Below are 57,671 nucleotides of genomic sequence, written 5' to 3'. Positions count from 1 at the left end.
GTTGAGTGAAATCCTTTGCTAAGAATGAGATCAACTTTATCCGGGGAGGTCGTTGTGGTATAGATTTTATCATGACCAGGTAACGCTTCTGCTATTCTCGAGCCCAGCCAGCCATATCCGATAATTCCTGCTTTCCTCATATTTCACATTAAAAAAACATTCCCATTTCTGTATATACTTTATTGTTCCAGGCAGGCTTAATTCAATATCTCATTCATTTCTGTTAAAATAATGGGCTTCCCGTCAGTTATCATAATCGTATGTTCGTGTTGGGCCATGTAACCGCCATTATTCCCCACCATGGTCCAGCCATCGCTCAGCTCTACTGCAAGATTTGAAGAGGTCGAAATAAATGTTTCAATAGCAACCACAGAATTTTTCTTGAACCTTCTGGAATCAAAACGGTTTTTATAATTGAACAGCTCATCAGGCTGTTCATGCAGGCTTCTTCCGATACCATGCCCGGCAAGATTCTTAATAACTCTGAAGCCTCTTTTTTTAGCCTCGGTTTCCATCAACAATCCGATATCCGCTATTTTTACACCACCTTTTATATTGCTGATTGCTTTTTGTAAAATCTCCCTGGAAGCATCCACTAATTTCTGATGCTGATGAATATCTTTTCCAATAATAAAAGAACCTCCGTTATCTGCCCAAAAACCATTGAGCTCTGCCGAAACATCAATATTAATCAGATCTCCTTCCTTTAAAACCCGTTTATCCGTAGGAATTCCGTGGCAAAATTCGTTATCCACGCTAATGCATGTCCACCCCGGAAAACCGTAAGTCAGATAAGGGGCCGATTTTGCTCCAAAATCAGAAAGGATCTTCGCTCCGTAATCATCAATTTCTTTTGTCGTCATGCCCGGCTGAGCATAATTAATCATTTCTTTCAGGGTATAGGCAACCGCTTCACTGGCTTTCTGTATCCCAATTAATTCAGATTCGTTTGTGATGGACATCGTTTTTATTTTTTGATTGTTGGTATTATTTCTGGTAAGATATTTCCGGTTCAATGATCGTTGGAATCACAAAGTTAAGGATTTAATGACATCCTGGCTCATATCTATACCCCTGAATTAATATGCCTTGGTTTCAAATAAGCAAAAAAGACACTCACATTTCTGTAAGTGCCTTTTCTTGTGATCCCACCTGCAACGTTTCCCGTTTATTTATGTGGAGTTATATTTACTTTATATCAGCTATTTATAAAAATATTGGAGTTATGTGGAGCGTCGTGGATGTAGACGGGTTTAAGCATGTTTAATGAAATAACTCTAAAATATTTTACATCATACTGTAAACAAAAAAACGGGGCGGTTTTATATATTCCGCCCCGCTTGATTTGCATAGAGATTTACTCGATTTTCGCTGTATCAAAAGTTACCTCTTTAATCCACCAATCGCGGTGGTAGGTACCTCCCTCAAAACGGAGTTCATACTTTTCATAAGGTATTCCTCTGGTATTCAAAGGAACATTTATGACCGTATTACCCGGGAAGCTGAACGTTTGGCTTACCGGTATTCGGTATCGTTTCCAGAATGGGTCGTAAGCATAAACCATACAGGTACAGGTACTTTCTGCGGCAGGGTTATCTTTTAGCGCCGAACTTAAGCTGCAGGAGATATTCATTTGGGTAAGCAGGATTTTATTCCTGAATTCAAAGAAGACGCCCTGTTCGTCAACATAATCCAAGCTGTCAGAAATCTGTCGCCATACTTCTACTGGTGCATATACAGACCCCCAAGGATTATAAAGATAAGGTCCCGAGTTTTCACGATATATCCGCGAAATATCGAAATGGAGAGCGAGAGGGTTACCATCTATTCCATAATGAACAGCAGGTCTCCAGGCGTATACTCCGCCCGGTTTGTCTTCCCCGTTCACAAGATTTGCCGGTAAAGATTTGTCATCCCAAGACATTCCGGCAGGCGTTTTTTCTATCCAGAACAGGCTCTTATCAATACTGTTATCCTGATATTTTTTATGGATGAAGTAAAGGTCTGAATGCCCCACCCACTTGGCGGTTTCATCCGGTTTCATTATGATATTATCATACGCGGAACGAAAGTGTTCCGGTAAAGGAGACATGCCTTGGTTATCCGTAATATAGCCCGTACGAAAATCAGCATTCTCCTCCCGGGATTTCCTTTTTAAAATGGAGCCCTCGCCGGTAATCTCAGACCTCATGATTCTGTAAGAGGCCTGAGGCTGGCTTCCTAATCCTTCGCTGGCCGTTACGGCGATAAGGTGGTTCCTTTTTCCTCTTTCGTACTGCAGACGTTCGGTATTATTGGTTTTTATATCAAAGGAAGTTACCAGGGCCTGTGCGAATTTCCCGATAACCGCTACGTCCATAGGTTGATTGAGTCTTGTAGAGGAATGTTTATGGAAAGCGCTTTGTATGTCATATACATAGAAAGGGTCAATCAGGAAGTACTGGTATTCGGATCCCGGCTGGGTCATATTTCTGCTTAAGGATTCATGCCAGTATTCGAAGAATCCCTGAGCTTCCAAAAGGGCCGTAAATGCCTTATTTTTGTCTAAGCCATTCATATAGAAAGTAAACTTGGAGATGCCCCATTCCTGCATATCCCTCGGGATGTCCAGCCCATTAGCCGCTAGTCCGCTGTCGCTGACAACAATGACGAATTTTTTAAAATTCTCCATATTCCAGCTCGCATCTGCTTTGGAGTAAGCCTTCACCTGCATAAGCGTCAGATTGTATCGGAGTACGTGGAGCATGCATTGCACTGGCACTCCCAACTGCTGCATGTCCAAAACAAAGGCTGCATCCTTTTGTGTCCATGTCTTATCTGAGGGCAGATCCCATTGGATATCGGATAAATACTGAGAGATAAAATCACTGACAAAACTAATAAATGTCTCATCTCTTTGCTGTTCTTTCTCCTGTGCTACTTTAGCGAAAGCCAGCAGCATTTTCAGGGCTTTGCGATGACGTGTGGTGATAGAAACCTGCGTATTGCTTATCTCGGCATTCTTCTCTGCTAATTTCGCATTGAATTTCTCAATATACAAATTGATAATCTTTTGTTTTAAATTCAGGATCTCAATGTTTACATCATTTATAGCATTGTACACAGATTCGTTTGCGCCTCCGTCAGGATTATTCGAATTTGATTTGTTTAATATGAAGTTTAATGAAGCCAGACGGCTGTTGAGAGTAATCAGTTCGGAATTATATAACTGTTGCGGTGTTTGATTTGTACCTAATACAGCCAGCTCATTTGCCGTCATTTCCAAAGAATCTCTGGATTCAAAATCTGCTTTAAGACCTTTTATCCTGGAAATTTCTATTAGTGTATTACCGAATTCTCCCTGGAAATAAATACTATTATTTTTCAGAAGGTGCTCTGAGAGGGATCCATCATAATTACGGAGGTATTCCTGAATAATACCCAGGAATAGAGATAATTCACCGGAATTATCTTCATACATAAGGCGGGCCAGCTTGTATCTCATCTTGTCATTCTCCAGTCCTGTTGGCAGGATGAAAGAAGCTTCATCATTGTACCTTCCCAAGACAGGAAGTGGGCTGGCGCTAAGATTTTTGGCTGGATTGTTTGTGTTGAAAACTTCTTCCACAGGTATAATTTCTACTGAAAATGGGCAACTGTAGTAGTTTTTAAGATAAAGCACCTGAGAGCCGTCATCCGTACTTATGCGTAGATCCTGACCGATCTTTTCTCTTTTTGCGCCATCTTTAGCTACAAGATAGAATGCCTCGGTTACCAGCAGTTTGGTGCATTGTTTCACATCAGGATTCAAAGTCAGCAGATAATACCCGGTGCCTGTGACGGCTACCTGCGGAGCGTTGGGAATCCCCCACCAGTTGCTGACAGGTTCATAAACAGGCAAGACAAAGTCCAGTGTAGTATCTCCTGCTTTGGTATAATGCGGCAGGCGTATGGACAGCGCACGCACAGCACTATTCTTATTAAAATCTTTGATCCATACCGTTTTAATTTTTCCATCCACTGTGGCGGACAATCCTACATCCTGCCCGGAAGCTGCAAGGCGGAGATCGGAAAATCGGATATTACCCGTTAATTCCAAAGTATCGGTAAGATTGTCTATAGTCGTATTATCTACGGTCCATTCCGACCGCTCACTACTGCCCATGTTGATATGGTAGTTATTTTCTACTGTAGAACCATTGGAACTTACCACGGCATAAGCTGTACCATCCAGCATTTCCGGACTGTTGTGGCCCAGCAGACGGGTAGGATATAACAGAAGTTTCGAAACACGGGGCACCGGTATGTATGATACCGCAGACTGAACCACGGCAGCACCCGGCACAACACTATTCGGCAGGAGTACCTGCAAAGTGTAGCTGCATTCCACATACTCAGGATCATCCGGACTTCGGAAAACACGCAGATACATTTTATCCTGACTGATATGAGATCCAATCGAGAAGGATCTTTGGTTGGAACGTGGGAACATAGATCCCCCATTCCCAGCACGTATGGGTAGACCATTACTGCTCATAATACTTTCCAGTTCACAATTCCCGGTATTAATGGTTATTCCTACGTCATATTGCACCGCCTGTGAAAGCGGAAAAACATACCAGTCTTCATCACCCGGCATTGCCAGCTGGCCTTTGATCTCTTTGTTGGCAGGAATATTTATTGCCTGTTCTTTGGTATGGTGGGGTTCCAGGTCATAAGCACCGGCTTCCTTTTCCCGGAAATTTTGATGCAGGGCCATTTTCAGAACAGAATTATTCCTAAAGACTTCCCGTACGATAATACCCGGTGGTCTTCCGGTAATTTCGTCCTGGATTCCGGATTCAGCCAGATACAATATCAGGTCATTTTTTTGCCTGCATTGTATAATGCGGTTAGGATCTGCATTTTCGGGAATGCTTACATGGAGTTTGTTATTCGCTGCTGCCAGTGCTGTTGCCGTAATTTCCTGATCAACTGTAATTTTCTGAAGTTCAATAATACGTTCCGGATCTGCCTGGGTAAGTCCAGAATGTTTTCCAACGGGCTCCTGATAAGATACCCATTCATTATTTGGTTCTGCTTCCGGATCTGGTAATTCCATCTCCGTGAAATCAGTTTTTGATCCAGTGGAGTCTTTGATCCAGACTCTGAGTAATCCTTTTTCGTAAAGCTGTCTGTAATTGAATATTTCAACAGATAATTGCTGCCCCTCACATTCCAGCAACAGTTCATCTTCTGAAGCGCTTTTATAACGCAATTTGCCTGGATCGGATTCAAGTACCAGCTGTTGAAGATGCTGATAGGGTGAGTCTAGTATAAAATTACCGGCTCCTTTGAAAAAGCTGTAGGTGTTAACAGACTGGTCTCCTGTTACAGAATCCCTTTCGTCTGTTGGCACTTCCTTTCTGGCGGGATAGATGAATGTTTTGGAAAGATGGGTTAATTTGGTGAAGGAACCTCCCATCACAGCCAAGGCATTTAGCGAAAACAGAAGGCCGGATCTATCCCGGATTGCAACGATTTTGGAAGCATCAGTACGCCCGTTGTCCTGGTAGATATTCCGGATACTAAGCTTAGCGTCTCCATACAGTAATTCTACTGCATGATCCGAGCGGCGGGCTGCCAGATGGCGGTAATCTCCTGAAAAGTTGATGAACAGCTGCTGGGTGATTCCCAAACCTGATTCCAGATGAACTATAGTATTACATTTTCCATCCCAGAAAAGTGCATCCTGGCTACGGCTGTATATCTGTATACCTTCGTTGGCGGTAAATACATTGCTGCCACCTTCCCCGTATATGATTATGTCCGCATTTTCAACACCGCTGATATTATAGAATACACCTTTCTGATCAGAAGGATAATCGCGCTTCTCGGGTGTGCCCACCGTTACTTTCAGCGCGTTGAAAATTAGGAGTTGGTCTACATTACCTTTAATCTGCACCTTTTTTTTGGAGAGATTATCATAGGAAGGTGACTGATGGTTATTGAGATTAATACTGCTATCTTCCGGGTCTCTCTCTTTACTTAGAGCAGGACCATCGAAAATAAGTTCCATCAAATTATTCTGAAGCAGCAGCGATACAGTGACTTCCGTATCACGGGCATCCAGGTTGACAGCATTTTCCCCTTTTCTGGCATCTATAAAGCCTACAATACAGCCTTCGCTGTCCAATACAGGGTTAGTCATAAGGGTAGTAGAGCGATCCAGCAGAAAGGTATTATTTTTTTCTCCACTTTTTGCTGAATTGATCAGTGAACCCCGCAGGTCGAATAAATTATCCGCATAAGGATTTCCCTGTGCAGTATAGGTCGTGTCCCGCACGTTATCTCCTAAAAATACGGTAGGTAAGTCGTTACCTGAAGGGGGTATGAAATTGTAACTCGCGTTTTCGCCCAACGAATTAACATCCAGCCTTCTATTGAGAGGAGTGTTGGTGGTAGTCTCGGAAACGCTCTGAAGGCTGACAGGGCCTCCTACCTTGAGAGAGTCGTTGTATATCACAGATTTTACAACAGATTTTTTATCGAAATAATTTAGCTGGCGGTACCCCTCTTTGTGGTAATTGGCTTCCAGAAAATCGCGGGTTTTTGCCCAACCGTTGTTAAGGGATTCTCCCAACCGGACAGCTGCTTCAAGACCTTGTTTCCGGGCTCTCGCCCATTTAGTTGCGCTCGTCTCTATACCGATCCAGGAGGCAAAGAACTGCTCTACCCTTTCCGCATCATTACTGTAATAATCGTGATACTCACTTATAAGCAATGCGCCTTGTACAATGCCGTTGATCAGAAAGGCCGCCACGGCTATCACCGCGCCAATCGGGCCGGCAGACGCAGCAATCGTTCCGATAATACTGGCTGCTACTATTGTGCTGAGGGAAGCTGCAAGACCGGCTACCCCGAGAGCCAGCCCCATGGCTGTGAAGACTACGGTAGTTACAGTACTGGCTACCAGTGATTTGTACGCATAACTATCCATTCCCTGGCCGCTTTCCCAAAAATCACTCCACTGGAGACCTACGGAGGCCAGGGTTACCGCTGCAAGGGCAAAATCTACTCCCAAAAAGCCTGCCATGGTAATTTTCATTGCACTGGTTAATGACATTCCCGCTCCGGCCAGAGTTTTGGTGGTCTGCTGCAGGGTCTTCATCATTAGAGTACTGGCTATCCCCGAAACTGTACCCCCTATAATATCTGTGAGGTCTAAAGCTTTCTGGGCATCAGTAGACGTATTCCAGCCTTTAGCCAGTTGAAAGATACCAATGATTACGGAATAGATTTCCACTGCATTAGAGATCGTATCACTGGCTCTGTCGGCTACACCTATTTTAGATTGAGCCACAGCCTTACGTTGTTGTTCTAACTTTGCTCCCAGCTTCTTCAGATCGGCATCTTGTGCACTTTTAAACTTTTGCAGCAAAGGTGCAGCAGATGCCTCATCCAGTCGAAGAAAGGCTGCCATCAGACGGAAACGTTCAATGGTATCGGCTTTGATGATAAAACTGCGCAGCTTTTCCATATTCAGACTCGCACTATTGTCTGCTCCCCAACTGACAAGGGCGTTGCTGGTCAAAAAGATTTTGGATTCTGCAGCATCCATGGCTGTAATGGCGCTCAGGGCCAGTTCTGCCTGACGGTCCATATCCAGGTTGTATTCCACTTTTCGTACTACCAAAGCTTCCAGGGCTTTTATTATACTGCCGTGTCGGGCCTTCAGGCTATTGTAATCTGCCTCAGGAACTACGCCGCTTAGGGATGAGATCAAGATCCGGGCCCTCTGCTGATCGGTAGCGGAAAGTGCAGTAAAATCCGGAAGCTTCATTACCGCTTCGGTATTGGCCGTTACTTGGGCAATCCCTTTGCGAAGGTTCTGAAGTTCCTTCATCGCAAGGTGGTAGCGGGCGTCTGCAGGGCCTTTTCCTGTGATGCTGATACGCTTTAAATTTTTAGCAACGCGGATAGCACCCTCACTGCCAGAAGTTTCTTCTACATCCCAGATATGATGCCGTGACGGAAGATCGCCGTCTTCAGAATTTTGCTGCAATACGAGAATACGGTTGCCGTCTAAATCTTCATCATGGCTCAGGAAGCTAACACCGCGTGTATCTTTAATTCTATTATTCTCCGACAGCTCCGGATCCGTAAACGCCAAAGCCAGTTGATGGCTGAGATTTTCATGAAGATCTTCCTCACTCATGTATAAAGTATTAATGGGATAAGCTGCATTGGATTGCAAAAGACTATGTTCTTCTATTAGCATTCCCGGATTATTTCCTGACCTGACACAAACCAACCGATTTTCCTGTGCGTTCCATCGGGTCACAATTTTATTTTCGCTGCTCTGAAAATAATGTGTAGTCTTGGTGGGATCATTTCCAGGCGTTATTAGATTTCTACCTGCTGGGGTACCAGTTAATGGCAAAAATGCAGAAATACTAAGCTTAGCCCGGTAAGGAGTATCCGGAGCTTCGAGAAACAGAGGGCTGATCTGACCCAGAAAAGATTCGCTGAAACGGGTGTTCCAATCATCCGGACCATTGGGAACTTTGAGTCCGGTCGTAGGGTCGGTACGTCGTAAAGGGCTGGCCAATTGACATCCCAGAATGCTGAGCTTAACAAAGCCGGCGGAGGAATGCGGACTCAGGTCATTCCACAATTGGGTGACTACCCTATAGGTCTCGGTGGGAGTTAACCCCGTTTCGTGACCGCTTTGGGAAGCGTTTACCGGTAAACCAATTAACAACTTGTCAGAAGCACCGTGCCCGAGCAGATAGGTCCGGATGTTCTTCTTTTCATTCAGGAGCTGCCCCGGGCTCTTATCAACACCATCAATTTTGCCATTCACGGTACTTAGGAGAGTTGTTGCTTTAGTACCATTGTCGTATTTATAGATCAGTGTAGGCACGGTATCCGGCATTTTGTAGGCAAAACCAAGCGCATCATACAATTGCCTTGCTTCATCTCCTACCACAATAAAGATCTGGGCATCATATTTGTTGGCAGAGCCGATAGGGTATTCAATGCTATTTTTCACTAAGCGATAAGATTCGTCGGCAAAGCCCTTCCGGAATAGTTCGGAAATCACTTCTGCACCTTTGGGAGAATTTGATAGATTTTTAATAAATTCTGTCAGAACGAAAATTCCGTCTAATTTATACCTCTGAACTAAAAACCGGGCAACTGCCGGATCGATATTTATCAACTGATCAGTGGTTAGAACGTCAAGAAAGTTGATCAAATGCTTTGAGGGACACACAATCGCATATATGAGATGTGCTTTTTCCTGCGAGTTCAGAAAATCCCAATATTTCAGTGCTGCTCTGGGATCTTGGGCTACTACATTGATCACTGAAAAATTGTGCTTAAGCCCTTCCTTAAGAACGGCGAGCTCGGCTTCCATGATTGACCCTGCCGTAGTAGTTTCTTGCACATTTTTCATTAAAATCTTTTTAGATATTTCCGGATCTACGGAGTCTACCAGGGATCCATCCAATGCATTAAACTGATCAAAATTCCAGGCCAGGATTTTATCTCCCATGGCCAACAACTGCTCTCTTGTTATTTTTCCGATGGCTTCTATGGGAATCGCACGCATTTGATCCGGAACAACATTTTTAAAAAAGAGCGGTGGAATTTTTTCGATATAATACTTCATATTTTTAAAGAAGTCGAGATGAAATTCACCTGCATCTCCTGGTGTTATTTTACTGAAAAGCTTTATATACGGATCTTTTCTGCCCCTGTAGCGTTCAGGAGAATAGGCGTCCAATATACTTCGTTGAGCAGGCTCGAGACCTGGTGCAGTTCCTTCAAAAAATCTGTTGGCAAGATAAATCCGGCCTTCCGGGACAATCTTCCGGACTAAATCTGATGCCGTCTGCACGCCTATTTGCTTTATAGCATCATACACAGCATCATCCAACAATCTAAATAAGTCGTGGGGTAACGCTTTTAACTGATCTTCTGTCCAAGCGAGAAAGAGGGCTGCCAGAGCGTTGGCTTCCATAAACTGAAAGGCAGACCTATTTAGTTTGCTGAGTACGTCTTTAGAAAGTGTTTTTTGCTGTTCAGGACTCAACCTGCCTAAAAAGCCGGTAGACAGAGTATAAAAATCTCCCTGGCTATTTAATGTCCAGAACAATTGTTCCAGGATTGTACTCATTGCATCTGCAGGTATCTGGCGAATCTGCAGATTGGTAAGATGACTAAGAGTGTCCCGAACAATATTATTATTTGTTGTAAGAGAATCTAAAAAACTTTCCTTTGCAAAGGAATTGATAAAAGATTCCGCATTTACTGTTGCAAAAAGGTCAGGTGAAATAAAGCTCCAGGCTTCGATATTCATCGTGTCCGTTATCTGCCCCCAATTGCTAAAAATTGGATGTATGGAACCCGCATCGGGCAACCGCAGCCATTTGGCAATATTAATTTCCCAAGGCGTCGCGGTATCAGGTGACGGATTGAACAGGGCCGACAGTTTTTCCAAAGGAATGGCATTCAGCTGGGCCTGCGTTAATTTTTCATGGATTTTGTTGAAGGTGTCTGGTTGAAGTACCCCCAATTGAGCTCCGGAAAGTGCATCCGTATTTTTCAATAGGATTTTATAAGCCATAGATGGCGTAATATTTGCCAGAAATCCGGTGGAAATCGTGCTTAAAGCACTGATTTGCCCGGGAGTCAGTTCAAAATCTGAAGGAAATTGGACGTTCAGGATGGATATCTCTGTCGTGTCCAGGTAAGCTGCCAGTTCAGCTTCTATGAAGAAGGTTCTTTCTCCTAATGTAATGGGAGTCATTGATATTTGTGTTTTTAATTAATGAAAATATTACAGGCAATAAATACCTGCGTCTTTTAACATCAGAAGTATGAAGCAAGTTTGTTACTATTTACATAATGCTCTCTACCTCTGTCATGATACAGTTATCGGGATGGTAATATAAACCGGAACTGTATAAATTACATTTTGTATTTTTATGTAGTCATCTGCGTTTTTAAATTCTGTAAACAATTGGTTACTACTTACCGGTTGCTTTTTAGGATCGAATCTTATAAAGGTTTCATCATAATAATTTTTTAAAGGTTTGTCTATCATTTAAGCTACAGCTGTTTTTTATTTTTGTGAAGCAAATATGTATCGGCTTTGCGCCAAAACTTGTCGTATTATATATTTTTCAATTATTTACTTTTTTCTGTTTTACCAGCTAAAGAGTATTAGGTTCAATAGATTAAGGACTTCTGGAAAGTGTTTACAGGCCTGTAGTTTTGGAAAAGCAGAGGAATATAGTTACAATCCTGTCCTTTCCTCCAATCTTATCAATTGCTTCATAAAAATTGAGTATAATAGAAATATAACAGTGCCAGGAATATAATTTAGAGTTTTCCTTTTTTATAATTGTTCAGACCGGATGGGAGAAATATTACAACTCTCTGAAATGAAAGAATAAAGCACAAAAAACCGCTCACATTATGTAAGCGGTTGATTTTTATGTGGTCCCACCTGGGCTCGAACCAGGGACACTGGGATTATCAATCCCTGTCTCTAACCAACTGAACTTAATATATTTACTAAAACACTATCTGTTTAATCTTATAGCACATATGCCTAAAATTGAGCCTTATTACCTATTATTAGTAGGGAAATGACTAAAAAGTGCTAACATAATAGAGAATAGGTTTAATAATGAGATTTGATTAATACTGATCTGAATTAAAGATTTTGAATAATTTTCTTATTTTGATACATCAATACAGAGAATTTCTTATCCTTTCTCAAAATCAACATCATATATTCTGGTAACTCAATACCCTGCATCTCTTCTAATTTCTGTTTTAAAAAATCTAAAATGTTACCTGGATATAGAAATTCTACTCTCATCAATACATCAGCATTAAAATACAGAAGAATATGTTTTGTTCTTAGTTCTAAAACTTCATTAATTTTTCCAAAGTATTCATAGGGTTCTAATAGCAATCCATTCTCAATAAATTCATAAGGCGGTATTGAAATAAGGTCAAATACCTCCTGAAACTTCAAGTACAAAGAATTCTTTGTTCTCTGCTACTCTTTTTTTGTAATTAATAATTCTTACCATTGTTTTTGATTTTTTAGTTAGAAATAACACCACAAGAATTGACATTGTACAGCACAAGCAAATTCAACTTTCAACTTGAATTTATAATTGTTCCTGTAAAATTTTTGTTTTCTTATCAGTGGGGGATGATTTCCTCTGAGAATGAGTTGGGGTAGCTTAGATAGGTGGAAGTACTTTTAAATAATTTTTTTTATTTTTTTTTTTAGAAATCCAAAATTTTGAAAAAATAAGTTAATTTTGATAAATTATCCGTATACTGTGAACAATTTAAATTATATAGATCTATTTTCTGGATGTGGAGGGCTCTCTTTAGGATTACATAATTCTAACTGGCAGGGTGTTTTTGCTATCGAAAAAAATTCGGATGCATTTAAAACATTGGAGTATAATCTGATAAATAAAAAAAAACATTTTGATTGGCCTAATTGGCTAACCAAGAGTGCCCATGACATAAACGAAGTAATTAAGAATCATTCATCAGACTTAAAAAATCTTAGAGGTCAAATAAATTTAATTGCTGGAGGACCTCCTTGTCAAGGTTTTTCTATGGCAGGTAGAAGAAATGAATCTGATGAAAGAAATGAGCTTATTAAATCTTATATTCAATTTGTAGATCTAGTTCAGCCAGATTTAATTTTTTTTGAAAATGTGAGAGGATTTACAATGGAATTCAAAAAAAATAAGGAAAAAGGTATTGCTTATTCTGAATTGGTTTTAAAAAGCTTAAGAGATTTAGGTTATTATGTTCAAGGAAAACTGGTGAATTTTTCAGAATATGGTGTACCTCAAAAAAGAACCAGATTTATTTTAATAGGAATTAAATGTTCAAAAAACAATGCTTCTCAAGAAATGGTTAATAGTTTTTTCTCTGAATTAGAAAAAAATAAATATTCATTTCTAAAATCAAAAAAATTAAAATTTATAAACACTGTCGAGGATGCTATTTCTGATTTAGTTCAATCAAATGGTATTGTTGAAAGCATAGATTCCTCAGGATATAAGTCATCAAAATACGGTCAACCTGTTTCAAAGTACCAAAAATATTTAAGAAAGAATATTACTAATAAAACACCTGATAGTCATCGCTTTGCAAAACATCAAGAAACTACTATAAAAAAGTTTCAAAAGATTCTTGACTTAACTAAAGATCGAAGAAATTTAGATATTACAAATGAGATAAGACTAAGATTTAATATAAAAAAACATACAATTATTCCCTTGTCAGAAAAAGATTGCAGCCCTACTATTACAACTCTACCAGATGACTATATCCATTATAAAGAGCCGAGAATTCTAACTGTGAGAGAATATGCAAGACTTCAATCATTTCCTGATTGGTATGAGTTTAAGGGTAAATATACAACTGGTGGAAAATTAAGAAAGAAAGAAGTTCCACGTTATTCTCAAATAGGTAACGCGATCCCCCCTTTATTTGCAGAACAAGCAGGAATAATTTTAAGAAACTTACTCAATGGATAAAGGTGTATTAAGATTTGATATAAAGACGGGAATGAAAAACATCATTGGTAGAGATTTAATTACCGATGATTTTATTGCTATATATGAGCTTGTAAAAAATTCTTATGATGCATATGCTGATTTTGTGAAAATTATTTTTAAAGATGATGAAATAATTATTATTGACAATGGGAAAGGTATGTCAAAAGATGATTTAGTCAAAAAATGGTTTGCGGTTGCTTACTCTGCTAAAAAAGATAATACTGAGGATGAGGGTTTAAAAAGAAATTCTCACTTAAACAATCTAAAATCCAGAAGATTTTATGCTGGAGCTAAGGGAGTTGGACGTTTTTCATGTGATAGATTAGGGGGGCAATTACAACTTATAACATCAAAAATTAATACAAATCAAACATATCAAGTTGATGTTGATTGGGCTGAATTTGAAAAAGATGCACAACAAAGCTTTGGTTCTATCGAAATTCCATTTAAAGAAATCAAAAATGAAAAAATTTTCCCAAAATCTTACTCAAATGGAACAATCCTAAAAATTTCTAAACTTAATTCAAATTGGGATGAAATTAAGTTAAGAGAACTCCGAAGATCACTTGAAAAACTTATAAACCCATTTTCAAAAGATAATAGTTTTGTCATTGAAATTGAAGCAAGAAATTTTATTAACTTAGATAAAAATTCAGATAAAAATCTTAAAATTAATGGTATAGTAGATAATACTATACTGAAAATTTTTGATTTAAAAACAACCCAAATTGATTTAGTTTTAAAAGATAAATACATTACTACAAAAATAATTGATAGAGGAACATTAATTTACCATATAGAAGAACCTAATAAATTTCATACAATTATTAATGATTTAGAGATTAATCTCTACTTCTTGAATCGAAGTGCTAAAATCAACTTTGGCAAATTAATGGACATTGAACCTGTAAATTATGGAAATGTATTTTTATTTAAAAATGGTTTTAGGGTCCAACCTTATGGAAATGTTGGAGATGATAGCTGGAAAATTGACAACAGAAAACAACAAGGATATAATAGATTTTTAGGTTCAAGAGATTTATTTGGTGCAGTCGAATTAATAACTGAGAACTTTAATGAATTTAAAGAAGTTTCAAGTCGAGATGGAGGACTTGTGGAAACTGTAGGCAAAAATATTTTATTTGAAATTTTATACGAAAAGGCATTAAAGAGATTAGAACGTTATGTTGTAGGTGTGCTTTGGGGAGAAGGATTTAAAAGACGGAACTATTTTTTAAATGAAAAAGTAGCTGAAAATTTTAGAAAAAACTTAGAAGAAGATAAGGATAAGGATTTTTTTGAAGATGCTTTAAGTAACTTGGGTAGTAAGATTGATTTTGTGAACTTGATCAAAACACTAAGTGATGATAAAGACATTAAAATAATAGAATATAACAAAGACTTATTAAATCTCGTTAATGAACAACTTGATATTGTCCAACCTAAATTTATTGCAGACTTAGAAAAAATAGCAGAGAAAACTAATGACAAAGACCTACTTAATCAAGTAAAGTTAACAGAAGACAACTTTAATAAAATTCTAAAGGAAAAAGACGACGCTGAAAAAAGAGAAGAAGAAGAAAGAAAAAAGAGAATTGAAGCCGAGAAAAAAGCAGAAGAAGAAAGAAAAAAACGTGAGGAGGCTGAAAGAAAGCAACGAGAAGAGGCTGAAAAAAGAAGAATAGCAGAATTTGAAGCCGAAAGGAAAGAAAAAGAAAGAGCATTAGCCGAACTTGCAAAATTAAAAGCTGAACAGAAAGCTAAGGAAGAAAAAGAAAAGAATAAAGATCTTACTGATAAGCTAAGTATTGAAACTAAAAAAAATCAATATCTTAACGCAACAAGAAAAACGTTAAGTGATGATGCAGAGCAACTTGTCCATTCAATTGATTTATATGTGGGTAACGCATCTACATATGTCAATGATTTGTTATCAACTTCAATTGATAATGAAATAAAAAATAAAATTTATTCAATAAAAAATAATATTGATAAAGCTCTAAAAGTTTCACAAATCATTATAAAATCAAATTTTGATTATAAACATACGAATCAAAGGATAAATCTTCCAATTTATATAAAAGAATACTTAGAAGTACATGATTCAAGAAAAAATTTTGAAATCAACGTAGAAAATGTATTAGATAAGTTCATTGTTCTTAACCCTATCGATATTGATATAATTCTTGACAACCTTATTTCAAATTCAATTAAAGCTAAAGCTAAAAAGGTTATCGTTGAATTTTGCAAAAAAGATAACAAACTTGAAATTCTTTATTCTGATAATGGTAATGGTGTTCCTGAAAAATTAGCAAAAAATCCTAAGGCAATTTTTGAATTAGGTGTTCGTGAATCGTCAGAAAAAGGATCTGGTATTGGTATGTATGATGTTGACAAGCGAGTTAAAAATTTGAAAGGAAGTATTGAGTTTATTGGTAATAATATTAAGTTAAAAGGGGCTTCCTTCAAAATTACAATATAAATAATGGCATCAAGTAATAAAATATCACTGAATTATCTTGTTTTTGATGACGAGGATGAAGAATTAAATCAAAATAAGACTCAAGTTAAAGTTCCGGGAATTGAATGTAATTTAATTTTTGTAAATCCTGTTAAATATTGGAATCAAGAAACCAATGAATTTGATATAGATAGTTTCAACACTGAGCTTGATGAATTACTAAGAGGTAAGCAAATTAATTTAATAGCTTCAGACTGGAATATGATACCTAAAACTGAAAACTATGATGAAATAAATGCATTAGAAATCATAAAGATTTTAGTAGGAAAACATGAGAAATTTAAAAAGATTCAATATTTAATTTATTCTGGCAAACCCAAAGAAGTTAGCCAAGTCTTAGTATCTGGTATTCAAAAGGATTTAGCTACAACTGAAGAGCCTATTTATTCACGAGAGCTGCTAAGTCTTCTTTTGGAATTAAAAATCAAATTTTCTACCAGAAACGAAAGATTTAACGAGATTAACACATTGATTACAAATAGCAAAAGTATCTCTTTAATTGTACTTAACACTTTAAGCCTTTTCGATGAAAATATTGTTATTAATACTGGAAATGAAGATTACGATGGACAAAAAATAGGATACTTACTTAATTTAATATCCGAAAATAATGATTTAGGTTTGAAGTTTATACGTGAAATAGTTGAACTATCTATAGCACATTATTCTAAATTAAATGAATAATTATAAAAATATACTTATACTACATGCTGTAGATGAATCAACTGTTTTTTTAGAAACTTTAGGAAAAGAGTTTTCTGAATTTTATCATCAATTTGACAGTAATACTGATTCTATCCATCATGCAAAATCTTTATTAGCAGATTTAGAGCCTAAATCTTTAATTATTTATTTAGGCCATGGAAGTTCATTCGGACTTTATGAGCCAGATGAAAGCCATATATATGAAAAATATTTTTTGAATACTCAATGGGGAAATCATTATTTCGAGGATCATGATATTCTTCTAATAAGTTGTAGGTCTTCAGATTTTATTAAAACCATGAATACTTTTAGTTCGGCAATAGGTTTTGGCAATATTATCAGCTCTAAAAAAGAAGTAGACTTTCATAATGAAAAAAATCACATAAAAAAAGATCTCAGTGCCGACGAAATTTCTATATTTAACACTTTCTACATTGAAGCCTCAATAAAAGTTATAAAGCTTTTAATATCAGATAAAATATTATTTTCTTCAATTTATAATTATTATATTTTTTTTATTAATCAAACCATAAACACTGTTCTTTTAGATAAAGAAAATAAAAATAGAATTGAATTGGCAAGGCTACTTTTTGAGTTTAGAAACACTATAAAATATATTAATCTAATTTTTTAATATTATCACCCCTAAGAAGAGGTGATAATAAATTAACTCAAAAACCAATGATAATCAGAATTACCATTGATACTTTGTAGAATACCTTTAGTAAAGTCAAAAGCATTCAAAGTCCTACCTTTAATTTGATGACTTACTCTTATTTCAGGTTCACTTATAAAATGGTTAGGAAGTACATTAGCAATACAATTTTGAGATATTTCTATGAACTCCTGATGACTAATAGTCTTTTCGTTAACCTGTAGAAATAAAAAAGCCTGATTAATTTCATTCTTAATCAGGCTTAATTGGGAATTGATAAAAGTATTATTATCATTGGGTGGTTTAGCTTTCTGCTGTTTACTATTCCAATAATTAGGATTTATAAACAATCCTGTAGAAAATGCTTTTCTATCTCCTTGAAAAGTTAATCTACAGATTATAGGTACTAATCCTTGGTTATTAATTCTGGTTGCAGAAATTAAAAACAGGATTTTTAAAATATTTATATTCATTAGCTATTGTAAATAATTAAAAATGTGTGATTTAATATGCAACCCAAAATTTAAAAGTTGCAACCCAATTGTATGCCTTTTTAGACAACAAAATCAAACTTGACAAGTATAAAGTATTAGAATTACAGAATTCAACAGTATAGTAAACTATTGATAAACAGCTTTAGTAAACAAAAAAAGCACCTACATTTCTGTAAGTGCTTGGTTTAAATAGTGGTCCCACCTGGGCTCGAACCAGGGACCACCTGATTATGAGTCAGGTGCTCTAACCAACTGAGCTATAGGACCTCAAAATCTGGTTAAATTTTGTGATTGCAAAAATAGCAAAATTTATTTCACTACAAAACTTTTTATTGCTTTTCTTGACAAAGTTCTACCAGCACACCATTGGTGGATTTCGGGTGCAGAAAGACAACTAATTTATTATCAGCACCTTCTTTCGGTTCTTCGGAAATAAACTGAAATCCTTCTTTTTTTAATCTTTCAACTTCTTCAAGAATATTTTCAACACCAAACGCCAGATGATGGATGCCTTCCCCCTTTTTATCGATAAATTTTGAGATCGGACTTTCCTGGTTATTGGCCTCCAGAAGTTCTATTTTGCTTTCCCCGGTTCCATAAAAAGAAGTGACAACCCCTTCCCTTTCCACAGTTTCTTTTTTGTAGGATTCTTTTCCCAAAAGTTTTTTAAAAAGTTCATCAGAAACTCCTAAAGATTTTACGGCAATACCGATATGTTCTAACTTCATAAATACTATTAAATTATAATTAAATCGTAAATTTGATACAGCGATCAAATTTCAACTGAGCAATTCAAACAAAAGTACTAAATTTGCAGAAATTATGGAAAGTAACAGACAAAGAAAAGTAGCACAGATTATACAGGAAGACTTCGCCGAGCTTTTCAGGAAACAGGCTGCAGAAAGCAAACAAAGTATCCTGGTAAGTGTTTCAGATGTAAAAGTATCTGCTGATTTAGGAATTGCAAAAATTTATTTAAGCATTTTCCCTCAGGAATTCCGTGCTCCTGTCATGAAAGAAATAGAAGAAAATAAAGCCCAGTACAGAAATTTTATCGGCCAGAAGATGGCAAAACAAGTTCGGGTAATTCCTCAGCTGAATTTTTACTTAGACACGGCCCTTGATGATGTTGAAAAACTTGAAAGAGAACTGAGAGGAGAAGGTGACAATCCTGTTTTATAAGAATTGAAAAACATTGCATTTTATATCGCTTCAAGATACCTTTTAGCCAAAAAAGGGAGTACGGCCGTTACGTTTATTACGTGGCTGGCAATTGGAGCTATGACTGTGGCTGTCACTGCAATGTTTGTGATTATTTCTGTTTTTTCAGGCCTTGAAGATCTTAATAAAGACCTGATTTCCAACCTGCATGCAGACCTTACTATTAAAAGCAATTCCGGAAAGACCATCAAGGACCTGAACAAGGTTAACCAGATTTTAAAAAGCAATCCGGAAATTAAAAGCTTTTCCAGAATTATTGAAGAAAAAGTATACATCAGCTACAACGGAAAAGGTGATATTGCCTTTTTAAGAGGGGTTGATTCTGCCTATACCAAAGTGAATCCTATCAATAAAGATGTCTTCTACGGTTCGTATCCGGGATTTGAATACTCGAACGAAGTACTGATGGAAAACTCCCTGGACAACAGACTATCTATTCCTGTAGACTCAAACCGTGATTATGCTACGGTTTTCATGCCGAAACCGGGAACCGGAATGATCAATAAGGAAGAAGATATTTACAATAAAAAAGATATCATCGTAACCGGTGTTTTCCCGGGGAAAGATCAGCTGGACAATTATATTATTTCCCCTATAGAACTGACTGAGGAATTATTAAGCTTACCCAAAAATTCGGCTTATCAGATTGTTATCAAATTAAATAATCCGGAAAACGCTGACCTTGTAAAAGACAGGCTTCTTTCATCCTTAGGCAAAAATATTGAAGTTAAAACCAAAGAAGAGGAGAATGCCGCATTCTGGAAAATGATCAATACAGAAAAGCTCTTTATCTATCTGATTTTTGCACTGGTAATTTTCATTACGACATTTAATCTCGCAGGAGCTATTATCATTCTGCAGCTTGATAAAAAAGAACAGGCCAAATCTCTGATTTCAATGGGGCTTCCGTTAATTCAGCTAAGGAAAATGTACTTTTATACCGGAGTTCTTATTGTAGTATGCGGAATCATTTCAGGAGTAATTCTTGGAACGGTTCTTTGCTATTTCCAATTGTATTCAGGATTCTTCAAAGCTAATGAAACCTTGCCTTTTCCTGTAAAAATTGTAGGTAAAAATTATTTCATTGTTGCCATTACGGCTTCCTTATTCGGATTCATCATTTCGTGGGTATTTTCAAAGATAAGTAAAGAGTATATTACTAAAAATTAATACCGTACGGAATCTCTTTTTCGTACCTTTACCGCCCAATTTTTTTGAAATGAAACGAATTTTATTCACTTTTTTACTGAGTTTTGCATTTGCTGATGCATTTGCCCAAATTCCTGCGGGATATTATGACGGAACGACCGGCTTAACAGGTGCCGCTCTTAAGACTAAATTAAGCCAGATCATTTCCAATCATCAGGATCATGGCTATGGTGGACTGTGGGATGGCTATGAAACTACTGACCGCGACACTTCTTACGAAAACGATAATACAATCCTGGATATTTATTCTGAAAATCCAAATGGTGCGGATCCTTATAATTTCATTTATGGAACTAACCAATGTGGAAATTACAGCAGTGAAGGAGATTGCTATAACAGAGAGCATATTGTTCCTCAAAGCCTTTTCAATGAAGCTTTACCTATGAAATCGGATATCCATTTTATCCGTGCTACAGACGGTAAAGTAAACGGGATGAGATCGAATTACCCTTTCGGAAAAGTAGGTTCTACGTCTTTCACATCCATGAATGGTTCTAAACTGGGAACTTCAGTTTCTCCCGGATACTCAGGGATTGTTTTTGAGCCTGTTGATGCATTCAAAGGTGATGTTGCCAGAATGATTTTCTATTTTGTAACAAGATATGAATCTCAGCTTTCGTCTTTCGATACAGGGGATATGCTTGGCGGATCAGCTTTTCCGGGACTTCAGACCTGGGAGCTTAACCAATTATTAGCTTGGAATGCTGCAGATCCTGTATCTCCCACAGAAATTACCAGAAATAATGCATCTCATGTTTACCAGGGAAACAGAAACCCTTTTATCGATCATCCGGAATATGCCGGTTCAATCTGGGGAACACCGGTTGCAGATACTCAGGCTCCCACAGCAGCAGCCAATTTAACGGCCAGCAATCCTACTTCAAATTCAATGGTTCTGAGCTGGACGGCAGCTACTGATAATATAGGGGTAGCAGGATACGAAATTTATGTAAACGGAACACTGAACACAACTGTTTCAGGAACTACCGCAACTGTTCAGGGATTGGCTCCTTCAACAACATACACTTTCTATATTATTGCAAAAGATGCAGCCGGAAATTCATCGCCACAAAGTAATATTGCTACAGGAACTACTTTGACAGGACCTATAGGCGGAAGCTGTGGAACAGAAACTTTTGATGCTATCCCTACTGCCAGCGCAAGCTCTTACGTAGACAGAACATGGACCAGCAATAATATCACCTGGGCTGCCACATTTGCAAGAACAGATGAAACTATTAACGGAAAATCAATTACGATCAGAGGTGGAAATCTCACAAGTTCTACAATTTCAGGAGGAGTTCAGAGCCTAACATTGACCACACAACTGAAATATTCAGGGACTGCAGGTACTCTTAATGTTGAAGTGAACGGAACCCTTGTAGGAACAATCCCTTACAGTGCTACTGTAGCAACCACAACAATCAACGGAATCAATGTCACCGGAAATGCTGTGATTAAAATAACGAATCCTTCAACGAGCAACAGGGTAGCAATGGATGACCTGAGCTGGACATGCGCTACATTAGCCACTTCAGATCTTACAAAAGGTAAATCTTCTTTCAGTGTATACCCTAATCCGGTTAAAAATAACGAATTGTTTGTAAAAGGTGAAGAGCTAAGCAAAGTTTCAAAAGCTGAAATCTATGACCTGTCCGGAAAGCTGATAGAATCGATTGCCCATCCTTTCAAAAATTCCAATAAGATCAATCTTAAAGGAGCTCAGAAAGGAATTTACATTCTTAAAACCGATAATACTTCTTCAAAGTTCATTGTAGATTAACAAAAAATATTTCAAACTAAAGACCGATTTATTTGGTCTTTTTTTTATTTTTGACAGATGGATTCCAATAAAAAATTAGGCCTGATAGGAAGAAATATTTCCTATTCTTTTTCTAAAAAATTTTTCGAAGACAAGTTTCAGAAATTAATGCTTAAAGGCTTTTCTTACGACATCTTCGATCTTAATGAAATCGATGAAGTAGAAAACCTGTTCTCAACCCCTGAGCTTTTAGGCTTTAATGTAACAATTCCCTATAAAGAAAAAATCATTGGCTATCTGGATGAATTAAGTGATGAAGCAGAAAAAATCGGTGCCGTCAACTGTGTGGCCATTCAAAACGGTAAAAGAACAGGCTACAATACAGATGCATTCGGGTTTGAAAAAACACTGCTGCTTCATAAAAAAGCCCATCATACTTCCGCTTTGATTCTCGGAAACGGAGGAGCGGCCAAAGCGGTAAAATATATTCTGGATAAACATGGCATTTCCTCAAAGACCGTTGCAAGAACCTCAGAATTGAATTTTGAAAACCTTGATAAAGAAACCGTTAGAAATCATCAACTGATCATCCAGACCACTCCTGTCGGTACTTTCCCTAATGTGGAAGATTGTCTTGGCTTCCCTTTTGAAGGACTTTCAAATGAGCACCTGATCATAGATTTAATATACAATCCAAATTACACCCAATTCATTATTAACGCTGCTGAACAAGGAGCAAAAACAGTGAACGGCTACTACATGCTTGAGCAGCAAGCAGAAAAAGCTTGGGAAATTTGGAATTTTCAAAAAAAATAACATAAATTAGTACTATATTTGGCTTTTCAGCTTTATTTTAAAAAGATATTAAACGCCACTCACATAAAAGATTTGCTATGACTACAGAAAACAATCTTTCTGAAAACGAAGAAAACAAAAATTCTACTGAAGTATCTCAAGAACAAACATCACAAAACGATCCATCTCATGATGAAGATGCCCATGAAGAAGAGACAGAGCATTTGGAAGACCCTGTAGATGCTGATATCACTTTGGCTGATGCTTTGAAAGAAATGGAAAAAATCATTAACGCTCCCAATGCCGGTGAAGATTTTAGAAATTTCAATCTCCTCAAAGAAAAAGCAAGTCATTACATCCACGATGAAGTGGAAGACAAAAAGCACGAATATGTAGACGCCGGAAATGCTCCCGAAAATTTTAGCTACGAACATCCTTCACAAGCTAAATTTTCAGCGCTGGTCAATATTTTCAGGGAAAAACATGATGATTTCCAGAAAGGGCAGGAGGAAGAGCAGAAAAAAAATCTGGATCACCGTCAGAATATTATTGAAAGGCTTAAAAATCTTTATACCAACTCCGAGCCGGGCGTTAACCTTTTCAAATCTATCCGCGAGATCAAAGAAGAATGGTCAAATGCCGGACAGGTTGCTAAATCGGAATTCAAAATCCTGAATAATAATTACTTCCACCACCTGAATCAATTCTACCAGATGCTGGACCTAAATAAGGAATTCTTGGAACAGGAATACAGCCACAATCTTGAAAAAAGACAACACATTATTGCCCGTGCCAAAGAGCTTGAAAACGAACCTATCATTCAGAAAGCATTAAATGAGTTACAGTACCTTCATAAGCTCTGGAAGGAAGAAGCCGAGCCGGTAGCAGAAGAATTCCGTGAAAAAACATGGGAAGAATTCAAAGAAATCTCCAATAAAATTCACGAAAGAAAATCTGAACTTTCTGCAGCCATAGAATCTGAGCAGATCGCCAATTTTGAAAAGAAAAACCAGATCATCGCAGAAATCAAAAAACTTTCCGAACCTTCTGAAACACCCAATCACAATTACTGGCAGAATGCAATCAGAAGAGTTGAGGATTTACGTTCAGACTTTTTAAAAACCGGAAGTGTTCCAAGAAAATCATCCAACCAAAACTGGAATGATTTTAAAACAACACTCAGGGCATTCAATACAACGAAGAACAATTACTATAAATCTTTAAAAGGATCTCAACAGACTAACCTGGATGAAAAATTAAAGCTGATCCAGACGGCTAAAGATAATATGAATAATGAAGAATGGGATATTGCCGTTCCGTTATTCAAAAAATTACAGGAAGACTGGAAAAAGATTGGCCACGTCCCAAAGAGTATGACCAATAAAATCTGGGATGAGTTCCGCGATGCATGTAATACATTTTTCAACAACTACAGAGAGAAAAGCAATGTTTCTACAGACAACTGGAAAGAGAACTACAAAAATAAAAAAGACATTCTTGAAGATCTGAAAACAGTAACTGATGAAGAAGGCAGCATTGAAAGGATTGAAGCGATCAAAACAGCGTGGAATAATATCGGGAAAGTTCCGAGAGACAAAATTTCAATCAACTCTGAGTTCAATAAGACTTTGAGAGAAAAGCTGAAACTGAATAAAATCAATGAACTTGAACTTAAAGAAGAAGGATTATCAGAAAATCAGCTTACCGATAAAGCAAGAAAAATCAAGAGCCAGATCTCTGATCTTGAAGCTGAAATCGTGAAACTGGAAAACAACCTGGCATTTTTCAAAAACCCATCAAAAGAAAATCCGCTGTTGAAAGATACCTTCAACTCGATTGATGAGAAAAAAGCTCATCTGGAAACTTTAAAACAAAATCTTCACAGCATTATCGCTGGAGAATAATATAATTTTAAAATTTAAAAAGGCGGAGCAAAGCAATTTGGCTTCGCCTTTTTCATTCAATATGGAAGACGAATTTTACATAAAAAGGTGCATCGAACTGGCTCAGAAAGCTTTGGGCAAAACCTACCCCAATCCGTTGGTAGGAAGCGTGATTGTACATAACGGGGAAATCATCGGGGAAGGCTATCATCATAAAGCAGGAGAAAACCATGCAGAAATTAATGCAATTAATTCTGTAGTTAATAAAGATCTCATTCCCGAATCTACCATTTATGTTTCTTTGGAACCCTGTGCACATTATGGAAAAACACCACCCTGTGCCCTGAAAATTAAAGAACTCGGGTTTAAAAAAGTGGTGATCGGAGCAATGGATTCTCACGATAAAGTAAACGGAAAAGGAAAAAAAATCATTCAGGATGCAGGAATAGAAGCTGTTTCCGGAGTTTTAGAAAAAGAATGTATTAAACTCAACAAAAGATTCTTCACTTATCATGAAAAGAAAAGACCCTATATCATTCTGAAATGGGCGGAATCCGATGATGGTTTTTTAGACAAAGATTTTAAACCCTATTCTATTTCAAACTCCCTGGTGAACCAATTCGTACATCAGTTAAGAGCTGATGAGCATGCTATTTTAGTAGGAACTCAAACAGCGTTGAATGATAATCCGGGCTTAACTGTAAGAAATGCAGAGGGAACCCATCCGGTCAGAATTTTAATTGATTTCAATTTAAAAGTTCCACAGGATTTCAAAATATATAATAATGAAGCTAAAACCTTAATATTAAATTCTATAAAAGAAAAATACGAAGGCAGTATCCGGTTTATTAAAATTGGGAAACAAAATTTCCTTCCGGATCTGATGGATACTTTATATAAAGAGCAGATTCAATCAGTTATCATTGAAGGCGGACGTTTCACGTTACAGCAATTTATAGATGCCGGTCTTTGGGATGAAACCATAGTCATTAAGAATGAAAATTTAAAGCTTGAAAACGGGACAAAAGCTCCTGAATTTAATTACCAGCCTTCGGAAATCCGGTCTGTAAGAGATAACAGTATTTATTTTTACTATTCATAAAAAGCAGATTATTTTTTCAAATAATCACTACAAATTGAAATAAAATAATTAATTTGGCTGTAGCTAAATCAAATTATTATGAAAAATCTAAAGAAAATCAACCGCCAGAATTTAAAAAAAGTAACCGGAGGAATCAGAAAGTGCTGCACATTTTATCCGCCGGAACTGCAGTTACAATGCTGCCCTAATCCTTCAAGCATGAGCTGCCCACCACCCTGGATTGAAGGATCTTTTCCGGAAGCATGCTAAAATATTTTATGTATACATTGATAAAGAGAGCGGAAACGCTCTTTTTTCATTGAATTACTTTCCGTTACCTTTGTGAATACTTAATTCTAAAGCTTAATTTTGCACGACTAATTGCAGAGCGAATATGTTTGAATACAAAACCATAGAAAAACCCATAGAAAATACTTTGTTGAAAGAAAAAGGAAGCAAATTTATCGGATTTGCTTTCCCGGTCAGTAATGAAGGAGAGCTTAAGCGTGCGCTGGAAAAAATCAGGGCAGAGCATCCAAAAGCGACTCATCATTGTTATGCTTTCAGGATGGGCCTTAATGGTGAAAACTATCGCGCGAATGATGATGGAGAACCGTCCGGAAGCGCCGGGTTACCTATCTACAATCAATTATTAGCCCATGAAATTACAAACGTTCTGATAATTGTGGTGCGTTATTACGGCGGTACAAAACTAGGAGTTTCCGGATTGGTTAAAGCTTACAAAGAATCTGCAAAAATTACCCTGGAAGAAACCCATATCATTATAAAAGAGTTAGAAACTCAGATTGAAATTCACTTTAATTTTAATCAGCAGAATACCATCTTCACGCTGCTATCAAAATTTGATGCTAAGGTTTTGAATTTCGATGCAAATGAAAACTGTGTTCTGACAGCTTCTTTAAAAATAGCCCAAAAAGAAAGCATCTCAGAAAAATTATCCGAGATGCAAAATATTTCTTTTAAATTTCCAGACTGACTAATTTCTTCTGCTGCCCATCAATAATGATACCCAATAAAGAAGTTGTGCCAAAGATCCTATCGCAGCCACAAGATATGTTCTCGCAGCCCACTTTAAACTGTCCTGAACCCCTACATATTCTTCTGCCGTTACGGTTCCCGTATCTTTCAGCCATTTCATGGCCCTGTTGCTTGCATCATATTCTACCGGAAGGGTTACAAAAGCAAAAAGTGTGGTTACGGCAAACATAATGACACCGATCATTAAAACCGTTGAATTTCCATTCGGATCATCAATCGTTCTTGTTGCAGCCATAATGGCAATCCCGGCAATAAGAACAAACTGCATTAAATTAGAGCTTATGTTGACTACAGGCACCAGTTTGGAACGTAACTGAAGCATGGAATATCCAACTGCATGCTGTACAGCATGCCCACATTCATGGGCTGCCACTGCGGCCGCAGCTGCATTTCTCTGCATATAAACTCCTTCTGAAAGATTTACTGTTTTGTCTGCAGGATTATAGTGGTCTGTAAGCTGTCCTGGAACAGAAATCACCTGTACATCATTAATTCCATTGTCCCGCAACATTTTTTCCGCCACTTCTTTTCCGGAAAGCCCGTTTCTGAGATGTACATTGGAATAATATTCGAATTTGGACTTCAACTTCCATGAGACATACCAGCTCACAAGCATTGAAATTCCAATAATAATATAATAACCCGTCATTTTAAATAAATTTTTTATCCTTTAAGATGTAAAAACTGTGCCAAAGTATTGCATTTTATTAATTATATTTGTCCTTAAATTACCCTCATAAAGCTATGTCTAAAGTTTCAGTTATTGATGTAAAAACGCAGAATGAATTAAAAAAATTTGTAATGTTTCCAATGGATTTGTACAAGAACAATCCTTATTATGTTCCGTCTTTTATTAAGGATGAATTTAAAATCTGGAACGCAAAAGAAAACCCGGCCTTAAGCTATTCGGAATCCAGACAATTCCTTGCCATGAAAGACAATAAAGTGGTGGGAAGGATTGCAGTGATAATCAATCATAAAGAGGAAAAGGAATTAGGTATCAGAAAAGTACGTTTCGGATGGATAGATTTTATTGATGACCGGGAAGTTTCTGCAGCCCTGATTCAAAAAGCAATAGACTACGCTAAAGAAAACAATATTGATAAAATTGAGGGACCAATGGGTTTCACCAATCTTGATAAGGCCGGAATGCTGACTATGGGCTTCGATAAACTGGCTACCATGATCGGGATCTATAATCATGAATACTACCCCAAACATCTTGAAGCCCTCGGGATGACAAAAGAAAAAGAATGGGTAGAGTTTGAAATGAATTTCCCGAAGGTCTTACCTGAAAAAGTGGAAAAATTCAGTGGACTGATCGCACAGAAATACAAGCTTAAAGTTTTACATTTCAAATCAAAAGAAGAGATTGTGCCTTATGTAGAACCTATGTTTAAACTATTGGATGAAACTTACAAACATCTTTCCACCTACACTCCTATTTCTGACGAACAAATAAAAACGTATAAAGAAAAATATTTCCCTTTTATTGATAAGAATTATGTGATCTGTGTCGTAGATGAAAATCAGGAATTGGTTTCATTTGCCATTACAATGCCTTCTTATTCAAAAGCCTTGCAAAAATCAAAAGGAAAATTATTCCCGTTCGGATGGTGGCATTTTTTACAGGCCGGAAAGAAAAACGATCGGGCTAATTTTTATCTTATCGGAATTCATCCTGAATACCAGAGGCGTGGGGTTACAGCCATTATTTTTAAAGAAATATTTGTACGGTTTACCAGTATGGGGATCAATTTTGCAGAAACCAACCCTGAACTGGAAGAAAACAAAAGTGTACAGGTTCTCTGGCAGGATTATAATCCGGTGAACCATAAAAGGAGGAGAACGTACTCACTAACAATTAATTATGAGTGATAAGTGAAAGTGTAATTTAAGAACTTACACTGATTTCATTTGACACTAGGAATCATTTACACTTATAAAATCAAAAAAATATTATCAAAAACTTAAGTCCTGAACTTTAAACTTTAAACTCTAAACTCTACACCCGAATCACGCAACTCATAACTCATAACTCATAACTCATAATTCATAATTCATAATTCATGAAACCGCATTTAATCATTTTTGCCATTTTAATCGCAGGATTTATCATTTACAATTTCTTTTTCCGGATAGCAGATGATAAAACGAATACGGTAATTAATATAGCTTATGCGAGTATTCTTTTCGGCTATATTTCGTTTATGGCATTTTCCCTTCTGAAAAAAATGAAAAAATAACAATAAATTACAGAAGATTATTTATTATTCTATAAAATAATTTTTATTTTTACAATAAACTAATAATCTATGTACCATGAACTTAACATTAAAAAAGATTTTTTGGGGAATTTTTTTTATTTCAATAAAATTATATTCGCAGGAGTTTTATGTAAACTCTATTCTCGGTACCAATACAAATAAGGTATATAGACTTGATATTTCAAATACCAACCAAATAGACGAGCCTTTTTGTCCGCCTATAAATGGTACCTTCTCGGAAACATATACAGATATTGCCATTGATGGCTCCAATAATATCTATTATGTAACAGCTTCAGGAAGATTATACAGAAAAAACAGCTCCAATTCCACTTGTGACTTTCTTGGAGATTTCACTCTTACCAATGGATCAATTACTTCACTAACTTCCGATTCCGGAAAATACATCTATGGAACAGGATCTCCAAACAAATTATACAGATACGATACCACCTCCGGCATTTTCACAGACATGGGCAATCTTCCTGTTGGCCAATATATAGCAGGTGATCTCTTTTTTTATGACAGAAGGCTTTTTGTATCTACACTGACGGGGATACTTGAAATCAATATGGTGACTCCTTCACTGAGCTGCCCATACATGGCTTTGGGATTTTCAGACGTATATGCTGCGTTTTCAATAAATTACGGAAGCTATTCCAAAGCCTATATTATACGTACATCCTTTGGTGGTAACTCTACTTTGTTTGAGCTAGACATGGTCAATAAACAAGTCGGGCCTCCAATCCGAACCTATAATTATCAAATTAATGGCGCAGCATCTATTTACAGCTTAATTTCCATTAATTCTACATGTACGCCAACTCCTTTGGCTGTTCAGGAAACCGGCACTTCTGACACCTATTTCAATGTAGTTAACCCCGTGAAAAATACGATCATCTGTAACACCAATATCGATAGCCGGCAAATAGTCTCAATACACCTGTTTGATAGTTCAGGAAGGCTTATAAAGGATTTTTCAAAGCAAAGCAACCTTGAAAAACTGGATGTTTCAGGTTTATCAGACGGAATATACCTGTTAACACTCAGCACAAAAAAAGGGGAAACCTACACAAAAAAGATAATTATCAACAGCTAATTTTTATTGATTCTAAATTACTGGTTTTCCTAATTTTGATCCTACTTTTAAGCTGATTAATTTCATGCTTTCTTGTTTATTCGCTAAATTTGCAAATTGAGATAATAATGCAAAAATGAATTTACCTGAAAGTTATATTCCAATCCTTATACAAGCAGGTGTTGCAGTCGGTTTTGTAGCTGTTTCACTTCTTGGGGCACATTTTCTGGGTCCAAAACAGAAGAAAGGAAATTCTGTGAAAAACCAAAGCTGGGAATGTGGAGTACCTGTAGAAGGGAATGCAAGAACACCGTTTTCTATCAAATATTTCCTGACTGCAGTATTGTTTGTACTATTCGATATTGAAATCGTATTTTTTTATCCATACGCTGTAAACTTCAGAGAATTCGGATTTGAAGGATTCCTTGCTGTACTTACATTCGTAGCCATCTTTTTTGTCGCATTCTTCTATGTCTGGAAACGCGGCGCATTAGATTGGGATAAATAATTTTTAACATTAAAAAGATTCAAAAATTTAAAGATTTAAATCATTCTAATTTTTTAATCATTAAATCTTTTCAATCTTTAAATAATTTAACAAAATGTCAGATCAAAAACCAATAATAAGAACAGATGCACCTGCTCCCGAAGGATTTGAAGGAGAAGGATTTTTCGCAACGAAACTGAGCAGTGTAATCGGGATGGCCAGAAAATTTTCCCTTTGGCCCCTACCCTTTGCGACCTCTTGTTGTGGTATCGAGTTTATGGCTACTCTGAACCCGACGTATGATGCTTCAAGATTTGGTATGGAAAGAAACTCTTTCTCACCAAGACAGGCAGATATGTTGATGGTTTGCGGAACTATATCTAAGAAATTAGGACCCGTCCTGAAAGAAGTTTACACTCAGATGGCAGAGCCGAAATGGGTGGTTGCCGTGGGAGCATGCGCTTCCAGTGGTGGTATTTTTGACACCTATTCCGTATTACAGGGAATTGATAAAATTATTCCGGTTGACGTATACGTTCCGGGATGCCCGCCAAGACCGGAGCAGATCATTGAAGGCGTAATGCAGGTACAGGCCCTTGCAGAAAGCGAAAGCATCAGAAGAAGAGATATGCCTGAATACCAGAAATTATTAGATTCTTACAACATAAGCAACTAAACGGAAATGACAAACGAATTTGTATTAGAAGCCATCACAAGAGAATTTCCGGAATCAGTAATTTCAAGCTCAGAGCCTTATGGGATGCTGACGGTTGAAATTAAAAAAGATGATATTAAAAAGGTGATTCATTATCTTAAAGACTCATCACTTGAATTTAATTTCCTTACCGATATTTGTGGAATCCATTACCCTGAATTTCCGGAGAAAGAAATAGGTGTTGTTTATCATTTACACAACATGATGGCCAATTTCAGAATCCGTCTGAAAATTTTCATGTCAAGAGAAAACATTGAAGTAGATTCACTTGTAGAATTATATGCAGGAGCCAACTGGATGGAAAGAGAAACTTATGATTTCTACGGAATCAAATTCAAAGGACATCCGGATCTGAGACCTATTTTAAATATGGAAGATCTTGGATACCACCCGATGTTGAAGGAATATCGTTTGGAAGACGGTACAAGAACCGATAAGAACGATAGCATGTTCGGAAGATAAAAATATAAATAATGACGGATTGTGATTGATTATTAATCATCATCTGTCAATTATCAATTATATATTATGAAAGATAACTCATTATCTAATATACTAAACCAGTACGAAAGTAAGGAACAGATTGACGGACAATTGTATACCCTCAATTTAGGGCCTACCCACCCTGCTACTCACGGGATTTTCCAGAATATCTTAACGATGGATGGAGAAAGGATTCTTCACGCTGAGCAAACGGTAGGCTATATCCACAGAGCATTTGAGAAAATTTCCGAAAGAAGAAATTATGCTCAGATCACGACCCTTACCGACCGTATGAATTACTGCTCTGCACCGATTAACAATTTAGGCTGGCACATGACCGTAGAGAAACTTATAGGAGTGGAAGTTCCCAAGCGTGTAGATTACATGCGTGTGATTCTTATGGAATTAGCAAGAATCGGAGACCACCTTATTTGTAACGGGGTAACCGGAATGGACTCCGGAGCGATCACAGGCCTTACCTATATGTTTATCGAAAGAGAACGTATCTACGACATGTACGAGCAGATCTGTGGAGCAAGAATGACCACAAATATGGGAAGAATCGGAGGTTTTGAAAGAGATTTCACTCCAAAATTCCATGAGCTGCTGAAAGACTTCTTAAAAACTTTCCCGCCAAGATTCCAGGAGTTCTGTAATTTACTGGAAAGAAACAGAATTTTCATGGACAGAACCATCGGAGCAGGGGCTATTTCTGCGGAAAGGGCTTTAAGCTATGGCTTCACCGGTCCAAACTTACGTGCAGCAGGTGTAGATTATGATGTAAGAGTTGCACAGCCTTATTCCTCTTACGAAGATTTTGATTTCATTATACCTGTAGGAACCTCAGGAGACACTTACGACCGTTTCATGGTTCGTCAGCAGGAAATCTGGGAATCGATTAAAATCATCAAACAAGCATACGAAAATCTTCCAGAAGGGCCATTCCATGCGGATGTTCCTGATTTCTATCTTCCTGAAAAGGCAGATGTTTATCAGAAAATGGAAGCATTGATCTACCATTTCAAAATTGTAATGGGAGAAACCGATGTACCAAAAGGTGAAGTGTATCATGCTGTAGAAGGTGGAAACGGAGAATTAGGTTTCTATTTAGTGAGTGACGGCGGAAGAAGCCCTTACAGGCTGCACTTCAGAAGACCATGTTTTATCTACTACCAGGCCTATCCTGAAATGATAACGGGTTCTGTAATTTCGGATGCAATTGTTACCATGTGTAGTATGAATATTATTGCGGGAGAATTAGACGCATAAAAAAGAAGATGTCAGACGTCAGATTTCAGATGTTAGACTCTTCGCTTTATATATAAATTTAAAATCTGATGTCTGAAATCTGGCATCTGAAATCTTAGATAAAAAATGAGCGAAACAATAGCTTTTAAACCGGAAAGTTTAGAACAGGTACATAAAATTATTGCAAGATATCCTGAAGGAAGACAAAAGTCTGCCCTTCTTCCTGTCCTTCACTTAGCGCAGAAAGAATTCGGGGGATGGTTAGACGTTCCTGTGATGGATTATGTAGCTGAATTATTAAGTATCAAGCCAATTGAAGTATATGAAGTAGCGACTTTTTATACCATGTTCAACATGAAACCGGTTGGTAAATATGTTTTGGAAGTTTGCAGAACAGGCCCTTGCATGGTTTGCGGAAGCGAAAAGATCCTTAATCATATCAGAACCAGACTGAACATTAAAGACGGGGAAACGACTGAAGATGGCATGTTTACCCTAAAACCTGCTGAATGCCTTGGGGCATGCGGATATGCGCCGATGATGCAGTTAGGAAAATTCTTTCATGAAAATTTAACGATAGAAAAAGTAGACGAAATCCTTGATCTTTGCAGACAGGGGCAGGTTGCTTTGGATTAATTAAAATATACGATGAGTAAAAAACTTTTACTTAAAGATGCCCATATAGAAGGTATCCGCTACTTTGAAACTTACCGTAAACAGGGAGGTTATACTGCAGCTGAAAAGGCCTTGAAGATGACAACTGACGAAGTTCTTGAAGAAGTAAAAGCTTCAGGTCTTCGTGGCCGTGGTGGAGCAGGATTCCCGACAGGGATGAAATGGAGCTTTCTGGCAAAGCCGGAAGGTGTTCCAAGACATTTAGTAGTAAATGCTGATGAATCTGAGCCGGGTACTTTCAAAGACAGATATCTGATGGAATTTCTTCCTCATTTATTGATTGAAGGAATGCTTATCTCATCTTACTGTTTAGGATCAAATGTTTCTTATATCTACATCCGCGGAGAGTATTCATGGATTCCGGATATTCTTGAAGAAGCCATTGAAGAAGCTAAAGCAGCAGGATTTTTAGGTAAAAATATCCTCGGGACAGGTTTCGATTGTGAAATTTATGTTCAGAGAGGAGGCGGAGCATATATCTGTGGTGAAGAAACCGCATTGCTTGAATCTCTGGAAGGAAAAAGGGGAAACCCAAGATTAAAACCGCCATTCCCTGCTGTAAAAGGACTTTGGGAAAGACCAACGGTGGTAAACAACGTTGAATCGATTGCAGCCATCGTTCCTATTATTGATATTACAGGAGCTGAATATGCAAAGATCGGGGTTGGAAGATCTACAGGTACGAAATTAATTTCCGCTTGCGGAAACATCAATAAACCGGGAGTTTATGAAATCGATATGACCATTACGGTAGAAGAATTCATTTATTCTGATGAATATTGCGGTGGTATTGCGAATGGTAAGAGATTAAAAGCCTGTATTCCGGGTGGAAGCTCTGTTCCGATCGTTCCTGCCAATTTATTACTGAAAACAGTAAACGGAGAACCCAGATACATGAACTATGAATCTTTAGCTGACGGTGGTTTCGCTACCGGAACGATGATGGGTTCAGGAGGTTTCATCGTTTTAGATGAAGACCAGTGTATCGTGGAACATACCATGACTTTAGCAAGGTTCTATAACCACGAAAGTTGCGGACAATGTACGCCTTGCCGTGAAGGTACGGGATGGATGTACAAGATTTTAAAGAAAATTGAGAAGGGAGAAGGAAAAATGGAAGACATTGATTTGCTTTGGGATATCCAGAGAAAAATCGAAGGAAATACTATTTGTCCGCTGGGTGATGCAGCAGCATGGCCTGTTGCAGCAGCGATTCGTCATTTCAGAGATGAATTCGAATGGCATATTAAAAACCCTGAACTATGTTTAACACAAAATTACGGATTAGCCAATTATGCAGAACCAATTCCTGCTGTTGAAAATAATGCTTAGAATGAAAAATTTGTTGGTAGTAGCTTTAATGATGTCAGGTTTTGCTTTTGGACAGGTCAAAAAAGATACATTAGAAAAAGAGTATAAATTGGAGGTAGCTCCTTATAAAGCTGAAAAAAAACAAAAACCTTATCCGTTAAGTAAAAAGGGTCAGGTATTCGTTTTCTATGGTTGGAACAGAGGTGCTTATGGTAATTCTGATATCCATTTTAGTGGAAACGGCTACGATTTTCAGTTGAATAATGTGTCTGCAAGAGATAAACCTACAAAGTTCGGGATCGTTTATTTTGATCCAACCTGGTTTACAGTAACGCAGTATAATTTCAGGATCGGATATTTTATAAAAGATAATCTGGCCATTGTTTTAGGAGTAGACCACATGAAATATGTAATGAAGCAGAATCAGACGGTAGGTTTCTCAGGATATATTTCAGATCCGAAATATGCAGGAATGGTACAGAACGGACAGGTAGATTTATCTGATACGCAGTTTCTTACTTTTGAGCATACAGACGGGTTGAATTATGAAAACCTAGGTCTTGAAAAATATAAAAATCTTATTCATAAAAAAAATATAGATTTGGTATGGTCTTATGGAGCCGGAATCGGAGTGATGTTCCCGAAAAGTAATATCAAGCTTTTTGGAAATGAAAGAAGCGACCGTTTCCACGTTGCAGGTATGGGAACCGATCTTAGATCCAGCCTTAACCTGGTTTTCTGGAAAAACTGGATGATAAGAGCAGAAGCAAAAGCCGGATATATCAATATGTGGGATATTAAAACCACATTAAATAATAAACCGGATAAAGCCCGTCAGGATTTTGTTTTTGGACAGATCCTTGCAGGAATCGGATATACATTTAATACAAAGAAGTATAATTAAAATAGAGCTTAAAAGCTTTTAACAGCATAAGCGAAAAGCATAGAATATGAGCGAAGAGGTTAAAAAATTCAAAATCACTATAGACGGACAGACTACTGAAGTTTTGCCTGGAACTTCCATCCTGGAAGCGGCAAGACAGATCGGTGGGAAATCTGTACCTCCTGCAATGTGCTACTACAGCAAGTTAGAAACCAGTGGCGGGAGATGTAGGACTTGCCTGGTAGAAGTTTCTAAAGGGTCTGAAGCAGATCCCCGTCCTATGCCAAAATTGGTAGCAAGCTGCAGAACGAATGTAATGGATGGTATGGAAGTAAAAAACCTTACTTCCGATAAAGCTCAGGAAGGTAGAAAAGCGGTTACCGAATTTTTATTGGTCAACCACCCGCTGGATTGCCCTATCTGTGACCAGGCAGGAGAATGTCATCTTCAGGATCTTGGATACGAGCATGGTGTTGAAAATACAAGAACGGAATTCGAAAGAAATACTTACGAAGCAGATGATCTTGGTCCGAATATCAAATTGAATATGAACCGTTGCATTCTTTGTGCAAGATGCGTGCTTACCGCTAATCAGCTTACAGATACAAGAGAACACGGGATTCTTTTCAGAGGAGATCATGCTGAAATATCGACTTACCTGAATAAAGCTTTGGATAATGACTTTATCGGAAATGTTATTGATGTTTGCCCGGTAGGAGCTTTAACAGACAGAACTGCCCGTTTTGCAAGCAGAGTCTGGTTTACCAATCCTATGAATGCAACCTGCAAATGTGATAAATGTTCAGGAAAAGCTGTGGTATGGATGAAAGGTGACGAGATTGTAAGAGTTACGGCAAGAAAAGACCAATGGGGAGAAGTGGAAGAATTCATCTGTGATACCTGCCGTTTCGAAAGAAAGAGCTTAAGCGACTGGAATATCGAAGGTCCTAGACATATCGACAGACATTCAGTGATTTCATTGAACCATTATGAAAAGCCTAAAGATGAGCTAAGGGTTTTAGACAATCCGATGGCTAAAGAAATCAGCGAAAAAGACGAAAAATAATTAATAAGACATCAGATCTCAGACACCAGACTTCAGACCTAACTGACATCTAGCATCTGACATCTTATATCCAACATCTAATATAAAAATGGATTTACTTACATTTAAACTTATACTTGTGCTAGCACTTTTCCTGCTTTCATTAACGATTGCAGCCTACTCTACATGGGCAGAAAGAAAAGTTGCCTCTATCATGCAGGATAGAATTGGTCCCAACAGAGCCGGGCCTTTCGGGTTGCTGCAGCCTCTTGCTGATGGTGGTAAATTCTTCTTTAAGGAAGACTTTACTCCGGCTAATGCAGAAAAATTCCTGTTTATCCTGGGGCCGGCTTTAGTGATGTTTATTTCATTAATTACCGGAGCGGTTATACCCTGGGGTAAAAGTTTAAATATTGCAGGAACTTCTTTTGATTTACAGGTTGCCAACATTGATGTGGGGGTGCTTTTCATCATAGGAATGGCTTCCATCGGTGTTTACGGAATCATGATCGGAGGCTGGGCTTCCAACAATAAATACTCATTATTAGGTGCAATCCGTGCTTCCTCTCAGATGATTTCTTATGAGCTGGCAATGGGATTGGCTTTGCTTTCTATCATTATGATGACGGGAAGTTTAGATTTAAAAGTAATTACTGAAAATCAGACTACAGGAAAACTTTGGGGCGTGATTCCCTGGGTTTCTGGTTTGAACTGGAATATTTTCTACCAGCCAATTGCCTTCCTGGTATTTTTCGTAGCTGCTTTGGCAGAGACCAACAGACACCCTTTCGATTTACCTGAGTGTGAATCTGAGTTGGTAACAGGATATTCTACGGAATACTCTTCAATGAAATTAGGTTTATATATGTTTGGTGAATATGTGAACATGTTTATCTCCAACGCTTTCATGGTTGTTCTTTTCTTTGGCGGATACAACTATCCGGGGATTGAGTGGGTCACTCAGAACTGGGGTGAAAATACAGCAGGTATTTTAAGCATTGTAGCATTTTTATCTAAAACGGTAATCGGAATCCTGATCTTTATGTGGATCAGATGGACACTTCCAAGATTCAGATATGACCAGCTGATGCACTTAGGATGGAAAACCCTTATCCCAATGGCGTTGGTAAACCTGCTGATTACAGGAGCTGTAATTTTAGCATTTGGAAATTAAATTATCCAAACCTTATAGGTTTTAGAAACCTATAAGGTTTGATTGAATATTAAAAATTAAGATAACAGACAAGATTAGTCTAAATCTAACGTCTAACATCTAACATCTATAATTAAATGAAACTTACTAACAGATCAAAAGTTGTTTCTAACAAGGAAATGACCCTTGCCGAGAAAATCTATCTACCTGCGATTTTCAAAGGTATGGGGATTACACTTAAGCATGCTGTAAGAACCGTAGTAAAAGGTGCTCCGGCAGTTTATTCGTATCCAGAAGTACAGAAGCCGAGAGCTACCATTTGGAGAGGGCACCATGTTCTGAAAAGAGATGAGGAAGGCAGAGAAAGATGCACAGCTTGCGGACTTTGTGCTGTGGCATGCCCTGCAGAAGCAATTACAATGACTGCTGCTGAAAGAACGAAGGAAGAAAAGCACCTTTACAGAGAAGAAAAATATGCTTCAGTATATGAAATCAATATGTTGAGATGCATCTTCTGCGGTATGTGTGAAGAAGCCTGCCCTAAATCTGCAATCTATCTTACAGACAGATTGGTAGACGTGGAAACCAACAGAGGTTCTTTCATCTATGGTAAAGATAAATTAGTTGAAAAAATAAATGAAAGGATTGACATCACGACAAGACAATCCGAGAAACAAAAAAATGCGGTAAAATAATGGATCAGTTTTTATTTTTCTTGGTGGCGTTTTTAGCAGTGGCAAGTGCTGTTTATTTTGTATTTGCCAGAAATCCTTTATATGCTATTTTGTCATTAATTGTTACAATGTTCTCAATTGCCGGAATGTACATTCTTCTGAATGCCCAGTTCCTTGCCATCATCCAGATTATAGTGTATGCCGGAGCCATCATGGTATTGTTCCTTTATATCCTGATGATGCTCAACCTTAATAAAGCAGACGAAAGTAAGAAGAACAATACTTTAAAATTTGTTGGGGTTTTTACAGCCGGGATTTTATTAGTTGGCGTTTTAGGGGTATTCAGAGGGGTTAAAGAAAACCATGTGGTATTGGATAATGTAGACAGAGGAGTTGGACTTACCAAAAATCTGGGTAAACTTTTGTTTAATGAATATGTTTTACCGTTTGAGCTTGCTTCCATTCTTATTTTGGCAGGTATTGTAGGCGCGGTATTAATCGGTAAAAAAGATTTATAAATTATGGGAGAAGTAAATACATTTATACAAAGCATCCCTTTAGACTACTTCATCATTCTTTCTTCAGTATTATTCTGTTTAGGAGTGTTGGGCGTATTATTGAGAAAAAATGCTATTGTTATTTTAGGTTGTGTTGAGCTTATGCTGAATTCTGTAAACCTTTTATTGGCCGCTTTTTCAGCGTACAAAGGAAACGGTGACGGCCAACTTTTAGTTTTCTTCATTATGGTGGTGGCTGCTGCGGAAGTAGCGGTAGGCCTGGCAATTATTGCCATGCTATATAGAAATACCCGTTCTGTAGATGTGAGTATATTTAATAAATTAAGAGGATAAGGAATGGAAAATTTAGTGTATGCAATAATACTTTTACCACTTTTAGGGTTTCTTATTAACGGTTTATTCGGGAAAAATCTTCCAAAAATAGTGGTTGGAAGCCTGGCGACAGCAATGGTTTTTATCCCTTTCTGTATCGCGGTAAGCATTTTCATGAATTTCGATTCTGGAAGCCAGCCTGTGATCGTAAAAGCTTTTGAATGGTTCAGAGTAAATGGGGTTCAGATTAATTTCGGGTTCCAGATCGATCAGTTGTCATTAATGATGATCATGATCGTTACAGGAATCGGGTCTTTGATCCACCTGTACTCTATCGGATATATGAGTCATGATAAAGGATTCTACAAGTTTTTCACTTACCTGAATCTTTTCATCTTCTCAATGTTATTATTGGTAATGGGAAGCAACTATCTGATTTTATTCATCGGATGGGAAGGTGTAGGTCTTTGTTCTTACCTGTTGATCGGATTCTGGTATACCAACGAAGAATACGGTAAAGCAGCAAGAAAGGCATTCATCATGAACAGAATCGGTGACCTTGCATTACTGATCGGTATTTTCATGATCGCTTCTCAGACCAACGCGGTTGATTATCTTTCAGTTGCTGAAAATGCTTCAAAATTTGAATTGGACGGACCTGTAATTATCTTTATTACGGCGAGTTTATTTATTGGTGCTACCGGTAAATCTGCTCAGGTTCCTTTATATACATGGCTACCGGACGCAATGGCCGGGCCGACTCCTGTTTCTGCCCTAATCCACGCGGCAACGATGGTTACAGCAGGGATCTACCTGGTAGTAAGATCAAACTTCTTATTTACACTGGCACCTACCGTTCAGGACGGAATTTTACTGATCGGGTTCTTAACGGCGGCTTTGGCAGGTTTCTATGCGCTTCGTCAGAACGATATCAAAAAAGTACTGGCCTATTCTACCGTTTCACAACTTGGATTTATGTTTATTGCTTTAGGATTGGGAGCCTATACAACGGCTATGTTCCATGTAATGACACATGCTTTCTTTAAAGCTTTATTGTTCCTTGGAGCAGGTTCTGTAATTCACGCGATGAGCAACGAACAGGATATGCGTTTCATGGGCGGGCTTAAAAAAGTAATTCCGGTTACCCATGCTACGTTCCTTATCGGAACACTGGCAATTTCAGGATTCCCTTTACTTTCGGGGATGATCTCAAAAGACGAAATTTTAGTGGCAGCCTATGCTAAAAACCCGGTTTACTGGGTAATGTTATTCATTTTAGCGGCGATCACGGCAACTTATATGTTCAGACTGTACTACCTGACTTTTCACGGGGAATTCAGAGGTACTGAAGAGCAAAAACATCATTTACATGAAAGCCCTGCAAATATGACATTACCATTGATCGTATTGGCTGTACTTTCTGTCGTTGGTGGTTTAATCAACCTTCCTCACTTTATCGGTCACGGTCATTATGCCAAGCTAATGGAATGGCTGAAGCCTGTATTAACAGAGGAAAGTTTCAAACACATGGAAGCTACCCTTTCAGGAGTTGAGTTCAATACTGAAATGATCCTTCTGGCAGCAACGGTGATCATGTTCTTCTCAGTATGGTTCATCGTTAAAAATACTTATGTGAATAAGAAAAAGATGGCTCTTGCAGAAGAAAACTATACCGGCTGGGAAAAGCTTTCTGCAAAAAAATTATATGTAGACGAACTTTACAATGCATTGATTGTAAAAACTGTTGAAGGATTAGGACGCGGAGGAAAAATGTTTGATAAGGGTATTTTAGACCGTTTTGTAGATTTTGTGGGTGAAGGTGCTGAAGACAGCGGTAAATCTATGAAACGTATTCAAAACGGAAATGTTGAGAATTACATTCTTATCATGTCTTTAGCTGTGGGAATTATACTGATTGTTAACTTTATATTACAATAATAATGTCTTGTTTATTATTAACATTATTACTTTTACCTCTGGTAGGTTCGGGATTAGTTTTTGCGTGGAAAAATAAATCCGGCAAATATTTGGCGCTAGGAATTGCATTGGTTCAGATGCTGCTTACATTCTATGTACTTTCGGATTTTGATTTTACTCCGACAGTGGATAGTGTATTACAGCACGAGATCAATTATCCATGGTCACAATTTATTAAAAGCTCGCTTCATTTCGGGATCGACGGAATGAGTATGCTTCTTTTATTACTGACCAATATTTTAACGCCACTAATTATTTTATCATCTTTCAATGAAAATGTAAGCTACAGAAATTCTTTCTATGGTCTTATTTTGCTGATGCAATTCGGGCTTGTGGGAGTTTTCACCTCTTTAGATGGCCTGCTGTTTTACATTTTCTGGGAAGTAACCCTGATTCCGATCTGGTTTATTGCCGGACTTTGGGGTCAGGAAAATAAAAGACTTGAATTCACTACGAAATTTTTCGTGTATACCTTCGTCGGATCATTGTTCATGCTGGCCGGATTGATTTATGTTTATAATCATTCTGCATCATTTGCTTTAACCGATTTATATAATGCTTCTTTGAATGAAACTCAGCAGACCGTAGTTTTCTGGTTTATTTTCTTTGCATTTGCAGTGAAATTACCGGTATTCCCGTTCCATACGTGGCAACCGGATACTTATACCTACTCTCCTACTCAGGGATCGATGCTGTTGTCAGGAATTATGCTTAAAATGGCGGTTTATGGTGTAATGCGTTATTTATTACCGATTACTCCCATTCCGATTGCAGGAATTTCAGGACAGATCGTTATCATTCTTGCCATAGTAGGAATTGTACACGGGGCATTAATTGCCATCATCCAGACGGATATGAAAAGAATCATTGCATATTCATCTTTCTCCCACGTAGGATTAATGGTTGCCGGGATCTTTGCTTCAGCCGTAGTTACTCTAAGAGGAACCTTTACGGTAGAAGGAGCTGAAGGAGCTTTGGTACAGACTTTTGCACACGGTATCAACGTGGTGGGTCTGTTCTACTGTTGTGATATTTTATACAAGAGATTTAAATCAAGGGATATCAGGCAAATGGGAGGTTTAGCAAAAGTGGCTCCTAAATTTGCGGTGTTGTTCCTGATCATTATATTAGGTTCAATGGGAGTTCCGTTAACCAACGGGTTCGTCGGAGAATTTATTCTGATCAAATCAGTCTTCGATTTTAATGCATTGGCAGCAGTGATTGCAGGTCTTACTGTAATTCTTTGTGCAGTTTATCTGTTGAGGTTCTACGGAAAAGCAATGTTTGGCCAGGGGAATGAAGCGGTATTAAGTACAGCAAAAGACCTGTCCGGGGTAGAATTTTCCGTATTGGCAAGCTTAGCGGTTTTTGTGATTTTACTGGGTATTTTCCCTCAGCCGGTAATCGAAATGGTGAGCAGCTCAGTGAAGTTTATCTACACGGCAATGGCAACCAATTAAAAGATTTAAAAATTAAGAGTAAAAGAGTAAAGAATTAAGAGATCAGAAGCAGGAAAAAAGAACAAAGAGTGATAAGCTTTGAACTTTTCCCCTTAAACATTGAATGTTGAACTTCACGTCTCAAATCTCAAATATAAGTTATGAGTGTTTTAATTATTGTTTTCCTAACGGCAGTTGTTGCGTTATTTTCAGGAGTTTTTGAACAAGGGAAATTCGCAAGATACATTGGGATTTTAGGATTAATCATCGCATTATATGTCAGCTTCTTGCCGGAATGTTCGTTCTTCGAACAGTACAGACATATGTATGAATATGGCCCGAATACGGCTTTATTTACAAAAATCTCAATTGTAACCACGCTGTTGCTGTTCTTTCTGGGAGGTTTTGCATTCAGCAACCACAGAAGCCATCAGTCAGAATTATATGCATTGATGCTGTTTGCACTTTGCGGCGGAATTACCCTTTTCGGATTCCAGAATATGGTTACCCTGTTTTTAGGTGTAGAAATTCTTTCTATCCCGTTATACGTAATGGCGGGTGCCAATAAAACCGATTTGAGATCAAATGAAGCTTCAATCAAATATTTCCTGATGGGTGCTTTCGCAACAGGTTTCTTACTGTTCGGTATTGCATTTATCTACGGAAGTGCAGGAAGCTTTGATTTATATAAAATCCATGATTTCGGGACAGCAAACCCTACCAATGTGATGTTTATCCTGGGAGTTCTTCTGATCCTTTGTGCACTGGCATTCAAAGTGGCACTAGCCCCTTTCCATATGTGGAGTCCTGATGTATATTATGGTGCGCCTTCATTAATTACAGCTTTCATGGCGAGTGTGGTAAAAATTTCAGGATTTTTCGCCTTATTCAGATTGATGACCATTGGTTTCGCCGGAGTTACTCACGACTGGATCAATGTTTTAGGAGTATTTTTAATCATCACATTACTTCTGGCAAACGTTATGGGTCTTGCCCAGACGAATGCTAAAAGAATGTTGGCCTATTCATCAGTATCCCACGCAGGGTATATCGGTTTGGTTTTCTTCGGGATGACAAGCCTGTCCACTTACAATCTGGCATTTTATTTATTTGCCTATTCACTATCTACCGTAGGCGTTTTTATGTGCCTGATCTGGGTAGAAAAATTAAAAAGGGAAACTTCTTTCGGAGCATTTAAAGGATTGGCAAAATCAGAGCCTTTACTGGCAACCACAGCGGCAATCTCTATGCTTTCAATGGCAGGAGTTCCCTTAACAGCAGGTTTCATGGGTAAATTTGCTTTATTTTCCCAGGCGATGAACGGCGCAGCTTTCCTTGTTCTAGTAGCGGTTTTAGGTTCTGCCTTATCCATTGCTTATTACCTGAGACTGATTATCGCAATGTTCTTCTTTAAGGAAACAACATTCAAAACATCAGAAAAAGTAACACTTACTTACAATATCGTTGCGGTACTTATTATTGCCTCTATCATTATTTTAGGAGTCTTCCCTGACTTGTTTGCAAAACAGTTCGGATTGTAAGAATCCATATAAAAATTAAAAAGCACAACCCATTAGTTGTGCTTTTTTTATAACTTTACTTGAAATTTCAACATTGGCAAATCTTTACAAAAAAGACGCTCCATTCCAGGTTTATATATCATTCAAAAAATATTTGGATGTGCTTGAGCATATCCGTTACAACGACCGGCTAGAATACCGGGTCAATTATGCCGAATCCCTTATCGAGAAAACCAAAAATTTTGTAGAGCTGAGAGACGGCTTTCAGGACGTTTCGCTTCTGGAAAAAAATGAAGACCTCATCAGGCTTCTGCTTGCAGACTTATTTCCGACAGGGTTAACCAATAATGAAATTAAAGCGGCAAGTATCCCGCTTTCCAATATTACATTCAATTATACGGAAAGGTTTAAAAATATCCTCAAAGATGCCGGAAAAGATTTTGAAATTGAGCTCAGAAACATTAGTGACGACGAATTTTATGTTTTCTGCTGCTGTCTGATCCTGCAGGCTTATTTCAAAAGGGATATCCGGAGTATGATTCCGTTTTATTATGATATCCCGAATAAACAGGGTATCATGAAGCATTATAAGATTACGGTAAATTCAGATTTTACAGAAGTTTATCCTACAGAAAATGCCAAAATCCCTTCTGATGATGTTCTGGATATGCTGCTGGAGAACCTTGATGATTTTAAACTCTGGAAAAAATATTTTCCATCCCAATCATGGATACTGAAAGGGTTTACCATTATTTCTCTCGTAGACTGCACTTCAGAGGTTGCTTTGTCTGACCTCAAATCCAGCATGATAGAAATTGACCCGGAAGATTTTGATCCGGATGAAAACCTGGTAGAAATTTTTAAATCTTACTTCGATGTTGCAGACCTGAATTTCGGGCTGATGCTTTTCAATAAAAAAGATCAGAAGCTGGATAAACTTCCGATTTATGAAAGTCTTTTTACCAATCATATCCTGGATTTCTGGATCAATACTTTTGATGAGGACACCCGGAAAAATACCTTCAGTAATTTAAGCCATAATTCAAAGCCGATTGTTGTCTCCAACGTTGGTAAACTCGATGAAAATATAAAAAAACTCCCTTCTTTCAAAATTCTGAAAGACAATAATGTCAACAGCTTCATGGTCATTCCTATTATGAAAGACAATGAGCTTCTTGCGATCATGGAGTTTACTTCTCCCCATGCCAATAGTTTCAACGGGCTGAAGCTGAAAAAAATGGAGTTTTTCTCAGATATGATCCTGTTTTCTCTGAACCGTTTCAGTTTTGAAAAAAACTATCAGATAGAAGCCATCATTCAGCGAGAATATACTTCCATTCACGACAGTGTGGTATGGAAATTCAGGAATGAAGCCGAGAAGTATTTCAATGCTTACCTGGCTAAGAAAATGTACACCCTGAAACAGATCTCGTTTAAAAACCTTACACCGCTTTTCGGGTTTTCAGACATCCGCTCTTCCTCCGAAAAACGCTTCAATCTGATGCTGGAAGACCTCAACCTACAGATGGAAACCCTGCACGATATTTTTTTGCTGATCAATTCTGATTCGGAGAAATATTTACTGGCCCTTGAAGTTTTTGAAAATGAGCTGAACAACGAAATCAAAGCCGATACCGAGCAACGTCTTCAGAGATTGCTGAGAGAAGAAATCCATCCTTATCTGCAGGCAAAACTGGAACTGAAATCCACAAGAGAGATAAAGACCAAGATCAAAGATTATTTTACACAGGTTTTTCCTCAGACTGATTTATTTTATGCCAACAGAAAAAGCCTTGATGACTCTATAACATTGCTCAACAGGAAACTGGCAGATATGCTGGACGAAAATCAGGTTAAAGCCCAGCAGATCTTCCCACATTATTATGAAAGATTTAAATCTGACGGTGTGGAGCATAATCTGTACATCGGGCCTACCATTGCACCGGATCTGCATTACACGTCAAAAGTGGTTCACAAATTAAGATACTGGCAGCTGAAGACCATCTGTAATATGGAGCTTGAATTTCAGAATTTCAAAAAAGATCTTCCTATCTCCATGGATATTGCTTCACTGATCTTCGTATACAACGAAAAAATAGACATCCGTTTCCGGATGGATGAAAAACGTTTTGATGTGGACGGTGCCTATAACTCTTATTATGAAATTGTAAAAAAACGTCTGGATAAAGCCCACATCAAAGGCTCTACAGAAAGGATAACCTGTCCCGGGAAGATCACCATCGTCTATTTCGGGATGGAAAACCAGAAAGAATATCTTGAATACATTAATAAGCTTCAGAAAAAAGGAATCCTTCAATCTGACATTGAATTTTTAAAAGTTGAAGATTTACAGGGAATTACGGGGTTGCTTGCATTGAGAGTTTCTCTGGATCAGGATCAGTCTATAAAATAAGAATCCGGGACTTTAAATTCATTCTGCGGAATCTCTGCCTGTTCAAAAATTGAAAACTCAATCGTTCTGCAGATGCTGTTTAAGGCAAGGTCATTTTCCTCTTCCCCGAATGGTTCTGCTATTTCCTGTATGATCGCATCCAGGGCAATGAAAGTATAGCTGATCAAAAGAACGATCAAAGGCATCATCCATCCCAGGCTGTCAACCAGCCCGAAAGGAAGCCAGAAACAATATAAATAAACCGTACGATGCAATAAAACACTGTACGCAAAAGGTAAAGGCGTATTATAAATTCTTTCACATCCACCCGAAATATTTGAAAACTGATTCAGCTGATGATCCATTGAAGTCAGTACAATCGTATCGATATTTCCTTTTTTATTCTGTCCATTCAGCCAGTCTGCGATACATCCTAAAATAGCACCCGGAATAAATGTTTTCCCCTTCAGTTGCTCTATATGTTCAGATGAAAGCAAACGGGAAAGATGTTCCGTCCCGGTTTTATCCCTTAGCTGATAATTTAAAGACCAGCAGAAGGCCGAGATCATTTTTACAATTTCCTGCTTATCTTTCTGAGCTTCCGGGGAAGAATCATTTACCAATGATAATATCTGCCGGGTTAAGGATCTTGTTTCAATCACTAAAAGTCCCCAAAGCTTTCTTCCTTCCCAATAACGGTCATAGCTTGCGGAATTGCAGAATCCCATAAAAATGGCCAGAGCCAGTCCAATCAGTGTAAAAATTGTAGGATTGAGATGAACTTTATAATCGTATATTTTTCCTTTGAAGCAGTAAACCGCTATAGAAAACAACGTAATGATAACCAGCTGAACGATAATCTTCTTTAATACAGAACCTCTCCATATAAATAGCATTTTCAGCCAGTTGGTGCGCTGTCTTACAATCATTTCAAGGGCTTTATTTAGAAATTATAACGAAAGAAAAGCATATCCGAAAGACAATACCGAAATGATAATCCCTGCCATGAAAATTTTATAGGTGATGGAAAGAAGCTTGTATTTCCTGTCTAAAACCTTACCCAGATAATACAGGTCTTTCACCATCGAATCATAAATATAATCCCTGTCTTTGATCAGGTCTCTCATTGCATCCTGATAATCCCCAAACAGCATTTGCTGGAAGTTTCCGAAGAATAAGAGATTAACTTTCCTGTCGCTTATATCCTGAGAAGTAAACCTGGTTTTGGTAACATTGGGCTTTGTAGATAAAATCGCAAAAATAATCGTTAAAACACTCGATAATAAAAGGATAAAACTGGGAATGATAAGATGTGAATTTTTCGGGGTATCCAGTTTAGGAACTAAAACCGAAAGACAGACCGAAATAATAATCGCATTTACGGAAAGTAGGATGTTTGCCTTACTGTCCGCAATATCACTCAATCTTGTATGATTATTCAAAGTCACCCTGAATAAGGTATCTACACTTCTGTCAGACTTCAGCTCTTTCTTATTTTCAGAGCTTTCTTTTTTATCTTCTTCCTTTTCAAGCTTTTTCTCGATTTTTTTGATATTTTTCTTTTTTAAAGGTTCCCAGTTTTCTTTGGCATAATCGGTATAATACTTATGCTTATTTTTCAGCATATCCAGATTCCCTTCATTCCATTCGTCATTAGAATAGCATCTCACGTTGGTGAGCTCCCATTCTTTTCTCAGGGCATCTGAAATATCATTGTAATCATGGCTGGCAAAATGGCTGCAGTCGGCATCTTTCACAATTTTTTCCAAAAGGTTCTGAGGTTCATAAGTAATTTTTGTAGCCAGAATCAGTTTTGAAACATCTTCCATATCATTCGGCGGATAATTTTCATTCTGCAGAAAATTTCTCATAATTTTCACACCTTCCTCTTCATGATTCTGGGCACACTCAATATAGCCCGTATCATGAAACCAGAGAGCCAGCAATACCTTTTCCTGATCTTCTTTTGAAACAGGGGTACTTTTCATGATTTCCTCAGCTTTATTTACGGTGTACGTCGTATGAATAAAATTATGATAGAAATATACAGAAGATAACTTATCTTTGAATAAGCTTTCAACATAATTTTTAGCTTTATATAAAATATCCATTCCTGAATTTTTGTTAATGTAAATTTATGAATTTATCCTTTAAAACCCATCTAAAAAGATTTTCAGTTCCAATTAGATTCTTACTGGTACCGGGGATTCTTTATTCTTGTGCTACCTATAACGTAAAAAAAGGAAAAAACTTACAGGAAGTAAAGAATTCTGATATAAAATCCGGAAATAATTTTAAAATTTTCTTAGTCGGAGATGCCGGAAACGCAGACGAAATTCAGGCACAGAATACGTTAAACCTTCTTAAGAGCAAACTGGATTCGGCTGATAAAAATTCAATGTTGATTTTCCTGGGTGATAATATTTATCCTCTGGGAATGCCGGAAGAAACCGATAAGGAATATCCTCTGGCTAAAGAAAAAATAGAAAACCAGCTGGCCATTACAAAAAATTTTAAAGGTAAAACACTGGTTATTCCCGGAAATCATGACTGGTATCATGGCCTGGACGGGCTTAAAGCTCAGGAGGAATTTGTGAAAAACTATTTCAACGACAAAAAATCTTTCTTACCCAAAAACTCATGCCCGATCGATGATGTAAACCTTAGCAGTGATGTTAAACTGATTGTGATTGATACAGAATGGGTATTGCTCAACTGGGATGAACATCCGGGAATCAATAAGAACTGTACCATTAAAACCCGTGAAGATTTCTTTGTTGAGTTTAAAGATCTGATCAATAAAAACCAGGATAAAAGAATTATCGTCGCCCTGCATCATCCGGTGATCAGCAGCGGGACTCATGCCGGATACAACTCTGCAAAATCTCATCTTTTCCCATTAAAAAGTAAAGTTCCGGCTCCGGGTGTTGCAAGTTTAATTAATGTTCTGAGAACTTCTTCCGGAGTCAGTTCTGAAGACATTAACAATCAGCATTATGCAGATCTTGCCAACCGTCTAAAAAGTATTGTTCAGGATAAAGAGAATATTATTTTCGTTTCAGGACACGACCACAATTTACAATATCATAAAGACCGGAACATAAGGCAGATTATCAGCGGAGCAGGCTCTAAGACCGATCCTTCCACCATCGCGGAACGAACGGATTTTTCCTACGGCGGAAACGGATTTGCCATCTTAAACATAAGAGAAGATCAAAGTACAGACGTTGAATATTTTTCGACAAAAGATAATAAGCTTCAAAAGCTGTCTCATATAGCTGTTATTGAAAAACCAAAGGAGTTTATCAATGATTATCCGGATTCTTTTCCGGCCACCTTATCTTCTACCATCTATCCTAAAAAATTAACGGAGAAAGGAAAAATTTACAGATGGCTCTGGGGTGAACATTACAGAAACTATTACGGAATCCCTATTGAAGCCCCGACAGCTAATATTTCGGAATTAGACGGTGGTTACACTCCATTCAGGGAAGGTGGCGGTAATCAGTCCAACAGCTTAAGGCTTAAGGCAAATGACGGGCAGGAGTTTGTAATGCGGGGCGTTAAGAAAAGTGCCGTCCGCTTTCTGAATAACATGGCTTTCAAGAAAAGTACTTTCGGAAATGAGCTGAATAATACTTTCCCTGAAAAATTCTTACTAGATTTTTATACAACCAATCATCCTTTTACCCCATTTTCGGTAGGAAATATGGCGGATAAAGTAAATATTTTCCACAGCAATCCAAGACTGTATTATATTCCGAAACAAAAAGCTTTGGGAGACTATAATCAGAATTACGGAGATGAAATGTATATGATTGAAGAACGCTTTTCTTCCGATCCTAAAACCCTTCAATCTCTTGATAACGCAAAAGACATTGTTTCTACAGATGATATCCTGAAAAATTTTACAAAAAATCACAAATATTCCGTAGATCAGGAATCTTATATCAGAGCCAGAATTTTTGATATGCTGATTGGTGACTGGGACAGACATTCTGATCAATGGAAATGGGCGGAATACCAGGACGGCGACAAAGTAATTTATAAGCCGATTCCCAGAGACAGAGACCAGGCTTTCAGTAAATATGATGGTTTTGCATTTAAAGTGATTATGAATATTCCGGCCATCCGCCACATGAAAACATTCAAAGATGACATTAAAAATGTGAAATGGATGAATATGGAACCTTATCCGTTGGATTTAATATTTTTAAAAGGTTCTACCCAGGAAGAATGGATTTCACAGGCCAAATATATTCAGGAACACCTTACCGATAAAGATATTGATGAGGCTTTCAATAATATCCCGAAAGAGGTAAAAGACGAAACCATTGCAGATATTCAGAGGAAATTGAAATCGCGTAAAACTCATTTACAGGATTATGCTTCAAAATATTACGATGTTTTACAGGAAAAAGTTCCTTTAGCAGGAACAGTAAATCCTGACAAATTTGTCATTACTAAAAACAGAAATACAGTCAACATAAAACAATATAAGCTGGATAAAAACAAAGAAAATCCGGAACTGGTATTTGAAAAAACTTATGATGATACCAAAACAAAGGAACTTTGGATCTATGGTCTGGAAGATGATGATATTTATGAAGTTTCCGGAGACGGAAGACCTAAAATGAACATCCGCCTTATCGGTGGTTACAATCATGACGTTTACAATGTAGCGAATGGAAGCAAAGTGAAAATCTATGACTTCAAATCCCAGAAAAACACTTACAATACTTCTTCAGCCACTAAAAACATTTCTGATGATTATGATATCAACACCTATAACTACAGGCATCCGAAATACAATTTCTTTGCAGGCTATCCTAATGCCGATTACAACCCTGATGATGGTGTGATTCTGGGGGTTCTGGCTAATTATACCGTAAATAATTTCATCCGTGCCCCTTATACTCAAAAGCACAGCTTAAAGGCTAATTTTTATACGGCAACCGGAGGATTTAATCTTGTGTATAAAGGAATCTTTAAAAAAGCTATTTCCGGATGGGATTTTAATATCGATGCTGCGTATACCACTCCGCGTTTTGCAGAAAACTTTTTTGGCTTATCTAATGAGAGCGAATATGATAAAGAGAATGTAGAAAGAGAATACAACAGGGCAAGAATCTCAAAATTAAATTTTGCACCTTCTATCTCAAAGAAAAGCTGGATGAATTTTCAGCATAAATTCCAGCTGACTTTTGAAAACAATAAAGTACAACGAAAAGGTAACCGGTTTGCAGACCAGTCTCCGGATGTAAATCCTGAGGTATTCAACGATCAGCAATTCGCAGGAGCCAACTATACTTTCAGCTATAAAAATTTAGACAACAATGCTTTTCCTACTTTAGGCATGGAACTAACCATGAGTGCAGACTGGAAAACCAATCTTTCTGAACAAAACAGAAATTTCCTGATTTTAAACGGAACTTTGACGATTGATCACAGACTGGATAAAAGAGGAAATTTTGTTTTTGCCAACTCAAGTGATGTCATGTGGATCAACAACAATAATTTTGAATTCTATCAGGCAGCAAGCATCGGCGGAAATAACGGGATGAGAGCATTCAGAAATGACAGGTTTTCAGGAAAATCTTATTTCACCAACAATTCTGAGATCCGTTGGGATTTTGGAAGGGTAAGAAATACAATCATCCCTGCCAATATGGGAATTTTAATAGGCTATGATATCGGCCGAGTATGGAATGACCATGAGGATTCAGAAAAATGGCATCAGTCTGTCGGAGGAGGTCTTTGGCTGAGTGTAGTAGAAATGTTTTCAGCAAGGCTGAATTACTTCTACGGTTCCGATGGCGGAAGAATCTCTGCGGGAGTGGGAATGACGTTTTAAAATCATTAAGCATACAGGTAAAAACAGGCGGAGAAAATTCTCCGCCTGTTTTTTATTTTCTTACTGCTCAAATCAAGATCATCAAATTTTGAGCTCAATTGATTTCATATTAAAAAGAAAACCGGTACACATTTCCTCCGGTAGCCTTGTCTTTTTCATCAGCAATCAACAATGTTTTATCATCATCAAAAACAATCGCTTCTTTTTGAGAATTGTGGTTCATGGATATCTTCTGAATTTTAGCAGTGCTAAAATCATTGGCCGTAAATCCGGAAAGGACATGGACATTTTTATGGGTCAGTAATACAATTTTATCTTTCGTACTGTTTATGGTTGCCGAAGTAATCGCCGCATCACTATATTTTCCGGTAAGCTTTAGTTTTCCGATCAGTTTTGCTTCGAAATCCCCTTCCTTGTTCGGAACCTGGAAGACCAGGAAAGTTCCGTCAAATCCTTTGCTCCTGTTTTTTGTAAAAAGATAAAAGTTTCCGTTCATTTCCACGAAAGCTTCACAATCATATAACCAATTGGATTTTTTCGGTGGAAATTCAGTCTGTCCTTCATAATGGAATTTTGTGGTCTGAATTACTTTTGTATTCTTTTGAGAAGCATCTTTGAGGTCCAGTTTTAAAATTGACAAATTCTGCCTGCTGTTCTCATTATTTCCAAAATCACCAAGATAGATATTTCCCTGACTGTCTTTTGTAATATCTTCCCAGTCATTATTTTCTGCATTTTCGACAAGAACGTCGGTTACCAATGCGCCTTGTCTGTCTAAACCATACACTACATTTTTATTGCCCTGATCTTCTATAGCCCAGATTGTTTTCTGGTCACCTGACAATGTAATTCCTGAAACTTCTTTCAGCTTTTTAGGCAAAGAAAATTCCACCTTAAGCGTATCTTCTGTCAGCTGGGCATGTTGAGTTTTAGGTTCCTTACATCCGACAAGTAAAAGCGTAGCAGCTGCGCACAAAATATTCATTTTCATTAGTTTTTATTTATAAGTTTTGCTTCTTCCCAAAGCATATCCATTTCTTCAAGAGACATATCTTCAAGCTTTAAATTCTTTTCCAGAGCTATATTTTCCATTTTCTGGAATCTTGAAATAAATTTCAGGTTCGTTCTTTCCAAAGCTGAATCCGGGTTAATTCCTGAAATCCTTGCATAATTGATCAATGAAAAAAATACATCACCCAATTCCTGCTCTTTCTTTTCCGGATCTGTTTCAGCATGAAATTCAGCAATTTCTTCATCTACTTTTTTCCACGCATCTTCCGCATCATGGAATTCAAAACCGATGCCCTTTACTTTATCCTGGATCCTGTAAGCTTTAACCATGCTGGGCAAACTTTTCGGAACTCCACCCAAAATAGATTTATTTCCTTCCTTCAGCTTCAGTTTTTCCCAGTTCTGCTTTACTTCTGCTTCATCTTTCACTTCAATATCACCATAGATATGAGGATGGCGGAAAATCAGTTTTTCATTCAAAGAATTGATCACATCAGCCATATCAAAACTTTCTTTTTCAGAGCCTATTTTCGCATAAAAAACAATATGAAGCAAAACATCACCCAATTCTTTTTTTATTTCCTGCAGGTCTCCCTGCAGAATAGCATCAGAAAGTTCGTATGTTTCTTCAAGCGTTAAATGACGAAGTGTTTCCAGCGTCTGCTTCTGATCCCACGGGCATTTTTCCCGCAGGTCGTCCATAATATCCAGTAATCTCCCGAAAGCTTCTAATTTTTCCTGTTTGGTATTCATAAGTCATTGAGAATTCAGTGATACAAATGTAAGGAATCATGGATAAAAAAGAACTTTACCCTCCATAAGATTTATCTCAAAGCTATACAAAGGACAAATAAAACTGAGCTGAAGGTAAGCAAAGCTCCTTCTTCGCTTATTTTAGAAATACGAAATTGTAAAAAGAATCCAGGGCATGGTAATACGGAATCTAAGCTTTGTAGAGATGCTTACAGCATGACAAAATCATTCTTTTTATTCATGAAGTTAAGAACCCGGAAATAAAAAGACCTGTCAAGAAAATTCTTAACAAGGCCTTACTTATTATTCAAAGGAAAAAATTATCCTTTTTTAGTGTGTGTACTTTTTGGAGCCGCTTTTGCTGCTGAGGTAGCTTTTACTTTTGGAGTTGTTGGTTTTTCAGCTTTCGGAGATGCTTTTTTAGCGGGTGCTTTTTCAGTTACTTCTGCTTCTTCCTGTGCAGGCTCCAATGTTTCAGGCTCAGCTTTCACAAAGCTATCAGGTGTAATATATCCGGCTTTATGTAAAATATTGTACCATTGTGCCAGTTTCTTAATATCAGAGGCATATACTCTTTCCGTATCATAGTTGGGAAGAGAAGCTCCCATAAAATCTTTTAATTCGGCATCTGAAGATTTGTGAGAAATAGTTTCTTTATAATCATGGTTTTTAGCAATATTTTCAAAAACTTCAAACAAAGGAACCTCTTTATCAAAAGTAAACATAGCGATATTATCTAACAAGCTTACCTGGCTTGAGTTTCCGATGCTTACTTTTTTCTTTGAAGTAACATCTTCAATAATAAATCCGTTTCTTAATTGAGAAACTAACTTGTAAAGTCCTGGTTTACCGGAAATTGAAATTATTTTTTCTAACAGCATAATTTTATTTTTTATGAATTTAGCAATCGGCTCAAGCTTTTTGCTGTTTATTATTTTCTTTTTACTTTTTATTATTTAGGAAATCTCATTTTATAATTGATGCTTACATCACCCTGAGAGATTTTTGACAGTTTACCTTTTACCAGCTTTTTCTTCAAAGCACTCAGGTGATCGGTAAATAAAACCCCTTCAATATGATCATACTCATGCTGAATTACGCGGGCTCTAATATCGGAAAAAGTTTCTGTATGTTTTACAAAATTTTCGTCATGATATTCTATAACAATCGTACCCTTTCTTTTTACATCTTCTCTTACATCCGGAATCGAAAGGCAACCTTCATTAAACTTCCACTCTTCACCGGATTCTTCAAGAATTTTAGCATTGATGAACACTTTTTTAAAGTCTTTCAATTCATCTTTAATATCTTCATAATCCTCATCTTCCGCCAAAGGGGTCACATCTATTACAAACAGGCGAATATCCAATCCTATCTGCGGAGCTGCCAGACCAATACCGTTTGCACTATACATCGTTTCAAACATATTGTCTATCAGTTCTTGTAAATCGGGATAATTTTTGTCTATATCTTTGCCTACTTTTCTTAAAATAGGATCCCCAAAGGCTCTTATCGGTAGAATCATCTTGCTTTTTGTTCTAAAAAATTCTGCAATATAATCGTTGCACTTACTTTATCTATTAATGCTTTTTCCTGTCTTTGCTTCTTACTTTTTCCACTTTGTGAGATAAAGAATGAAGCCATCTTCGAGGTAAACCTTTCATCAAAACGGTGAACAGGAATATTGGGAAATTCCTTTTTAAAATTCTCAATAAATTTTAAAATATCAGTTTCCACTTCAGACATATTTCCTTTTAAATCTACAGGCTGCCCTACTACCATTTCATCTACTTTGTTTTCAATGGAATATTTTTTTAAAAACTCCAGTACAACTTTTGTTTCAACAGTATCCAGACCGCTCGCAATGATCTGCATATCATCCGTCGCAGCAATGCCACAACGAGCCTTTCCGTAGTCTATTGCAAGGATTTGTCCCATAGGTTTGCAAATTTAGTAAATTTTAATGATTTTATTCGTAACGTAGTTTTTTTTATAAATCATGTTTTATTCCATTATTTTTTTTATAATTTTAATTTTCCAAAAACAAAATTATGAAGAGACTCATCCTTGTAAGACATGCGAAAAGCGACTGGCCGGAAGAGACCGAAGACTTTGACAGACCTCTGGCAGACAAAGGCTTGGAAGACGCAATGAACATGTCCAGATTTTTAAAAAACAATAATATTTCGATCGACTACCTGGTATCGAGCCCAGCAGTCCGTGCACTGAATACCTGCAGGATTTTCAACCAGGCTTATCAGCTTAATTTTATGACTGATGAAAAACTGTATAATCCCTCGGAAAAGAATTTTGAATCTGTAATTTACAATCTGGATGATACCCATAACTCGGTAGCTTTCTTCTCTCATAATAATGGCATTTCAAATTTTGCCAATTCTATTTCGGATGATATTTTTCATTTTCCTACCTGCGGAGTGGCAGGTTTTGAAATCGACTGCAATTCATGGTCTGAATTTGACGGTGCCCGAAAAAAACTTTTATTCTTTTATGAGCCCGGGAAGATTAAGATCTGATTTTATTTTTAAAACATTTTACTTGTCAATATTCCTATTCCTTCTTTTCACAGGAAAGAAGGAAAAAAATTATTTTGATACCATAGCCATCAATGATGTAAAGCTCGCCAAAGCTGTACCCGGAGAATGGAGATATTCCCGCGAAGAAAAATTCCAGACTTTTGAAGATTTTCAGAAGAGGAAAATAAAATATCCGCAATAAAAATTCCCCTCCTCCGGAGGGGTGGCAAAAATTCTCCCGAATTTTTGACGGGGTGATTTAAAAGCACCACAATAGCAATTTTAAAACCCAAAAGATAAGTTTCGGCTAAAGCCAATAATCAGGAATATAAAAAAAGAGGCTGTCTCAAAAGTGAGACAGTCTTTTTTTTATGCTCAAAAAGAAA

At 37.4% G+C, this 57,671-nt stretch carries 48 protein-coding genes and 2 tRNA genes (1 of these 50 running past the window's edge); 34 read left to right on the top strand and 16 right to left on the bottom strand.

Features of this window, described 5'->3' with window-relative positions; all coding sequences use genetic code 11:
- The 5 genes from PMI13_RS14590 to PMI13_RS14565 form a co-directional block, all read right to left on the bottom strand.
- Nucleotides 1-140 carry the start of a Rossmann-fold NAD(P)-binding domain-containing protein gene (locus PMI13_RS14590; protein WP_007845011.1) on the bottom strand. It extends 628 nt beyond the left edge of the window, so the window shows 140 of its 768 coding nt (coding positions 1-140); its start codon is at nucleotides 138-140; its stop codon lies beyond the left edge, outside the window.
- Nucleotides 141-197: 57 nt separating this feature from the next.
- Nucleotides 198-962 (bottom strand): type I methionyl aminopeptidase, encoded by a 765-nt coding sequence (gene map, locus PMI13_RS14585; protein ID WP_007845009.1) that lies wholly within the window; start codon nucleotides 960-962, stop codon nucleotides 198-200.
- A gap of 395 nt (nucleotides 963-1,357) precedes the next feature.
- Nucleotides 1,358-10,774 (bottom strand): hypothetical protein, encoded by a 9,417-nt coding sequence (locus PMI13_RS14580; protein ID WP_007845008.1) that lies wholly within the window; start codon nucleotides 10,772-10,774, stop codon nucleotides 1,358-1,360.
- 693 nt (nucleotides 10,775-11,467) lie between these two features.
- A tRNA-Ile gene (locus PMI13_RS14570) sits at nucleotides 11,468-11,533 on the bottom strand.
- A gap of 153 nt (nucleotides 11,534-11,686) precedes the next feature.
- Nucleotides 11,687-12,013 (bottom strand): hypothetical protein, encoded by a 327-nt coding sequence (locus PMI13_RS14565; RefSeq protein WP_007845006.1) that lies wholly within the window; start codon nucleotides 12,011-12,013, stop codon nucleotides 11,687-11,689.
- A gap of 316 nt (nucleotides 12,014-12,329) precedes the next feature.
- On the opposite strand from PMI13_RS14565, the gene PMI13_RS14560 reads away from it, so the two are divergent.
- The 4 genes from PMI13_RS14560 to PMI13_RS14545 are packed head-to-tail and all read left to right on the top strand — an operon-like array spanning nucleotide 12,330 to nucleotide 17,431.
- On the top strand, nucleotides 12,330-13,550 hold the full coding sequence (locus tag PMI13_RS14560; RefSeq protein WP_034669604.1) for a DNA cytosine methyltransferase: 1,221 nt from the start codon (nucleotides 12,330-12,332) through the stop codon (nucleotides 13,548-13,550).
- A complete protein-coding gene (locus tag PMI13_RS14555; protein WP_007845003.1) occupies nucleotides 13,543-16,053 on the top strand; it encodes an ATP-binding protein in 2,511 nt (836 codons plus the stop codon). The genes PMI13_RS14560 and PMI13_RS14555 overlap by 8 nt, the downstream gene beginning before the upstream one ends.
- A gap of 3 nt (nucleotides 16,054-16,056) precedes the next feature.
- Nucleotides 16,057-16,776, top strand: coding sequence for a hypothetical protein (locus tag PMI13_RS14550; protein WP_007845001.1), 720 nt, complete (start codon nucleotides 16,057-16,059; stop codon nucleotides 16,774-16,776).
- Nucleotides 16,769-17,431: a hypothetical protein gene (locus PMI13_RS14545; protein ID WP_007845000.1), complete on the top strand. Its 663-nt coding sequence runs from the start codon at nucleotides 16,769-16,771 to the stop codon at nucleotides 17,429-17,431. Before PMI13_RS14550 ends, PMI13_RS14545 begins: the two co-directional genes overlap by 8 nt.
- A gap of 32 nt (nucleotides 17,432-17,463) precedes the next feature.
- Here the strand turns inward: PMI13_RS14545 and PMI13_RS20955 are convergent, their stop codons facing one another.
- The 3 genes from PMI13_RS20955 to mce form a co-directional block, all read right to left on the bottom strand.
- Nucleotides 17,464-17,925 (bottom strand): Arm DNA-binding domain-containing protein, encoded by a 462-nt coding sequence (locus PMI13_RS20955; protein ID WP_007844999.1) that lies wholly within the window; start codon nucleotides 17,923-17,925, stop codon nucleotides 17,464-17,466.
- 214 nt (nucleotides 17,926-18,139) lie between these two features.
- Nucleotides 18,140-18,213 (bottom strand) — tRNA-Ile (locus PMI13_RS14535).
- Nucleotides 18,214-18,275: 62 nt separating this feature from the next.
- Nucleotides 18,276-18,674 carry a methylmalonyl-CoA epimerase gene (gene mce, locus PMI13_RS14530; RefSeq protein ID WP_007844997.1) on the bottom strand — a complete coding sequence of 133 codons (399 nt, stop codon included), beginning with the start codon at nucleotides 18,672-18,674 and terminating at the stop codon, nucleotides 18,276-18,278.
- Nucleotides 18,675-18,768: 94 nt separating this feature from the next.
- On the opposite strand from mce, the gene rbfA reads away from it, so the two are divergent.
- The 8 genes from rbfA (at nucleotide 18,769) to PMI13_RS14495 (ending at nucleotide 26,894) form a co-directional block, all read left to right on the top strand.
- Nucleotides 18,769-19,128 (top strand): 30S ribosome-binding factor RbfA, encoded by a 360-nt coding sequence (gene rbfA, locus PMI13_RS14525; protein WP_007844995.1) that lies wholly within the window; start codon nucleotides 18,769-18,771, stop codon nucleotides 19,126-19,128.
- Between the two features lie 3 nt (nucleotides 19,129-19,131).
- A complete protein-coding gene (locus PMI13_RS14520; protein ID WP_007844994.1) occupies nucleotides 19,132-20,337 on the top strand; it encodes an ABC transporter permease in 1,206 nt (401 codons plus the stop codon).
- 49 nt (nucleotides 20,338-20,386) lie between these two features.
- On the top strand, nucleotides 20,387-22,159 hold the full coding sequence (locus PMI13_RS14515) for an endonuclease (protein WP_007844993.1): 1,773 nt from the start codon (nucleotides 20,387-20,389) through the stop codon (nucleotides 22,157-22,159).
- Between the two features lie 57 nt (nucleotides 22,160-22,216).
- Nucleotides 22,217-22,954: a shikimate dehydrogenase family protein gene (locus tag PMI13_RS14510; RefSeq protein ID WP_007844992.1), complete on the top strand. Its 738-nt coding sequence runs from the start codon at nucleotides 22,217-22,219 to the stop codon at nucleotides 22,952-22,954.
- 77 nt (nucleotides 22,955-23,031) lie between these two features.
- Entirely contained in the window at nucleotides 23,032-24,837 is a 1,806-nt protein-coding gene (locus PMI13_RS14505) for a DUF349 domain-containing protein (protein WP_007844991.1), read from the top strand.
- Between the two features lie 61 nt (nucleotides 24,838-24,898).
- Nucleotides 24,899-25,918: a bifunctional diaminohydroxyphosphoribosylaminopyrimidine deaminase/5-amino-6-(5-phosphoribosylamino)uracil reductase RibD gene (ribD, locus tag PMI13_RS14500; protein ID WP_034669603.1), complete on the top strand. Its 1,020-nt coding sequence runs from the start codon at nucleotides 24,899-24,901 to the stop codon at nucleotides 25,916-25,918.
- Between the two features lie 78 nt (nucleotides 25,919-25,996).
- Entirely contained in the window at nucleotides 25,997-26,167 is a 171-nt protein-coding gene (locus tag PMI13_RS21200) for a bacteriocin-like protein (RefSeq protein WP_156104432.1), read from the top strand.
- Between the two features lie 124 nt (nucleotides 26,168-26,291).
- Complete coding sequence (locus PMI13_RS14495) at nucleotides 26,292-26,894, top strand: IMPACT family protein (RefSeq protein ID WP_007844987.1); 603 nt, start codon at nucleotides 26,292-26,294, stop codon at nucleotides 26,892-26,894.
- On the opposite strand, the gene PMI13_RS14490 is transcribed toward PMI13_RS14495, so the two are convergent.
- Nucleotides 26,895-27,605 (bottom strand): zinc metallopeptidase, encoded by a 711-nt coding sequence (locus tag PMI13_RS14490; RefSeq protein ID WP_007844985.1) that lies wholly within the window; start codon nucleotides 27,603-27,605, stop codon nucleotides 26,895-26,897.
- Nucleotides 27,606-27,700: 95 nt separating this feature from the next.
- Between PMI13_RS14490 and PMI13_RS14485 the strand changes: the two genes are divergently transcribed.
- The 19 genes from PMI13_RS14485 (at nucleotide 27,701) to PMI13_RS14400 (ending at nucleotide 47,154) form a co-directional block, all read left to right on the top strand.
- Nucleotides 27,701-28,834: a hypothetical protein gene (locus PMI13_RS14485; protein WP_007844983.1), complete on the top strand. Its 1,134-nt coding sequence runs from the start codon at nucleotides 27,701-27,703 to the stop codon at nucleotides 28,832-28,834.
- A 191-nt stretch (nucleotides 28,835-29,025) separates the two neighbouring features.
- Nucleotides 29,026-29,202: a hypothetical protein gene (locus PMI13_RS21355; protein ID WP_007844981.1), complete on the top strand. Its 177-nt coding sequence runs from the start codon at nucleotides 29,026-29,028 to the stop codon at nucleotides 29,200-29,202.
- 76 nt (nucleotides 29,203-29,278) lie between these two features.
- On the top strand, nucleotides 29,279-30,322 hold the full coding sequence (locus PMI13_RS14480) for a T9SS type A sorting domain-containing protein (protein ID WP_007844980.1): 1,044 nt from the start codon (nucleotides 29,279-29,281) through the stop codon (nucleotides 30,320-30,322).
- 115 nt (nucleotides 30,323-30,437) lie between these two features.
- Entirely contained in the window at nucleotides 30,438-30,809 is a 372-nt protein-coding gene (locus PMI13_RS14475; RefSeq protein WP_007844978.1) for an NADH-quinone oxidoreductase subunit A, read from the top strand.
- Between the two features lie 94 nt (nucleotides 30,810-30,903).
- Nucleotides 30,904-31,464: an NADH-quinone oxidoreductase subunit B gene (locus tag PMI13_RS14470; protein ID WP_007844976.1), complete on the top strand. Its 561-nt coding sequence runs from the start codon at nucleotides 30,904-30,906 to the stop codon at nucleotides 31,462-31,464.
- Between the two features lie 6 nt (nucleotides 31,465-31,470).
- Nucleotides 31,471-31,965, top strand: coding sequence for an NADH-quinone oxidoreductase subunit C (locus PMI13_RS14465; protein WP_007844974.1), 495 nt, complete (start codon nucleotides 31,471-31,473; stop codon nucleotides 31,963-31,965).
- Between the two features lie 66 nt (nucleotides 31,966-32,031).
- Nucleotides 32,032-33,255: an NADH dehydrogenase (quinone) subunit D gene (gene nuoD, locus PMI13_RS14460; RefSeq protein WP_007844972.1), complete on the top strand. Its 1,224-nt coding sequence runs from the start codon at nucleotides 32,032-32,034 to the stop codon at nucleotides 33,253-33,255.
- A 105-nt stretch (nucleotides 33,256-33,360) separates the two neighbouring features.
- A complete protein-coding gene (locus PMI13_RS14455; protein ID WP_007844971.1) occupies nucleotides 33,361-33,870 on the top strand; it encodes an NADH-quinone oxidoreductase subunit NuoE family protein in 510 nt (169 codons plus the stop codon).
- Nucleotides 33,871-33,882: 12 nt separating this feature from the next.
- Complete coding sequence (gene nuoF / locus PMI13_RS14450) at nucleotides 33,883-35,241, top strand: NADH-quinone oxidoreductase subunit NuoF (protein WP_007844969.1); 1,359 nt, start codon at nucleotides 33,883-33,885, stop codon at nucleotides 35,239-35,241.
- A gap of 1 nt (nucleotide 35,242) precedes the next feature.
- A complete protein-coding gene (locus tag PMI13_RS14445) occupies nucleotides 35,243-36,124 on the top strand; it encodes a hypothetical protein (protein ID WP_007844968.1) in 882 nt (293 codons plus the stop codon).
- 46 nt (nucleotides 36,125-36,170) lie between these two features.
- Nucleotides 36,171-37,169 carry a 2Fe-2S iron-sulfur cluster-binding protein gene (locus tag PMI13_RS14440; RefSeq protein WP_007844966.1) on the top strand — a complete coding sequence of 333 codons (999 nt, stop codon included), beginning with the start codon at nucleotides 36,171-36,173 and terminating at the stop codon, nucleotides 37,167-37,169.
- 88 nt (nucleotides 37,170-37,257) lie between these two features.
- Nucleotides 37,258-38,322 carry an NADH-quinone oxidoreductase subunit NuoH gene (nuoH, locus tag PMI13_RS14435; RefSeq protein WP_007844965.1) on the top strand — a complete coding sequence of 355 codons (1,065 nt, stop codon included), beginning with the start codon at nucleotides 37,258-37,260 and terminating at the stop codon, nucleotides 38,320-38,322.
- A gap of 116 nt (nucleotides 38,323-38,438) precedes the next feature.
- Nucleotides 38,439-38,996, top strand: coding sequence for a NuoI/complex I 23 kDa subunit family protein (locus PMI13_RS14430; protein ID WP_007844964.1), 558 nt, complete (start codon nucleotides 38,439-38,441; stop codon nucleotides 38,994-38,996).
- Entirely contained in the window at nucleotides 38,996-39,493 is a 498-nt protein-coding gene (locus tag PMI13_RS21350) for an NADH-quinone oxidoreductase subunit J family protein (protein WP_007844963.1), read from the top strand. The genes PMI13_RS14430 and PMI13_RS21350 overlap by 1 nt, the downstream gene beginning before the upstream one ends.
- Nucleotides 39,494-39,496: 3 nt before the next feature.
- On the top strand, nucleotides 39,497-39,826 hold the full coding sequence (gene nuoK / locus PMI13_RS21345) for an NADH-quinone oxidoreductase subunit NuoK (RefSeq protein ID WP_007844962.1): 330 nt from the start codon (nucleotides 39,497-39,499) through the stop codon (nucleotides 39,824-39,826).
- 3 nt (nucleotides 39,827-39,829) lie between these two features.
- Entirely contained in the window at nucleotides 39,830-41,743 is a 1,914-nt protein-coding gene (gene nuoL / locus PMI13_RS14415; RefSeq protein WP_007844961.1) for an NADH-quinone oxidoreductase subunit L, read from the top strand.
- A 2-nt stretch (nucleotides 41,744-41,745) separates the two neighbouring features.
- A complete protein-coding gene (locus tag PMI13_RS14410) occupies nucleotides 41,746-43,242 on the top strand; it encodes a complex I subunit 4 family protein (RefSeq protein ID WP_007844960.1) in 1,497 nt (498 codons plus the stop codon).
- A gap of 140 nt (nucleotides 43,243-43,382) precedes the next feature.
- A complete protein-coding gene (locus PMI13_RS14405) occupies nucleotides 43,383-44,762 on the top strand; it encodes an NADH-quinone oxidoreductase subunit N (RefSeq protein ID WP_007844959.1) in 1,380 nt (459 codons plus the stop codon).
- Between the two features lie 73 nt (nucleotides 44,763-44,835).
- The gene (locus PMI13_RS14400) at nucleotides 44,836-47,154 is read left to right on the top strand and encodes a GAF domain-containing protein (protein WP_007844956.1); all 2,319 of its coding nucleotides are present in this window, start codon (nucleotides 44,836-44,838) and stop codon (nucleotides 47,152-47,154) included.
- Here the strand turns inward: PMI13_RS14400 and PMI13_RS14395 are convergent.
- Together PMI13_RS14395 and PMI13_RS14390 are read right to left on the bottom strand one after the other, a co-directional pair.
- Nucleotides 47,139-48,062, bottom strand: coding sequence for a bestrophin family protein (locus PMI13_RS14395; RefSeq protein ID WP_007844955.1), 924 nt, complete (start codon nucleotides 48,060-48,062; stop codon nucleotides 47,139-47,141). The two genes, PMI13_RS14400 and PMI13_RS14395, sit on opposite strands and share 16 nt — an antisense overlap.
- A gap of 21 nt (nucleotides 48,063-48,083) precedes the next feature.
- Nucleotides 48,084-49,244, bottom strand: coding sequence for a Pycsar system effector family protein (locus PMI13_RS14390; protein ID WP_007844947.1), 1,161 nt, complete (start codon nucleotides 49,242-49,244; stop codon nucleotides 48,084-48,086).
- Nucleotides 49,245-49,270: 26 nt separating this feature from the next.
- On the opposite strand from PMI13_RS14390, the gene PMI13_RS14385 reads away from it, so the two are divergent.
- Complete coding sequence (locus PMI13_RS14385) at nucleotides 49,271-52,987, top strand: metallophosphoesterase (RefSeq protein WP_007844945.1); 3,717 nt, start codon at nucleotides 49,271-49,273, stop codon at nucleotides 52,985-52,987.
- Between the two features lie 109 nt (nucleotides 52,988-53,096).
- On the opposite strand, the gene PMI13_RS14380 is transcribed toward PMI13_RS14385, so the two are convergent.
- The 5 genes from PMI13_RS14380 to ruvX all read right to left on the bottom strand — a co-directional run bounded on the left by PMI13_RS14380 (nucleotide 53,097) and on the right by ruvX (nucleotide 56,689).
- Entirely contained in the window at nucleotides 53,097-53,972 is an 876-nt protein-coding gene (locus PMI13_RS14380) for a hypothetical protein (protein ID WP_007844943.1), read from the bottom strand.
- A gap of 5 nt (nucleotides 53,973-53,977) precedes the next feature.
- Nucleotides 53,978-54,751, bottom strand: coding sequence for a nucleoside triphosphate pyrophosphohydrolase (gene mazG, locus PMI13_RS14375; protein ID WP_007844942.1), 774 nt, complete (start codon nucleotides 54,749-54,751; stop codon nucleotides 53,978-53,980).
- A 320-nt stretch (nucleotides 54,752-55,071) separates the two neighbouring features.
- Nucleotides 55,072-55,632 carry a DUF5606 family protein gene (locus tag PMI13_RS14370; protein WP_007844940.1) on the bottom strand — a complete coding sequence of 187 codons (561 nt, stop codon included), beginning with the start codon at nucleotides 55,630-55,632 and terminating at the stop codon, nucleotides 55,072-55,074.
- A gap of 71 nt (nucleotides 55,633-55,703) precedes the next feature.
- Complete coding sequence (gene def, locus PMI13_RS14365; RefSeq protein WP_007844938.1) at nucleotides 55,704-56,276, bottom strand: peptide deformylase; 573 nt, start codon at nucleotides 56,274-56,276, stop codon at nucleotides 55,704-55,706.
- Nucleotides 56,273-56,689 (bottom strand): Holliday junction resolvase RuvX, encoded by a 417-nt coding sequence (gene ruvX, locus PMI13_RS14360; protein ID WP_007844937.1) that lies wholly within the window; start codon nucleotides 56,687-56,689, stop codon nucleotides 56,273-56,275. The genes def and ruvX overlap by 4 nt, the downstream gene beginning before the upstream one ends.
- 113 nt (nucleotides 56,690-56,802) lie before the next feature.
- Between ruvX and PMI13_RS14355 the strand changes: the two genes are divergently transcribed.
- Together PMI13_RS14355 and PMI13_RS14350 are read left to right on the top strand one after the other, a co-directional pair.
- Entirely contained in the window at nucleotides 56,803-57,285 is a 483-nt protein-coding gene (locus tag PMI13_RS14355) for a SixA phosphatase family protein (protein ID WP_007844928.1), read from the top strand.
- Between the two features lie 22 nt (nucleotides 57,286-57,307).
- On the top strand, nucleotides 57,308-57,487 hold the full coding sequence (locus PMI13_RS14350; protein WP_156104431.1) for a hypothetical protein: 180 nt from the start codon (nucleotides 57,308-57,310) through the stop codon (nucleotides 57,485-57,487).
- Nucleotides 57,488-57,671: the final 184 nt, after the last annotated feature.

Origin of the sequence: Chryseobacterium populi (genome assembly GCF_000282115.1) — a bacterium.
Classification (GTDB): domain Bacteria; phylum Bacteroidota; class Bacteroidia; order Flavobacteriales; family Weeksellaceae; genus Chryseobacterium; species Chryseobacterium populi.
The sequence above is the reverse complement of the archived record's forward strand: the minus strand, read 5'-3'. Positions and strand labels throughout refer to the sequence as shown.

Coding starts and splice junctions, on each gene's coding strand:
- map (WP_007845009.1), bottom strand. CDS start 962: ATGTCCATCACAAACGAATCTGAATTAATTGGGATACAGAAAGCCAGT.
- PMI13_RS14580 (WP_007845008.1), bottom strand. CDS start 10,774: ATGACTCCCATTACATTAGGAGAAAGAACCTTCTTCATAGAAGCTGAA.
- PMI13_RS14555 (WP_007845003.1), top strand. CDS start 13,543: ATGGATAAAGGTGTATTAAGATTTGATATAAAGACGGGAATGAAAAAC.
- PMI13_RS14550 (WP_007845001.1), top strand. CDS start 16,057: ATGGCATCAAGTAATAAAATATCACTGAATTATCTTGTTTTTGATGAC.
- PMI13_RS14545 (WP_007845000.1), top strand. CDS start 16,769: ATGAATAATTATAAAAATATACTTATACTACATGCTGTAGATGAATCA.
- PMI13_RS20955 (WP_007844999.1), bottom strand. CDS start 17,925: ATGAATATAAATATTTTAAAAATCCTGTTTTTAATTTCTGCAACCAGA.
- mce (WP_007844997.1), bottom strand. CDS start 18,674: ATGAAGTTAGAACATATCGGTATTGCCGTAAAATCTTTAGGAGTTTCT.
- rbfA (WP_007844995.1), top strand. CDS start 18,769: ATGGAAAGTAACAGACAAAGAAAAGTAGCACAGATTATACAGGAAGAC.
- PMI13_RS14515 (WP_007844993.1), top strand. CDS start 20,387: ATGAAACGAATTTTATTCACTTTTTTACTGAGTTTTGCATTTGCTGAT.
- PMI13_RS14510 (WP_007844992.1), top strand. CDS start 22,217: ATGGATTCCAATAAAAAATTAGGCCTGATAGGAAGAAATATTTCCTAT.
- PMI13_RS14505 (WP_007844991.1), top strand. CDS start 23,032: ATGACTACAGAAAACAATCTTTCTGAAAACGAAGAAAACAAAAATTCT.
- ribD (WP_034669603.1), top strand. CDS start 24,899: ATGGAAGACGAATTTTACATAAAAAGGTGCATCGAACTGGCTCAGAAA.
- PMI13_RS21200 (WP_156104432.1), top strand. CDS start 25,997: ATGAAAAATCTAAAGAAAATCAACCGCCAGAATTTAAAAAAAGTAACC.
- PMI13_RS14495 (WP_007844987.1), top strand. CDS start 26,292: ATGTTTGAATACAAAACCATAGAAAAACCCATAGAAAATACTTTGTTG.
- PMI13_RS14490 (WP_007844985.1), bottom strand. CDS start 27,605: ATGACGGGTTATTATATTATTATTGGAATTTCAATGCTTGTGAGCTGG.
- PMI13_RS14485 (WP_007844983.1), top strand. CDS start 27,701: ATGTCTAAAGTTTCAGTTATTGATGTAAAAACGCAGAATGAATTAAAA.
- PMI13_RS21355 (WP_007844981.1), top strand. CDS start 29,026: ATGAAACCGCATTTAATCATTTTTGCCATTTTAATCGCAGGATTTATC.
- PMI13_RS14480 (WP_007844980.1), top strand. CDS start 29,279: ATGAACTTAACATTAAAAAAGATTTTTTGGGGAATTTTTTTTATTTCA.
- PMI13_RS14475 (WP_007844978.1), top strand. CDS start 30,438: ATGAATTTACCTGAAAGTTATATTCCAATCCTTATACAAGCAGGTGTT.
- PMI13_RS14470 (WP_007844976.1), top strand. CDS start 30,904: ATGTCAGATCAAAAACCAATAATAAGAACAGATGCACCTGCTCCCGAA.
- PMI13_RS14465 (WP_007844974.1), top strand. CDS start 31,471: ATGACAAACGAATTTGTATTAGAAGCCATCACAAGAGAATTTCCGGAA.
- nuoD (WP_007844972.1), top strand. CDS start 32,032: ATGAAAGATAACTCATTATCTAATATACTAAACCAGTACGAAAGTAAG.
- PMI13_RS14455 (WP_007844971.1), top strand. CDS start 33,361: ATGAGCGAAACAATAGCTTTTAAACCGGAAAGTTTAGAACAGGTACAT.
- nuoF (WP_007844969.1), top strand. CDS start 33,883: ATGAGTAAAAAACTTTTACTTAAAGATGCCCATATAGAAGGTATCCGC.
- PMI13_RS14445 (WP_007844968.1), top strand. CDS start 35,243: ATGAAAAATTTGTTGGTAGTAGCTTTAATGATGTCAGGTTTTGCTTTT.
- PMI13_RS14440 (WP_007844966.1), top strand. CDS start 36,171: ATGAGCGAAGAGGTTAAAAAATTCAAAATCACTATAGACGGACAGACT.
- nuoH (WP_007844965.1), top strand. CDS start 37,258: ATGGATTTACTTACATTTAAACTTATACTTGTGCTAGCACTTTTCCTG.
- PMI13_RS14430 (WP_007844964.1), top strand. CDS start 38,439: ATGAAACTTACTAACAGATCAAAAGTTGTTTCTAACAAGGAAATGACC.
- PMI13_RS21350 (WP_007844963.1), top strand. CDS start 38,996: ATGGATCAGTTTTTATTTTTCTTGGTGGCGTTTTTAGCAGTGGCAAGT.
- nuoK (WP_007844962.1), top strand. CDS start 39,497: ATGGGAGAAGTAAATACATTTATACAAAGCATCCCTTTAGACTACTTC.
- nuoL (WP_007844961.1), top strand. CDS start 39,830: ATGGAAAATTTAGTGTATGCAATAATACTTTTACCACTTTTAGGGTTT.
- PMI13_RS14410 (WP_007844960.1), top strand. CDS start 41,746: ATGTCTTGTTTATTATTAACATTATTACTTTTACCTCTGGTAGGTTCG.
- PMI13_RS14405 (WP_007844959.1), top strand. CDS start 43,383: ATGAGTGTTTTAATTATTGTTTTCCTAACGGCAGTTGTTGCGTTATTT.
- PMI13_RS14395 (WP_007844955.1), bottom strand. CDS start 48,062: ATGATTGTAAGACAGCGCACCAACTGGCTGAAAATGCTATTTATATGG.
- PMI13_RS14390 (WP_007844947.1), bottom strand. CDS start 49,244: ATGGATATTTTATATAAAGCTAAAAATTATGTTGAAAGCTTATTCAAA.
- PMI13_RS14385 (WP_007844945.1), top strand. CDS start 49,271: ATGAATTTATCCTTTAAAACCCATCTAAAAAGATTTTCAGTTCCAATT.
- PMI13_RS14380 (WP_007844943.1), bottom strand. CDS start 53,972: ATGAATATTTTGTGCGCAGCTGCTACGCTTTTACTTGTCGGATGTAAG.
- mazG (WP_007844942.1), bottom strand. CDS start 54,751: ATGAATACCAAACAGGAAAAATTAGAAGCTTTCGGGAGATTACTGGAT.
- PMI13_RS14370 (WP_007844940.1), bottom strand. CDS start 55,632: ATGCTGTTAGAAAAAATAATTTCAATTTCCGGTAAACCAGGACTTTAC.
- def (WP_007844938.1), bottom strand. CDS start 56,276: ATGATTCTACCGATAAGAGCCTTTGGGGATCCTATTTTAAGAAAAGTA.
- ruvX (WP_007844937.1), bottom strand. CDS start 56,689: ATGGGACAAATCCTTGCAATAGACTACGGAAAGGCTCGTTGTGGCATT.
- PMI13_RS14355 (WP_007844928.1), top strand. CDS start 56,803: ATGAAGAGACTCATCCTTGTAAGACATGCGAAAAGCGACTGGCCGGAA.